49 protein-coding genes and 4 tRNA genes (1 of these 53 running past the window's edge) are annotated in these 57,671 nt (G+C 69.0%); 45 read left to right on the top strand and 8 right to left on the bottom strand.

Translation table 11 applies throughout. The annotated features are described in order from the left end of the window. A protein-coding gene (locus tag ACFUEJ_RS07460) for a CaiB/BaiF CoA transferase family protein (protein WP_388028404.1) crosses the window boundary here: on the top strand, positions 1-613 show its 3' portion. It extends 482 nt beyond the left edge of the window; 613 of the gene's 1,095 nt are visible here — the last part of the coding sequence; its start codon lies off the left edge, out of view; it ends in the stop codon at positions 611-613. A 51-nt stretch (positions 614-664) separates the two neighbouring features. Here ACFUEJ_RS07460 and ACFUEJ_RS07455 read toward each other — a convergent pair. The 3 genes from ACFUEJ_RS07455 to ACFUEJ_RS07445 all read right to left on the bottom strand — a co-directional run bounded on the left by ACFUEJ_RS07455 (position 665) and on the right by ACFUEJ_RS07445 (position 929). Further along, a tRNA-Val gene (locus ACFUEJ_RS07455) sits at positions 665-739 on the bottom strand. 21 nt (positions 740-760) lie between these two features. After that, positions 761-834 (bottom strand) — tRNA-Cys (locus tag ACFUEJ_RS07450). A gap of 22 nt (positions 835-856) precedes the next feature. Continuing rightward, positions 857-929, bottom strand: a tRNA-Gly gene (locus tag ACFUEJ_RS07445). 253 nt (positions 930-1,182) lie between these two features. Here ACFUEJ_RS07445 and ACFUEJ_RS07440 point away from each other — a divergent pair. The 3 genes from ACFUEJ_RS07440 (at position 1,183) to ACFUEJ_RS07430 (ending at position 3,425) form a co-directional block, all read left to right on the top strand. Beyond that, positions 1,183-1,257: transfer RNA gene (locus ACFUEJ_RS07440), tRNA-Val, on the top strand. Between the two features lie 131 nt (positions 1,258-1,388). Then, positions 1,389-2,324, top strand: coding sequence for a restriction endonuclease (locus tag ACFUEJ_RS07435; protein WP_065632217.1), 936 nt, complete (start codon positions 1,389-1,391; stop codon positions 2,322-2,324). An 18-nt stretch (positions 2,325-2,342) separates the two neighbouring features. Then, positions 2,343-3,425, top strand: coding sequence for a DUF4238 domain-containing protein (locus tag ACFUEJ_RS07430; protein ID WP_065632093.1), 1,083 nt, complete (start codon positions 2,343-2,345; stop codon positions 3,423-3,425). Positions 3,426-3,466: 41 nt separating this feature from the next. Here the strand turns inward: ACFUEJ_RS07430 and ACFUEJ_RS07425 are convergent, their stop codons facing one another. Both ACFUEJ_RS07425 and ACFUEJ_RS07420 read right to left on the bottom strand, forming a co-directional pair. Further along, the gene (locus ACFUEJ_RS07425; protein WP_065632094.1) at positions 3,467-4,012 is read right to left on the bottom strand and encodes a hypothetical protein; all 546 of its coding nucleotides are present in this window, start codon (positions 4,010-4,012) and stop codon (positions 3,467-3,469) included. 312 nt (positions 4,013-4,324) lie between these two features. Continuing rightward, positions 4,325-4,864, bottom strand: coding sequence for a hypothetical protein (locus ACFUEJ_RS07420; RefSeq protein ID WP_065632095.1), 540 nt, complete (start codon positions 4,862-4,864; stop codon positions 4,325-4,327). Positions 4,865-5,012: 148 nt separating this feature from the next. Here ACFUEJ_RS07420 and ACFUEJ_RS07415 point away from each other — a divergent pair, with 148 nt between their 5' ends. The 24 genes from ACFUEJ_RS07415 (at position 5,013) to ACFUEJ_RS07300 (ending at position 29,857) form a co-directional block, all read left to right on the top strand. Beyond that, a complete protein-coding gene (locus ACFUEJ_RS07415; RefSeq protein ID WP_388028398.1) occupies positions 5,013-6,410 on the top strand; it encodes a glycosyltransferase 87 family protein in 1,398 nt (465 codons plus the stop codon). A 77-nt stretch (positions 6,411-6,487) separates the two neighbouring features. Next, a complete protein-coding gene (locus ACFUEJ_RS07410; RefSeq protein ID WP_388028395.1) occupies positions 6,488-6,988 on the top strand; it encodes a TIGR02611 family protein in 501 nt (166 codons plus the stop codon). Between the two features lie 120 nt (positions 6,989-7,108). Further along, on the top strand, positions 7,109-9,205 hold the full coding sequence (thrS, locus tag ACFUEJ_RS07405) for a threonine--tRNA ligase (RefSeq protein WP_159370709.1): 2,097 nt from the start codon (positions 7,109-7,111) through the stop codon (positions 9,203-9,205). Then, positions 9,198-9,761: an HIT domain-containing protein gene (locus ACFUEJ_RS07400; protein ID WP_058250257.1), complete on the top strand. Its 564-nt coding sequence runs from the start codon at positions 9,198-9,200 to the stop codon at positions 9,759-9,761. Before thrS ends, ACFUEJ_RS07400 begins: the two co-directional genes overlap by 8 nt. 111 nt (positions 9,762-9,872) lie before the next feature. Further along, positions 9,873-10,592 carry a phosphatidylinositol phosphate synthase gene (gene pgsA, locus ACFUEJ_RS07395; RefSeq protein ID WP_068971774.1) on the top strand — a complete coding sequence of 240 codons (720 nt, stop codon included), beginning with the start codon at positions 9,873-9,875 and terminating at the stop codon, positions 10,590-10,592. Continuing rightward, complete coding sequence (locus ACFUEJ_RS07390; protein ID WP_338857503.1) at positions 10,589-11,512, top strand: phosphatidylinositol mannoside acyltransferase; 924 nt, start codon at positions 10,589-10,591, stop codon at positions 11,510-11,512. The genes pgsA and ACFUEJ_RS07390 overlap by 4 nt, the downstream gene beginning before the upstream one ends. 19 nt (positions 11,513-11,531) lie before the next feature. After that, on the top strand, positions 11,532-12,656 hold the full coding sequence (locus ACFUEJ_RS07385; RefSeq protein ID WP_338857504.1) for a glycosyltransferase family 4 protein: 1,125 nt from the start codon (positions 11,532-11,534) through the stop codon (positions 12,654-12,656). Beyond that, positions 12,656-13,201, top strand: a complete 546-nt coding sequence (locus tag ACFUEJ_RS07380; protein ID WP_338857505.1) for an NUDIX hydrolase — start codon at positions 12,656-12,658, stop codon at positions 13,199-13,201. Before ACFUEJ_RS07385 ends, ACFUEJ_RS07380 begins: the two co-directional genes overlap by 1 nt. Before the next feature lie 96 nt (positions 13,202-13,297). Continuing rightward, a complete protein-coding gene (pdxS, locus tag ACFUEJ_RS07375; RefSeq protein WP_065632101.1) occupies positions 13,298-14,209 on the top strand; it encodes a pyridoxal 5'-phosphate synthase lyase subunit PdxS in 912 nt (303 codons plus the stop codon). A 131-nt stretch (positions 14,210-14,340) separates the two neighbouring features. Continuing rightward, positions 14,341-15,207 (top strand): PP2C family serine/threonine-protein phosphatase, encoded by an 867-nt coding sequence (locus tag ACFUEJ_RS07370; protein ID WP_058250263.1) that lies wholly within the window; start codon positions 14,341-14,343, stop codon positions 15,205-15,207. A gap of 11 nt (positions 15,208-15,218) precedes the next feature. Next, positions 15,219-15,989, top strand: a complete 771-nt coding sequence (locus ACFUEJ_RS07365; RefSeq protein WP_058250264.1) for an FHA domain-containing protein — start codon at positions 15,219-15,221, stop codon at positions 15,987-15,989. A 170-nt stretch (positions 15,990-16,159) separates the two neighbouring features. Then, the gene (locus ACFUEJ_RS07360; RefSeq protein WP_065632102.1) at positions 16,160-16,651 is read left to right on the top strand and encodes a LuxR C-terminal-related transcriptional regulator; all 492 of its coding nucleotides are present in this window, start codon (positions 16,160-16,162) and stop codon (positions 16,649-16,651) included. 63 nt (positions 16,652-16,714) lie between these two features. Next, on the top strand, positions 16,715-17,569 hold the full coding sequence (locus tag ACFUEJ_RS07355) for an acyl-CoA thioesterase II (protein ID WP_226513201.1): 855 nt from the start codon (positions 16,715-16,717) through the stop codon (positions 17,567-17,569). Beyond that, positions 17,566-18,186 (top strand): pyridoxal 5'-phosphate synthase glutaminase subunit PdxT, encoded by a 621-nt coding sequence (gene pdxT / locus ACFUEJ_RS07350; RefSeq protein WP_137808769.1) that lies wholly within the window; start codon positions 17,566-17,568, stop codon positions 18,184-18,186. The genes ACFUEJ_RS07355 and pdxT overlap by 4 nt, the downstream gene beginning before the upstream one ends. A 142-nt stretch (positions 18,187-18,328) precedes the next feature. Beyond that, entirely contained in the window at positions 18,329-19,084 is a 756-nt protein-coding gene (locus ACFUEJ_RS07345; protein ID WP_058250268.1) for a YebC/PmpR family DNA-binding transcriptional regulator, read from the top strand. A 101-nt stretch (positions 19,085-19,185) separates the two neighbouring features. Continuing rightward, positions 19,186-19,755, top strand: coding sequence for a crossover junction endodeoxyribonuclease RuvC (gene ruvC, locus ACFUEJ_RS07340; RefSeq protein ID WP_058250269.1), 570 nt, complete (start codon positions 19,186-19,188; stop codon positions 19,753-19,755). Continuing rightward, entirely contained in the window at positions 19,752-20,345 is a 594-nt protein-coding gene (ruvA, locus tag ACFUEJ_RS07335; protein ID WP_338857507.1) for a Holliday junction branch migration protein RuvA, read from the top strand. The genes ruvC and ruvA overlap by 4 nt, the downstream gene beginning before the upstream one ends. Beyond that, positions 20,346-21,434: a Holliday junction branch migration DNA helicase RuvB gene (gene ruvB, locus ACFUEJ_RS07330; protein ID WP_338857508.1), complete on the top strand. Its 1,089-nt coding sequence runs from the start codon at positions 20,346-20,348 to the stop codon at positions 21,432-21,434. Positions 21,435-21,582: 148 nt separating this feature from the next. Continuing rightward, entirely contained in the window at positions 21,583-21,966 is a 384-nt protein-coding gene (gene yajC, locus ACFUEJ_RS07325) for a preprotein translocase subunit YajC (RefSeq protein ID WP_065632106.1), read from the top strand. Between the two features lie 248 nt (positions 21,967-22,214). Beyond that, positions 22,215-23,840 (top strand): protein translocase subunit SecD, encoded by a 1,626-nt coding sequence (gene secD, locus ACFUEJ_RS07320; RefSeq protein ID WP_338857510.1) that lies wholly within the window; start codon positions 22,215-22,217, stop codon positions 23,838-23,840. Beyond that, positions 23,837-25,030, top strand: coding sequence for a protein translocase subunit SecF (secF, locus tag ACFUEJ_RS07315; protein ID WP_058250274.1), 1,194 nt, complete (start codon positions 23,837-23,839; stop codon positions 25,028-25,030). Before secD ends, secF begins: the two co-directional genes overlap by 4 nt. Before the next feature lie 10 nt (positions 25,031-25,040). Continuing rightward, on the top strand, positions 25,041-26,774 hold the full coding sequence (locus ACFUEJ_RS07310) for an ABC transporter substrate-binding protein (RefSeq protein ID WP_338857512.1): 1,734 nt from the start codon (positions 25,041-25,043) through the stop codon (positions 26,772-26,774). Positions 26,775-26,790: 16 nt separating this feature from the next. Continuing rightward, positions 26,791-27,366, top strand: coding sequence for an adenine phosphoribosyltransferase (locus ACFUEJ_RS07305; RefSeq protein ID WP_159371898.1), 576 nt, complete (start codon positions 26,791-26,793; stop codon positions 27,364-27,366). 106 nt (positions 27,367-27,472) lie between these two features. Further along, entirely contained in the window at positions 27,473-29,857 is a 2,385-nt protein-coding gene (locus tag ACFUEJ_RS07300; RefSeq protein WP_205334110.1) for a bifunctional (p)ppGpp synthetase/guanosine-3',5'-bis(diphosphate) 3'-pyrophosphohydrolase, read from the top strand. A 185-nt stretch (positions 29,858-30,042) separates the two neighbouring features. Here the strand turns inward: ACFUEJ_RS07300 and ACFUEJ_RS07295 are convergent, their stop codons facing one another. Continuing rightward, complete coding sequence (locus ACFUEJ_RS07295; RefSeq protein WP_058250323.1) at positions 30,043-30,963, bottom strand: peptidylprolyl isomerase; 921 nt, start codon at positions 30,961-30,963, stop codon at positions 30,043-30,045. 186 nt (positions 30,964-31,149) lie between these two features. Here ACFUEJ_RS07295 and ACFUEJ_RS07290 point away from each other — a divergent pair, with 186 nt between their 5' ends. Then, complete coding sequence (locus tag ACFUEJ_RS07290; RefSeq protein ID WP_205334345.1) at positions 31,150-31,890, top strand: MBL fold metallo-hydrolase; 741 nt, start codon at positions 31,150-31,152, stop codon at positions 31,888-31,890. Next, a complete protein-coding gene (hisS, locus tag ACFUEJ_RS07285) occupies positions 31,887-33,152 on the top strand; it encodes a histidine--tRNA ligase (protein WP_205334344.1) in 1,266 nt (421 codons plus the stop codon). Before ACFUEJ_RS07290 ends, hisS begins: the two co-directional genes overlap by 4 nt. Before the next feature lie 88 nt (positions 33,153-33,240). On the opposite strand, the gene ACFUEJ_RS07280 is transcribed toward hisS, so the two are convergent. Then, positions 33,241-34,929 carry a DUF885 domain-containing protein gene (locus ACFUEJ_RS07280; protein ID WP_338857516.1) on the bottom strand — a complete coding sequence of 563 codons (1,689 nt, stop codon included), beginning with the start codon at positions 34,927-34,929 and terminating at the stop codon, positions 33,241-33,243. Beyond that, the gene (locus ACFUEJ_RS07275; RefSeq protein WP_065632116.1) at positions 34,926-35,783 is read right to left on the bottom strand and encodes a neutral zinc metallopeptidase; all 858 of its coding nucleotides are present in this window, start codon (positions 35,781-35,783) and stop codon (positions 34,926-34,928) included. Before ACFUEJ_RS07275 ends, ACFUEJ_RS07280 begins: the two co-directional genes overlap by 4 nt. Before the next feature lie 142 nt (positions 35,784-35,925). On the opposite strand from ACFUEJ_RS07275, the gene aspS reads away from it, so the two are divergent. From aspS to aroB, 15 genes are all read left to right on the top strand, one after another. Beyond that, complete coding sequence (aspS, locus tag ACFUEJ_RS07270) at positions 35,926-37,737, top strand: aspartate--tRNA ligase (RefSeq protein WP_068972468.1); 1,812 nt, start codon at positions 35,926-35,928, stop codon at positions 37,735-37,737. 32 nt (positions 37,738-37,769) lie between these two features. Further along, the gene (locus tag ACFUEJ_RS07265) at positions 37,770-37,931 is read left to right on the top strand and encodes a hypothetical protein (RefSeq protein ID WP_189340152.1); all 162 of its coding nucleotides are present in this window, start codon (positions 37,770-37,772) and stop codon (positions 37,929-37,931) included. After that, complete coding sequence (locus ACFUEJ_RS07260; RefSeq protein ID WP_068972469.1) at positions 37,928-41,428, top strand: DUF2126 domain-containing protein; 3,501 nt, start codon at positions 37,928-37,930, stop codon at positions 41,426-41,428. The genes ACFUEJ_RS07265 and ACFUEJ_RS07260 overlap by 4 nt, the downstream gene beginning before the upstream one ends. After that, complete coding sequence (locus tag ACFUEJ_RS07255; RefSeq protein WP_388028378.1) at positions 41,425-44,160, top strand: circularly permuted type 2 ATP-grasp protein; 2,736 nt, start codon at positions 41,425-41,427, stop codon at positions 44,158-44,160. Before ACFUEJ_RS07260 ends, ACFUEJ_RS07255 begins: the two co-directional genes overlap by 4 nt. After that, positions 44,157-45,062, top strand: coding sequence for a transglutaminase family protein (locus ACFUEJ_RS07250; RefSeq protein WP_338857522.1), 906 nt, complete (start codon positions 44,157-44,159; stop codon positions 45,060-45,062). Before ACFUEJ_RS07255 ends, ACFUEJ_RS07250 begins: the two co-directional genes overlap by 4 nt. 147 nt (positions 45,063-45,209) lie before the next feature. Then, the gene (locus tag ACFUEJ_RS07245; protein ID WP_068971407.1) at positions 45,210-46,403 is read left to right on the top strand and encodes a hypothetical protein; all 1,194 of its coding nucleotides are present in this window, start codon (positions 45,210-45,212) and stop codon (positions 46,401-46,403) included. Between the two features lie 7 nt (positions 46,404-46,410). Next, positions 46,411-47,796 (top strand): replication-associated recombination protein A, encoded by a 1,386-nt coding sequence (locus ACFUEJ_RS07240; protein WP_058250333.1) that lies wholly within the window; start codon positions 46,411-46,413, stop codon positions 47,794-47,796. A gap of 137 nt (positions 47,797-47,933) precedes the next feature. After that, positions 47,934-50,609: an alanine--tRNA ligase gene (gene alaS / locus ACFUEJ_RS07235; RefSeq protein ID WP_068971408.1), complete on the top strand. Its 2,676-nt coding sequence runs from the start codon at positions 47,934-47,936 to the stop codon at positions 50,607-50,609. Beyond that, entirely contained in the window at positions 50,609-51,070 is a 462-nt protein-coding gene (gene ruvX / locus ACFUEJ_RS07230; protein ID WP_068971409.1) for a Holliday junction resolvase RuvX, read from the top strand. The genes alaS and ruvX overlap by 1 nt, the downstream gene beginning before the upstream one ends. Continuing rightward, positions 51,057-52,994 (top strand): endolytic transglycosylase MltG, encoded by a 1,938-nt coding sequence (gene mltG, locus ACFUEJ_RS07225; protein WP_247452000.1) that lies wholly within the window; start codon positions 51,057-51,059, stop codon positions 52,992-52,994. Before ruvX ends, mltG begins: the two co-directional genes overlap by 14 nt. Before the next feature lie 14 nt (positions 52,995-53,008). After that, positions 53,009-53,878 (top strand): shikimate dehydrogenase, encoded by an 870-nt coding sequence (locus ACFUEJ_RS07220; RefSeq protein ID WP_068972551.1) that lies wholly within the window; start codon positions 53,009-53,011, stop codon positions 53,876-53,878. An 88-nt stretch (positions 53,879-53,966) separates the two neighbouring features. Then, positions 53,967-54,371, top strand: coding sequence for a prepilin peptidase (locus ACFUEJ_RS07215; RefSeq protein ID WP_388028370.1), 405 nt, complete (start codon positions 53,967-53,969; stop codon positions 54,369-54,371). Between the two features lie 51 nt (positions 54,372-54,422). Then, positions 54,423-55,631 carry a chorismate synthase gene (aroC, locus tag ACFUEJ_RS07210; RefSeq protein WP_247452002.1) on the top strand — a complete coding sequence of 403 codons (1,209 nt, stop codon included), beginning with the start codon at positions 54,423-54,425 and terminating at the stop codon, positions 55,629-55,631. Continuing rightward, positions 55,628-56,185, top strand: a complete 558-nt coding sequence (locus tag ACFUEJ_RS07205) for a shikimate kinase (RefSeq protein ID WP_247452003.1) — start codon at positions 55,628-55,630, stop codon at positions 56,183-56,185. Before aroC ends, ACFUEJ_RS07205 begins: the two co-directional genes overlap by 4 nt. 17 nt (positions 56,186-56,202) lie before the next feature. Continuing rightward, positions 56,203-57,327: a 3-dehydroquinate synthase gene (gene aroB, locus ACFUEJ_RS07200; protein WP_068972555.1), complete on the top strand. Its 1,125-nt coding sequence runs from the start codon at positions 56,203-56,205 to the stop codon at positions 57,325-57,327. Positions 57,328-57,671: the final 344 nt, after the last annotated feature.

Here is a 57,671-nt window from a genome sequence, read left to right as displayed (position 1 = left end):
CTTCGGCGGGGGATCGATGCTGCTCGTCGTCGGCGTGCTGGCCGCTCTGCACGACCGCACGCGCACCGGCCGAGGCCAGGTCATCGACGCCGCCATGGTCGACGGTGCCGGACTGCTCGGCGCGCTGCAGTGGTCGTGGAAGGCCGCCGGACGCTGGGGGTCTCGGGACCAGGGCAATCTCCTCGACGGCTCGGCGCCGTTCTACGCGACATATCGGTGCGCCGACGACAAGTTCGTCGCCGTCGGCGCGCTCGAGGAGAAGTTCTGGCGGAACCTGATCGACACCCTCGGCATCGGCGACCTGCCCGACCGGTGGGACCGGGCCTCGTGGCCGGTGATCAGCGCGGCATTGCAAGCCCGCTTCGGGTCGCGTACGCGCGACGAATGGGGGAGTGTGTTCGATGGTGTGGACGCCTGTGTGACACCGGTTCTCGACTTCGACGAAGCCGCGGCAGACCCGGTCGCGGTGCAACGCGGTTCGTTCGTGCGCGTCGACGACGCGATCGCCCCCGCGCCGGCACCGCGGTTCTCCCGGACCGTACTGCCCGCGCCCTCGGGTCCGTCGGCGGCGTCGTTGGGGGAAATCGTCGACGAGTGGTCGGCGGGCAACTGAGACGCCGATGAGCCAACGAAAAACCCCCGGATCGATCCGGGGGTTTTGTCGTGGTGCGCGATACAAGGATTGAACTTGTGACCTCTTCCGTGTCAGGGAAGCGCTCTCCCACTGAGCTAATCGCGCGGGTATGGAATTGTGCAGCGGTGGAGGTGGCGACGGGAATCGAACCCGTGTACACGGCTTTGCAGGCCGTTGCCTCACCACTCGGCCACACCACCAGATGCGAGTCGACTCGCGCCGAGCGGATGACGGGATTCGAACCCGCGACCCTCACCTTGGCAAGGTGATGCGCTACCAGCTGCGCTACATCCGCATGCCCACGAGCGATCTTGTGGATCGTGCTGCTCGCGGTGCGAAGAGAAACTTACGCGATGGTTTCCGAACTATCCAAATCGCCTGGTCAGGGGCGTGGCCGCGAGTGAATCACCAGCGTGTGATTCGCTCCCGTGCCGCATAGGCGGGTTTGTGACGTGGCCCACCGCGGTGATTTGGGACTTCTGCGCAACCCGTGTAATCTTCTGGCTCGTGCGCAGGCGCCCCCGGCACTGACCGAAGGCGCCCGACACGGTCCCGTGGCTCAGTGGAAGAGCGTCCCGTTCACACCGGGAAGGTCGCTGGTTCGATCCCAGCCGGGACCACCAGGTGATAGCGGCTGTCAGGTCATCGGGCCATCACTCGACCTCTCGCCAGCCACGACGCGCCTTCGTTCTTCAACAGCAACCGCACCGCCACCGTCTAAGGTTTGCTCCGTGCCCTGTCGGAGTTGTGCGCGGTGACCATTCCTGATTTCCAATCCCTAATGCGGCCAGTGCTCGCCTTTCTCGCCGACGGGCAGGTCCACAGATCTCGCGATGTTGTCGAGGCCATGGCTGATCAGTTCGGTTTGACCGAGGCTGAGCGCGCCGAGATGTTGCCCAGCGGTGCGGCGAAACGAATCAACAACCGAGTTGGGTGGGCGACGACCTACCTCAGCCAGGCCGGCCTGATCGAACGCCCTGGCCGAGGGCAGATTGTGATCTCACAGCAGGGGCGTGGCGCCTTATACAGCAATCCCGAGCGCATCGACATGAAGGTCTTGGAGGAATACGAGTCGTATCGCGCGTTCAAGATGCGGAAGCGGAAGCGCGAGGATGACTCTCACGAGGACCACGACATCGTCGAACCGACTGTGACTGACGACGATGGGGCGGCGACGCCGAACGACCTCCTGGAGCGTGCGGTCGCACTTAATCGGGCGGCCGTTGAGAGCGAGGTGCTGGCAACGGCACTTAAACTCTCGCCGACCGGGTTTGAGGAGCTGGTCGTGAGGCTCCTGGACCGCATGGGATATGGGCGTGCCGGATCGGTCGAGCGAACGAGCGCGTCGGGTGACGCAGGAGTGGACGGGATCATTAGCCAGGATCCGCTCGGCCTCGATCGCATCTATGTTCAGGCGAAGCGGTACGCCGAGGACCGTGCTGTCGATCGACCGAGGATCCACGAGTTCGCGGGAGCGCTCCTTGGAAAGCAGGGCGACCGTGGCGTGTACTTAACTACATCGAGATTCACCCACGGCGCTCGCGACGAGGCAGAGCGAATCAACGCCCGCATCGAACTCATCGACGGTTCCCGGCTCGCCGAGTTGCTGGTGCAGTACGAGGTCGGCGTTCAGCCCGAGCAGGCTGCGACTCTGTATCGCCTGGACGAGGACTTCTTTGAGTCGATCTGATGATGAACGGGGTGATGAATGCAAGGGCGGGTGTTTCCGCACAAGTGGACATCGGATGTCGAGATCGAGGAGTCGAAACGTCTTGCTGCCGCTGGCGGTGTCGGAAAGAAGCATCACCACGTGCCTCAGGTTTACCTCCGGCGGTGGGCTGACTCCGAAGGTGCGGTCCGAGTCACGAAAGTCTCGACGCGTGACACATATGTCCAGCCCACCAAGGACATCGCCAAGAAATCGAATCTGTACAGGATCTCCGCGTCCGATTTGGAATCTGACTACCCTGAGCTGTGGTTCGAGAAGCACATGTCGAGGATCGAGAGCGACGCCGCCGCATGGCTCGGCGCGTTAGACGAGCTTCCCGATGGGCAAATTCGTGATCGGCAATTGATCGCTAATCTTGGTGTGTTCGTGGCGCTGCAGGAGCAGCGGACACTCAAACATCACGCGCAGAATTTGCGGATTGAAGACGCGTTGAATCGGTTTGGTCGCGCTGAGACGGTCAGTCGAGTGCTGCCCTGGCTTGCTCCGTTGTATGGGATTCCTTACTCGGCGGAGCGCCACGACGAGCTGTTGGACGAGATTCTGAATGTTCAGTTGCTCAGTAGCGAGCGGAAGCCCCGGGCTTTGGAAAGTGCCATAGGCGTCTGGCGGTCGCAGGCTATTCCGCACCTCGTGGCGGCGCGAAGTTGGTGGCTTGTGTCGAGTGCGGGTCCATTGGTCACATGTGATGAGCCCACCATCTGGTTGGGAGGTCCGGCTCGTGGCCGGTGGGAGCCCCCTGCCTGGGCGCGTTCCTCGCACATGGTGTTTCCGCTCGGTCCGCATCGACTACTGGTACTGGCAGCGCGCAAGTTTCATCCATTGCCGCCGCCGTTTGAACTAAGTGCCAGTGAGGCTCGGCAGATCAACTTCGAGATCGTGGCTGCCTCTCACGAGTTCGGTTACGAGACCCCGGGCACTAGCGCTGCAGCGGCGTTTGAAGTGCCGCCGTGGCCGCCTCATAGCCCGGATAGTGCCCCGACATTTATGGAGGCAGTCCTAGAGCCGTCGCGATGGGCGCAGGGCGAAGGTCCTCCGTGGGCTGTCCGCCGCTGGTACGGGTAGCGGCTTGTCGGCACTGAGGACGTAAACGCGTTGCTTGCATGTCAATCGGAACTCAGCCGGTATTCGTCGTCGTACCAGCGAATGAACCGCTCAACGGAGCCCCAACCTTCCGCTACGCGGTCGTGAAGTGCACGCTGGTCGTGGCCGGGAACCCAGCGGCGGCCAGGTGGCAATTCACTGCCACACCCGCACATACAGCCAAGGTTGGAGTTGTCGTCCGGCAGATACCGGACAGGATTGCGGAATGGCTCGATCGCGGTGTCGATGAGACGGTCGTAATCAGGGTGCCCCCTGCGCAGAACGTGTCCGACAACGGCCTGCTTGACGCCTCCTGAGCGAAGCGGAACGTCTTCGATGTGATCGATCTCGGCAACGATACGAATGACGTGCCCGACGCTCATCGTGGCGATCCGCTCTCGATGACCGCGTGGCCCAATCTTGTACACGCCGCGGTTCTGATTGAAGTTCACGCTGTCGCTTGCGTGTGGGTCGAACCCGGCCCAGTTGCGATTCCAATCCGACGGATCCTCGCCGACTGATGTCCCGGGTCCGACCAAGAACTTCTCACGCAGATTGAGATTCAGCATGCGCCTGCCTTCCCAAGGAGTGATGCAGACAATACGTTACAGCAGGACGTAAGGGCAAGGCAATATCTTTAGATTAAAGTCGCTTCCTAGGATCAATCTTTAACCATCGAGCTACTGCGATCCTGATGACAGCCTCAGCCCGCGTACGAGCAGGACTCGTGCTTACGTGACCCAGGACCTCTGTCCTCGCACGCGTGTCGCTACTAGGACTTCTGAAGACGTTGATGGCGAAGAACGCCGTCGCCGGTTTGCGATGGCAGTGGTAATCGCCACGCCGACGTCCCGTGGGTGCGGCGCGACGATCGGACGCTTTCAGTGCGGACTGCACCCATGAACGAACACGGGCCGGTATGGCTGTCCCGCAACCGCATCGACGTCGGCGAGAGCCCGGGCCAGCACGACGACCGCGGCGTCCGCGGACCGCTGCAGCGGCGCGGCGAGGAGGCCGTAACCGTGCCGCATCGTCACCGTGGCGACGATGCGCGCCTGCCAGCCCGGCGCGTCGGCCGGCGGTGACTGGATGCCGTCGAGAACGCGGCAGGTCGAACGCTGCGCGAGCTCCTCACCGTCGTTCCCGGTCGAGAGATCGATGAGTACGTCGACCACTCGCCGCTGGTCGGGTCGTAGCGCAGAGTCGTCGGGGAGTGGCCAGGGGTTGAGCCGCGGGCGCACGACCTCGGACGGGGTCTCGAGTGCGATGTGGATCGGTGGAACCGGACCGTCGGCGGTGCTCGACGAGGTGTCGCGCGTCATCGCGACCGGCTCGATGCCTTCCCCGACGCATGCGACGGTCAGCGTTGATGATGCCGCGATGACCAGTACGACTCCGAGGGTTGCTCGTAGTGATGACATGGTGTCGTCCCCCAGGTGATCTCGTCACCCACCGAGGTCAACGGTAGTCCGGCACGGACCGTCGCGATCCAGCTGTCCACCGAACAACCGACCAGGCGCCACGGCGTTGCGCGTGATGCAGCTCACATACAGGGCGTACGCTCGCCGCGTGGCCGCGAAGACTGCCGTCGATCTGCCGGAGTCGTCTCGTCCTGTGCCCGCACGGATCCCGACGGCGGCGATCGTCGTGGCGGCCGTCGTCGCGGTCGGGGTGATCGCCTGGCACGTCGCGGCGTTCCCCATCGCCAACCCGTTCTACGGACTCTTCGAGAACGCCACCGATGCCCGCGTCTACCGCGCGGGCGCGGCCACCGTGCTCGACGCGGGTCCGCTGTACGACGCACCCGTCCTGTGGCGTCTGCACTTCACCTATCCGCCGTTCGCCGCGGTCGTGTTCGTCCCGCTGGCTCTGCTCACCGAGGCCGTCGCCAACATCGTCTGGTGGACAATCGGTTTCGCCGCGCTCATCGGCGTGATCGGGATGTGCCTTCGGAGCCTGCGCTACCGGCCGGACGGTCGCCTGATCACGTTCGCCGCCTTGCTCGCGATCTCGTCGACCGCCCTCGAACCCATCCGAACCACCATCTGGCTCGGACAGGTCAACCTCCTGGTGATGACCCTGATCCTCGTCGACCTGGTGTTCCTCTCGACGACATCGCGGTGGCGCGGAGTCGCCATCGGCATCGCCGCCGGGATCAAACTGACACCGCTGTTCGCCGTCGTCTACCTGTTGGTGACCCGCCAGTGGCGCGCGGCAGCCACGGCGCTGGCGACGTTCGCGGCGACCGTGATGATCGGATTCCTCGCCGTCCCCGCCGACTCGTGGGCCTACTGGACCCGCCACCTCACGGACACCGAACGCATCGGCCGGGCCGACTCGCCGGCCAACCAGTCGGTGCGCGGATTCGTGTCACAGATGCTGTCCCACTTCGACATCGGGCGGTTCGCCGAGCCCGCACCCGGCGGGCCCGTCTTCGTCGCGCCGACGTGGCTGTGGCTCCCGCTCGCGCTGGTCGTCGCCGCGCTCGGACTGCTCGCCGCGGTGGTCGCCGACCGCGATGCGCGCAACGTCCTCGCGGCGACGATTGTCGGCATGACCATGTGTGCGGTCTCGCCCTTCGCGTGGGGACACCACTGGGTCTGGTGCGTGCCGCTGTTCGTCGTCGCGCTGGATCTGGCGGTGCGGCGGGGGAGCGCGGCTCGCACGTGGTGGTACTGGCTCGCGCCGGCCGGCGTGGCTGCGCTGACGTTCACCTGGTGGCGGCACTGGTGGGACAGCGGGCCGTACCTCACCTCCGACCATGCGATCGCGTTGGGGCTTTTCATGATGCCGCGAAACGGTGACGACTCCGTCGTGGGCGATCTGCTCGTCGTGCTGTATTCGGGCTGCTATCCGCTGCTTCTCGCGGTCACCGTGTCCGCGACTCTGATCGACGGCGCGCGGCGGAGGCGACGGCGCCGCTCGACCACCCTGCCGAGGCCGGAGGCCCACACCTGCATCGCGTAGCCTGGACGTCACTTTCCAGGCCGAGACGAACACCGGGCCGAAGTGCGCAGCGGGCCGAATGAACGAGGTGGGACACGATGCCGACACCGGGGGCGAGCGAGTCGGGAGTGAACGAGACGTCCACACCGAGCGGCGCGCGGACGTCGGCCGACGCGGACCGCGGGTCTCTCCGGCATCGCCTGCGCGTCCGCGCACGCCATCGTCGCTACGTCGTGCGCAGCAACCCGAAGTGGCACGGCATGTACCGCATCGCGGTCGGGACCATCGGCACGATCGTCCTGCTGTGCGGCATCGTCGCGATCCCGTACCCGGGCCCGGGCTGGCTCATCGTGTTCCTCGGACTGGGCATCCTGGCGTCCGAGTTCGACTGGGCGCACCGGTTGCTGAAGTTCGCGCGGGCGAAGTACGACGCCTGGATGGACTGGATGAGTCATCAGCACTGGTCGGTGCAGGCGATCTTCTGGCTCGGCACCTGCGCGATCGTCATCGCGACCCTGTGGGTTCTGGGCGCCCTGAACACCGTCGCCGGTTGGGTGGGCCTCGACTACAGCTGGCTGGCGAGTCCGATCTTCGGCTGATCTCCGACGCCGCAAGGTAGGGGTGCACTCCACGACGACCCGTCGCGGATACCATCAGAGTCGCAAACGTCCGACCCGGACGCGTCTTCGCGTGTCCGCCCCAACCCGAGGAGCGCCCCCGTGCCCGACGACGTCCAGGTGACCAGCCCCGCCACGATCCGTGTGCCGGCTGGGACGACCGCGGGCACCGCACTGCGCGAGGCCGAGCTGCCCAACAAGGGCCCGGAGGCCATCGTCGTCGTCCGTGACGCGGGCGGGGACCTCCGCGACCTGTCGTGGGCACCCGACGCCGACACCGATGTCGAACCGGTCGCCGCGAACACCGAGGCCGGCCGCAGCGTGATCCGGCACTCCACCGCACACGTTCTCGCGCAGGCGGTCCAGGAGCTGTTCCCCGAGGCCAAGCTCGGGATCGGCCCGCCGATCAAGGACGGCTTCTACTACGACTTCGACGTCGCCGAACCCTTCACCCCCGAGGACATCACCGCCCTCGAGAAGAAGATGAAGCAGATCATCAAGTCGGGTCAGCGGTTCTCGCGGCGGGTGTACGAGTCGAAGGACGAGGCCCGCGCCGAACTGGCCGGCGAGCCGTTCAAACTCGAACTCATCGACGACAAGGGCGCGGCCGACGACGCCGAGGTGATGGAGGTCGGCGGCGGGGAACTGTCGGTCTACGACAACCTCAATCCGCGCACCGGAGAACGCATCTGGTGCGACCTGTGCCGCGGACCGCACGTCCCGACCACCAAGTACATCGCGGCCTTCAAGCTGACCCGCAGCTCGGCGGCGTACTGGCGCGGCGATCAGGCCAACGCCGGTCTGCAGCGCGTCTACGGCACCGCGTGGGAATCGTCGGAGGCGCTGGACGCACACCTGGAGATGCTCGCGGAGGCCGAGAAGCGCGATCACCGCAAGCTCGGCGCCGAACTCGACCTGTTCAGCTTCCCCGACGAGCTCGGCTCGGGACTCCCGGTCTTCCACCCGAAGGGCGGCATCATCAAGCGCGAGATGGAGGACTACGTCCGCGCGAAGCACATCGAGAACGGCTTCCAGTACGTCGGCACCCCGCACATCTCGAAGGAACATCTGTTCCACCTGTCGGGCCATCTGCCGTATTACGCCGACGGCATGTTCCCGCCGATCCACGTCGACGAGGAACGCAACGAGGCAGGGGAGATCACCCGCCAGGGGCAGGACTACTACCTCAAGGCAATGAACTGCCCGATGCACAATCTGATCTTCCGGTCGCGCGGACGGTCGTACCGTGAACTGCCGCTGCGGCTCTTCGAGTTCGGTCACGTCTACCGCTACGAGAAGTCGGGCGTCGTGCACGGTCTGACCCGCGTCCGCGGGTTCGCCCAGGACGATTCGCACAGCTATGTGACGCCGGAACAGGCCAAGGACGAGATCAAGCATCTGCTCGACTTCATCCTCGGGTTGCTGCGCGACTTCGGCCTCGACGAGTTCTACCTCGAGCTGTCCACCCGTGACGACTCGCCGAAGTTCATCGGTTCCGCGGAGCAGTGGGCCGCCGCGACCGCCATCCTCGAAGAGGTGTGCGTCGAATCAGGTCTCGACCTCGTGCCCGACCCGGGTGGTGCCGCCTACTACGGACCGAAGGTCTCGGTTCAGGCGAAGGACGCGATCGGGCGTACCTGGCAGATGTCGACCATCCAGTACGACTTCAACCAGCCGGCCGGATTCGACCTCGAGTACACCGCCGCCGACGGCACCAAGCAGCAGCCGGTGATGATCCACTCGGCGAAGTTCGGCTCCATCGAGCGGTTCTTCGGCGTGCTCACCGAGCACTACGCGGGCGCGTTCCCGGCGTGGCTCGCACCGGTCCAGGTGGTCGGCATCCCGGTCGCGGAGGCGTTCGAGGAGCATCTGTACGACGTGGCAGCCGACCTTCTCGCCGCCGGTGTCCGCGCCGAGGTCGACGCCTCCGACGACCGCATGCAGAAGAAGATCCGCAACCACACCACCGGCAAGGTGCCGTTCATGCTGCTCGCCGGCGAACGCGACGTCGAGGCCGGGGCGGTGAGCTTCCGGTTCCGCGACGGCACGCAGGTCAACGGCGTGCCGGTCGCCGATGCGGTGTCGGTGATCGTCGGGTGGGTCCGGAGCAGGCGCAACGAGTCGCCCACCAAGGAGTTGGTGGAGGCCGCGCTCGGCGAGGTGGAGACGGTCGTGGTGGCGGGAGCGCTCGATGAGTGACGCCGCGTTCGGTGAGGCGCCCGGCGAGATCCGGGACGAGGGTGTCGGTGTGGCGGATCGCCTGCAACGGCTGTGGAGTCCCCACCGGATGACCTACATCGCCGACCCGCAACCGGCCGAGAAGACGGGGCACCCGTTCCTCGACATCCCGACCATGAGCGATGAGGACGGTCTCATCGTGGCGCGTGGTGACACCGTCTACGCGGTGCTGAACCTGTACCCCTACAACCCGGGGCACACCATGGTGGTGCCGTACCGGCAGGTCGCCGACCTCGAGGATCTGACCGCCGCGGAGTCCGCGGAACTGATGGCGTTCACGCAGCGGATGATCCGCACGATCAAGGCGGTGTCGAACCCCAACGCGTTCAACGTGGGTCTGAATCTCGGCTACGCGGCGGGCGGTTCGTTGTCCGAGCACCTCCACCAGCACATCGTGCCGCGATGGATGGGCGACGCGAATTTCATCACCATCGTCGGCGAGACGAAGGTCATGCCGCAGTTGCTCCGGGACACTCGCGGACTGCTGGCCACCGCCTGGCAACGGCTGGACGACTGACCCCGCGGTGAGCGATCGGGTGCCGGTGCGATCAGGTGAGGCGATGTCAGACGAGAGCGATCGGGAAGCGCTGAGCCACGACGCGGCGCGAGATGGGGGAGGAACTCGGCGATGCTGAGCATTCTGGGTCGGGCATCGGTCTCGAAGGTGACCCTCCCGATGGGTCGGGCGCTCCTGCGGACCGGGCTGACGCCGGACTCGGTGACGGTGATCGGCACGCTGGCCGGCGTCGCAGCCGCCCTCACGCTGTTCCCGATGGGGGAGCTGTTCTGGGGCACGCTGGTCATCTGGCTGTTCGTGATGTTCGACATGCTCGACGGCGCGATGGCCCGTGCCCGGGGCGGCGGCACGCGATTCGGCGCGGTTCTCGACGCGACCTGTGACCGCGTCGCCGACGGCGCCATCTTCGCCGGCCTCGCCTGGTGGTGCGCGGTCACCGAACCCCACGATCTGCTCCTCGTCGCGACCCTCATCTGTCTGGTGACCTCCCAGGTCATCTCTTATGCCAAGGCCCGCGCGGAGGCGAGCGGCCTGTACGGCGACGGCGGTCTCATCGAGCGGCCCGACCGGCTGATCATCGTGCTCGTCGGCGCCGGTCTCACGGGTCTCGGCCTGTGGTGGGCCATCCACGTCGCGATGTGGTTCCTCGCGGTCGCCAGTGTCATCACCGTCGGGCAGCGGATGTGGTCGATCGCGCAGTCGCCGGGTGCGCGGGACCTCATCCCCATCGCCTCGGAACCCGCAGACACCGAGCCCGCAGAAGCCGAGAACGGCGATGCCGAACCCTCGTCCGGCTCGGACGGTCAGACCCCGCCCGCGGGACAGCGATGACCGATCTCGGCGCGATGGCCGCCGATCTCGGGTACCGGGCCGGCTGGGCCGCCGTCCGCTGGGCGCCGGAACGGGCGGCGCGGGGTCTGTTCGACCGTGCCGGCAGCTACGCGGGTCGTCGTGGCGGTGGCCCGGACCAGTTGCGCCGCAACCTGGCCCGTGTCCTGGGCGTGGAACCCGCGCAGGTGCCCGACGACCTCGTCGCCGACGCCATGAGGTCGTACGCCCGGTACTGGTGCGAGGCGTTCCGCCTGCCGACCCAGGATCGTGCGACCGTCACGTCCACCGTCGCGCTCCCCGACGAGGACCGGGCCCGACTGGACGCCGCGCTGGCCAGGGGTAAGGGAGTCATCCTGGCTCTGCCGCACACCGGCAACTGGGACATGGCCGGTGTCTGGCTGGTCCACCACTACGGCAGGTTCGCGACGGTCGCCGAACGCCTGAAGCCGGAGTCACTGTTCAACCGGTTCGTCGCCTACCGGGAATCACTGGGCTTCGAGATCTTCCCGTTGAGCGGCGGCGAGCAACCCCCGTTCGGGCAGCTGGCCGACCGGCTCCGCGCCGGCGGCATCGTGTGCCTGCTCGGCGAACGCGACATCGCCCGGCACGGGGTGCCGGTGACCTTCTTCGGCGAACGAACCCGCATGCCGGCGGGGTCCGCACGGCTGGCGATGGAGACCGGTGCCGCGCTGATGCCCGTCCATCATTGGTTCGAGGAGGCGCCGCGTTCGATGATGTGCTGCGGGGAGCAGATCGACGTCTCCGGTGGGATCGAAGCCGCCACTCAGGCCCTCGCCGACGCCTTCGCGGTCAACATCGCCGCGCATCCGGCGGACTGGCACATGCTGCAGCCGCTCTGGGAGAACGACTGGACGGACCGTCAGCGCGGTCGCGTCGAGCAGGACGGGACGCCGACATGACGACGACCAGGGGAGTGCCATGCGAATCGGAATGATCTGCCCTTACTCCTTCGACGTGCCCGGGGGTGTGCAGGCCCACGTCACCGAACTCGCCGACGTCTTCCTCGACCGGGGCCACGAGGTCAGCGTGCTCGCCCCGGCCGGCCGCGACACCGAACTGCCGGACTACGTCGTCCGGGCGGGGCCCGCGCTGGCGATCCCGTACAACGGCTCGGTCTCCCGGGTGAACTTCAGTCCCAAGGGCTACCTGCGACTGCGCCGGTGGGTCGCCGAGAACGGCTTCGACGTCCTGCACGTCCACGAACCGAATTCGCCGAGCATCTCGATGCTGTCGTTGATGGTGGCCTCCGGTCCCATCGTCACCACTTTCCACACCGCCACCTCGAAATCGTTGTGGCTGAGCGTGTTCCAGGGGATCCTGCGGCCGTACCACGAACGGATCGCGGGCAAGATCGCCGTCTCCGAGCTCGCGCGTCGCTGGCAGATGGAGTCACTCGGCTCCGATGCCGTCGAGATCCCGAACGGCATCAACGTCGCGTCCTTCGCCGACGCCGAGCCCCTCGACGGGTATCCGCACCCGGGTGGCACGATCCTGTTCCTCGGTCGTTTCGACGAACCGCGCAAGGGCATCGACGTGCTCATGCGTGCACTGCCCGCGGTCGTGGAGAGGTTCCCGTACGTGCGGGTCCTGGTCGTCGGCGGCGGCAACCAGGCGGCGCTGCGGCGGCGGGCGGGTCCACTCGCCGAACACCTGGTGTTTCTGGGGCAGGTCGACGACGCGACCAAGGCGCGGGCGCTGGCCTCCGCCGACGTCTACTGCGCGCCCAACCTCGGCGGCGAGAGCTTCGGCATCGTCCTGGTCGAGGCGATGGCGGCCGGGGCGGCGGTGATCGCCAGCTCCCTGAACGCCTTCCGGCGGGTGCTCGACGACGGCCGGGCCGGGCGACTCGTCGAGACGGGGTCCCCCGATCAACTCGCCGCCGGCCTCGTCGAACTCCTCGCCGACCCGGAGGCGCGCGCCGATCTCGTCGCCGCCGGACGGATTCGGGCCGACAAGTACGACTGGTCGCGGGTGGCCGATCAGATCCTCCGGGTCTACGACACCGTCACGGTGGGAGCCGGTCCGGTCGTGGTGTCGGACTGATGGCCACCTGGATCGTCCTCGGCGTGGTGGCCGTGCTGCTCGTGGCGGGATGGGCCTACCACACGGCCAACCGCCTCGACCGCCTCAACGTCCGTGTCGATCTCGCCCGCCAGGCGCTCGAATCGAACCTCGACCGGCGCGCGGTGGTCGTGCGTGCCGTGTCGGCGGAGATGATCGCCGGCGACGGCGCCACGAACTCCCGCACGTCCGTCGACGACGGCGTCGCCGCTCAGGCGCGCGAGCTCGCCACGCTGGCCGATCGCGCCGAGCGGGCCGCGCCGACGGCACGTGAGGACGCCGAGAACGCGCTGTCGGCCGCACTGGCGCGCACCGACCCGAATCGTCGGTCCGCGGCCCTCGTCGTCGAACTCGCCGACGCCGAGACGCGGGTAATGATGGCGCGTCGGTTCTACAACGACGCCGTGCGGGACACCAGGGCCCTCGCGCAACGCCGGCCCGTTCGATGGCTGCGGCTCGGCGGCCACGCGGCACCCCCGGAGTACTTCGAGATCATCGAGCGCGTCACCCCAGGCCAGGCGGACTGATCCCTCGTCAGGGGCCATCGGCCCCTCACCTAGACTGGTGGGCATACCGCCGCCGCGAACGCGGCAGGTCGGGACTGCGACACGAGGAGATCTTCAGTGAGTCACAACGGCACGACCGTTCCCGAGGTCGGCCAGGGCACGGCCCGGGTCAAGCGCGGCATGGCGGAGATGCTCAAGGGCGGCGTGATCATGGACGTCGTGACCCCCGAGCAGGCGAAGATCGCCGAGGATGCCGGCGCGGTGGCCGTCATGGCTCTGGAGCGGGTGCCCGCCGACATCCGTGCCCAGGGCGGGGTGTCGCGGATGAGCGATCCCGACATGATCGACGGCATCATCGCCGCCGTCTCGATCCCGGTGATGGCCAAGGCCCGCATCGGTCATTTCGTCGAGGCGCAGATCCTGCAGAGCCTCGGCGTGGACTACGTCGACGAATCCGAGGTCCTGACCCCGGCCGACTACAGCAACCACATCGACAAGTGGGCCTTCACGGTGCCGTTCGTGTGCGGTGCGACCAATCTCGGTGAGGCCCTGCGCCGGATCACCGAGGGGGCGGCCATGATCCGCTCGAAGGGCGAGGCCGGCACCGGCGACGTGTCGAACGCGACGACCCACATGCGCAAGATCCGCGACGAGATCCGGCGTCTGACCTCGTTGCCGAAGGACGAACTGTACGTCGCGGCAAAGGAGTTGCAGGCTCCCTACGAGCTCGTGGTCGAGGTGGCCGAGGCCGGCAAGCTGCCGGTCACCCTGTTCACCGCCGGCGGGATCGCCACCCCGGCCGACGCCGCGATGATGATGCAGCTCGGCGCCGAGGGCGTGTTCGTCGGATCGGGGATCTTCAAGTCGGGCAACCCGGCACAGCGGGCCGCGGCGATCGTGCAGGCGACCACGTTCCACGACGATCCCGACGTGCTGGCGAAGGTCTCGCGCGGCCTTGGTGAGGCGATGGTCGGCATCAACGTCGACGACATCCCGCAGCCGCACCGCCTCGCCGAGCGCGGCTGGTGACCGCTTCGTCCGGATCGTAGGTGGTCAGACCGACCGCCTCCCGCCGCGGGGCCCCTTCTCAACACGCCGGAGACCGAACAGTCGACATGCGTGGCGGGTCAGGGGCTTCGCGGCGGTAGTATCTGCTGATCATGGATGCGGCGACCATCGTTCGAGACGCTTCGGTCTCGGGCACACACATCGTGGGTGAATTGCGGCTCGAGTGGTCCGCGGCGTGCAATGTGGGACGAGTCCGGGAGACGAACGAGGACGCGGCACTCGCGCTGCCGGGGATGTACCTGCTCGCCGACGGCATGGGCGGGCACGACAGCGGCGAACTGGCCAGCGAGGCCGCACTGCTCACCTTGTCGGAGGCCACCAGCGCGGGTGAACTCAAGGCGACCCAACTGCAACTCGACGATCTGTTGCTCGCCGCCCAGCGGCGCATCGGCGAGATCGACACCGAGACCGAGCGACGCGCGGGTACCACCGCCACCGGCATCGTGCTCGTCACCCACGAGCAGAGCCCGCACTGGCTGGTGCTCAACATCGGCGACTCGCGGACCTATCGCTTCCAGAACGGGTCGCTCAACCAGCTCACCACCGACCACTCGCAGGTCCAGGAATTCATCGACGCCGGATTCCTCACGCCCGAGCAGGCCCGAACCGACCCGCGCCGCAACGTGATCACGCGTGCGCTCGGCGCGGGCATGGTCGACCCGGTCGCCGACTACTCGAGTACGCCGGCATTCCCGGGGGATGTGCTGCTGCTGTGTACCGACGGACTCACCGGGGAGCTGCCCGACGAGGAGATCGGTGACATCCTGCGCAATGCGGAGGACTCCCGGCAGGCGGCCGAGCGGCTCGTCGACGCCGCGCTGGCGCTCGGCGCGCACGACAACGTCACCGTCATCGTCGTGAGTGTCCACGAATCGGTGCCGACCCTCACGATGCCCGCGCTCGACGACTCGGCGCAGGGAGAGGCCGCCGGAGCTGCTCCGGCCCCCGACCCGAGCTGATCGGAGGACTGATGACCACGGGTCAGGACCGGGCCGAGACATCCCCCGCAGAGTCCGGCGACGCCGCGCTGGACGCCGGGGCGACCTACGTCGAATACTGCGGCGAGCGCATCGCGCTCGACGCAGACCGACGGTTCTTCATCGGCCGCGAAGCGGATCTGTCCATCGACGACAACCCCTATCTTCATCGCCGATTCCTGGTGATACACAACGAGAACGGGCTCTGGTGGCTCACCAATCTCGGCACGCACCTGTCGGCGAGCGTCTCGGCGGGCGACGTCGGGTTCTCGGCGACCCTGGGCCCCGGTGCGCGCATGCCGCTCGTCTTCGGTGAGACGACCATCGTGTTCACCGCCGGCCCGACGACCTACGAGCTGAGCCTGTTCGCCCGCGCACCGCAGGTGAAATCGGTGACGCGTCCGGAATACAGCGGCGGGCACACGACGCAAGGCGTGCCGACGCTCACGGAGAGTCAGAAGCTGCTGATCATCGTGCTGGCCGAGGAGATCTTGCGGCGTGAGGGGACCGGGTCGAGTGCCATCCCGTCGTCGGCGCAGGCGGCGCGCCGGCTGGGCTGGCCGCTGACCAAGTTCAATCGCAAGCTCGACAACGTCTGCGACAAACTCGATCAACTCGGGGTGAGCGGAATGCGCGGCGGGGGCGGGAAACTCGCGAGCAACCGCCGGACCAAACTGGTGGAGTACGCGGTGTCGTCACGCATCGTCACGCGAGAAGATCTCCCCCTCATCGACGCCGAGGCGGCCCGAAACGCGGCCGACTGAGTCAGCCGCCGCGTTTGCACGTCGCTGACCTGCTGTTTCACCGTGGGTAGTTCTCCCCACGGGTAGGGGAGTTCTCCCCATCGACCACCCGGGCCGCAGCCCATAATCTTCATCTCATCGCCGGGAGAACCCGGAAGACCACCGGTTGAATGAGTGAAGAGGAAGCACACATGACTGCGATCGCCCATCAGGCCCCCCAGCACCTGCGCTCGGTCAGCGCTCGTCGTGACGCGGAGGCCATCGCCCGCCGGAAGGAAGCCCTGGCGCGTCTGGCGGCTCGCCGGATGCCGTTGCCCGGCCACCAGATCCAGACACCGCGCGCGGGTCAGCCGCTCGGCCTGGGCCATCGTCCGGGACACCCCCACCTGCACCGTGCGGTCGCCGTTCCCGCGCTCGCCGAGTTCCCCGAGGTCGCGGAGGCCACGGCCGACCGCGCCAAGCCGAATCTCACCTCGCGCGAGGTCGAGGTCCTGCGCACCTGGATGCTCGTCGACTCCAAACCCGCTGTGGCCCAGCAGCTCTACATCTCGCTCGGTACGGTGAACACCCACCTCACCCGGATCCGGGCCAAGTACGCCGAGATCGGCCGTCCGGCCCCGACGAAGGCATCGCTGGTCGCCAGGGCCATCCAGGACGGGATCATGACCCTCGACGAACTCTGATCGCCGGCCGCGCTTCGGCGGGCAGGGGAGTGCCCACCGGCGCCGTGCGCGATACTGGTCTGCGTGGCAGCCATCGAGGACATACTCCAGGTCGAACAGATCGAGACCGACATCTACCGCGGCGGTGCGTTCCCGAGTCACCTTCAGCGCACCTTCGGCGGCCAGGTCGCCGGCCAGGCCCTGATGTCGGCGACCCGCACGGTGTCCGACGAGTTCGACGTTCATTCCCTCCACGGTTATTTCCTGCGTCCCGGTGACCCGGATCGTCCGGCGGTGTTCCTCGTCGACCGCATCCGCGACGGACGGTCGTTCGTCACCCGGCGGGTGACCGGCATCCAGAACGGCGAGGCGATCTTCACCATGTCTGCGTCGTTCCATGTACGGACCGACCAGGGCTACGAGCACCAGGACCGGATGCCGCCGGCGCCGCAACCGGACGAGCTCACCGACCGCCTCGACGAGCTGGCCGAGGAAGAGCGCGCGGTGTTCAAGGAGTGGCGCAACTTCGATCTGCGCATCGTGCCCCCGGAGATGATGGTCACCTCGTCGTATTTCGCTGCGCAACAACGAGTCTGGTTCCGCTACCGCCATCGGCTGCCCGACGACACCGTCTTCCATGTCGGCACCCTCGCCTACATGAGCGACATGACCTTGCTCGGCTCCTCGCGCGTGCCCCATCCGGAGTCCAACCCGCAGGTCGCCTCCCTCGACCACGCGATGTGGTTCATGCGCCCCTTCCGGGCCGACGACTGGCTCCTCTACGACCAGACGTCGCCGTCGGCGGGCGGTGGTCGCGCGCTGACCCAGGGACGGATCTTCGATCGACAGGGCCGCCTGGTGGCGGCGGTCACCCAGGAGGGGCTGGCGCGCACCGGTCGTGTGATGCCCGACGACCAGCACGCCCGGACCAATCGGTGAGCGAAGGCAACCGGCCGCGGATCGGGGTTCTGGCACTGCAGGGCGATGTGCGCGAGCACGTCTTCGCGCTCGAGGCGGCCGGCGCCGACGCCGTGGCGGTGCGACGCCCGGCCGAACTCGACGAGATCGACGGAATCGTCATCCCCGGCGGTGAATCGACGACGATGAGCAAACTGCTCGGCATCTTCGACCTGTTCGACCCGCTGGTCGACAAGCTGTCCGACGGCCTCCCGGCGTACGGGTCGTGCGCGGGCATGATCATGCTCGCCTCCACGATCCTCGACACCCGGCCAGACGCACGGCATCTGGACGCCCTCGATGTCACGGTGCGGCGCAATGCATTCGGGCGACAGGTGGAGAGTTTCGAAACCGACCTGGAGTTCACCGGGATCACCGACACCGAGGGTGCCGCGCCGATGCGTGCGGTGTTCATCCGGGCGCCGTGGGTCGAGTCCGTCGCCCCGGAGGTCGAGGTCCTGGCGCGTGTTCCCGACGGCCCGGCGGCCGGGCGGATCGTCGCGGTCCGCCAGGGGAACGTGCTCGCGACGTCGTTCCACCCGGAGGTGACCGGCGACCGGCGCGTACATGAATACTTCGTGGAGATGGTGCGTCGGTAAGATCGTGCCGAACCAGCGGTAGACCACGAGCCCGGCACCGCGCCGGAGACAACCAACAGGGCGACCGAGTAGACGTAGGAGTGCGCCGGATGCGGGCCACGGCCCGCCGCACGTGCCGGCGCCGGGAAAGGAATCGACGGACATGAGCGGCCACTCCAAATGGGCCACCACCAAGCACAAGAAGGCGGCCATCGACGCCAAGCGCGGCAAGATGTTCGCCAAGCTCATCAAGAACATCGAGGTGGCGGCGCGGACCGGCGGCGGTGACCCGGCGGGTAACCCCACGCTGTTCGACGCGATCCAGAAGGCGAAGAAGTCCTCGGTTCCCAACGACAACATCGAACGCGCACGCAAGCGCGGTGGTGGTGAAGAGGCCGGCGGCGCGGACTGGCAGACCATCATGTACGAGGGCTACGGGCCCAACGGCGTCGCCGTGCTCATCGAATGCCTCACCGACAACCGCAACCGTGCGGCCGGCGAGGTCCGGACCGCGATGACGCGCAACGGCGGCAACATGGCCGACCCGGGTTCGGTCTCCTACCTGTTCACCCGCAAGGGCGTGGTGACGCTGGAGAAGAACGGACAGACCGAGGACGACGTCCTGATGGCCGTGCTCGACGCGGGCGCCGAAGAGGTCACCGATCTCGGCGAGTCCTTCGAGATCGTCAGCGAGCCAAGCGATCTCATCGCCGTCCGCAGCGCGCTGCAGGAGGCCGGGATCGACTACGACTCCGCCGAGGCCAGCTTCCGGGCGTCGGTCGAGGTCGCGGTGGACGCCGACGGCGCACGCAAGGTGTTCAAGCTGATCGACGCCCTCGAGGACTCCGACGACGTCCAGAACGTCTACAGCAACGTCGACATCAGCGACGAGGTCCTCGCCGAACTCGAGAACGACTGACAGCCGCCGCCTCTCCGGTGTGTTGATCACCGGACTTGTCCGTCCTCCCCGATAAGATCTCGAACAACTGTTCGCAGATCACCATGCCTGGGAGGGTACGAGTGCGCGTCATGGGCGTCGATCCGGGTCTGACCCGGTGCGGTATCGCGCTGGTCGAGTCGGGTCGGGGACGGACGGTGACCGCCCTCGACGTGGACGTCGTGCGCACCCCCAGTGACATGGAACTCGCCGAGCGGTTGCTCGCGATCTACACCTCCGCGTGTCACTGGCTCGATGTGCACCAGCCCGACGTGGTGGCCATCGAGCGGGTCTTCGCGCAGAACCAGGTGTCCACGGCCATGGGGACCGCGCAGGCCGGCGGCGTCATCGCGCTCGCGGCGTCCCAGCGCGACGTACCGGTGCGCTTCCACACCCCGTCGGAGGTGAAGGCAGCGGTGACCGGCAGCGGACGAGCCGACAAGTCTCAGGTCACCGCGATGGTCACCCGGATTCTCGGCATGCAGACCAAACCACGTCCCGCCGACGCCGCGGATGCGCTCGCGCTCGCGATCTGTCATTGCTGGCGCGGACCCATGATGGAGCGGATGGCAGCCGCACAGAAGCAGGCCGACGCGGCCGCGGCCCGGCACCGCGCGCGGGTGGCCCAGGCACGAGAGGGGAGTCGCGCATGATCGCGTCAGTCCGCGGACCGGTGCTCGAGATCGCGCTCGACCATGCCGTGATCGATTGCGGGGGAGTGGGATACCGCGTGCTGGCGACGCCCGCGACGCTGTCCCGGCTGCGCCGCGGTGACGAGGCGACGCTGCTGACCTCGATGATCGTCCGCGAGGACTCGATGACGCTCTACGGCTTCACCGAACCCGACGCCCGTGCGCTGTTCGCGCTGCTGCAGACGGTCACCGGCGTCGGCCCGCGACTCGCGATGGCGACCCTCGCGGTCCTCGAGCCGGATGCGTTGCGACGCGCGCTCGCCGAATCGGACACCAAGTCACTGACCTCGGTACCCGGCATCGGCAAACGCGTGGCCGAACGGCTGTGCGTCGAACTGCGGGACAAGGTGGACCGGTCCACGGGCGAGGCGTCGACCGGTGTGACCGTCGTCGGCGGGATTCGCGAGCAGGTCGCCGAGGCGCTCGTCGGGCTCGGGTTCACCGCCGGTCCCGCGGAGAAGGCGGTCACGGCGGTATTGGCCGAGAATCCCGACGCCGATGCGTCCACCGCGCTGCGTCACTCGCTGTCACTGCTCGGCAAGGCGTCGTAGATGGGCGGCGATCCGGACGACGTCGACGACCGTGACGTGAGCGCGATGCCGGTGCGCTCCGACGGCGACCTCGACGCCGGTCTCCGTCCCCGGTCACTCGCCGATTTCATCGGACAGCCGCGGGTCTGCGAACAGCTCGAGCTGGTCCTGCACGGGGCCAAGGGCCGCGGTGGCACCCCCGACCACATCCTGCTGTCGGGACCTCCCGGGCTCGGCAAGACCTCGCTGGCCATGATCATCGCCTCGGAGATGGGCGCTGCCATCCGGGTGACCTCCGGTCCGGCACTCGAGCGCGCCGGCGACCTCGCGGCCATGCTGTCGAACCTCGTCGAGGGCGACGTGCTGTTCATCGACGAGATCCACCGCATCGCGCGCCCGGCCGAGGAGATGCTGTACCTCGCGATGGAGGACTTCCGTGTCGACGTCGTGGTCGGCAAGGGCCCGGGAGCGACCTCGATCCCGCTCGACGTCGCACCGTTCACGCTGGTCGGGGCGACAACACGGTCGGGGTCGCTGACCGGCCCGCTGCGCGACCGGTTCGGGTTCACCGCGCACATGGAGTTCTACGAGCCCGACGAACTCGTCCGGGTGCTGCACCGCTCGGCCGGGATCCTGGGCATGGAACTCCGCGGCGACGCCTCGGGCGAGATCGCGCGCCGGTCGCGGGGCACGCCCCGCATCGCGAACCGACTGCTCCGCCGGGTCCGCGACTACGCCGAGGTCCGGGGCGACGGGTCGATCACCGTGGACGTCGCCCGCGCGGCCCTCGCGGTCTACGACGTCGACGAACTCGGCTTCGATCGTCTGGACCGGGCGGTCCTCGACGCCTTGATCCGCGCCTTCGGCGGAGGGCCGGTCGGGGTGTCCACGCTGGCCGTGGCCGTCGGCGAGGAGCCGGCCACCGTGGAGGAGGTCTGCGAGCCGTTCCTGGTGCGCGCGGGCATGATCGCGCGGACGCCGCGCGGGCGGGTGGCCACCGCCGCCGCCTGGCATCACCTCGGACTCACCCCGCCCGCCGGTGCGATGAACGCCACCTTCGGGGTGCGTCCCCGCGACGTCGGCGCGGAGACGCTGTTCGATGACCTCTGACCGCACGGGCACCACCTGCGGGGATGAGCTCCGCGCAAGACGTGGCACACTGTGTGGAGCACAGCTGAGCTGATGCTGCCCGGATTCGTCCGGACAGGCCGCTCGCTCACGCCGCACCCACTGATACCCAAAGGACTGACTCGCACTCATGGACGCTCTGCTCTTCCCGCTTCTGCTCGCCCTGCTGGCCGGCTTCATGTTCCTGTCGATGCGGAAGCAGAAGAAGCGTGTGGCCGAGATGCAGGAGATGCAGAACTCGGTGTCCACCGGTACCCGCGTCCAGCTGACCTCGGGTCTCTTCGGAACCGTGATCGACGCGAGCTCGCCCGACGTCGTCGATGTCGAGATCGCCACCGGCGTGGTCACCCGCTGGAACCGGCTGGCCGTCATGCGCGTCGTCCCGACGGATGAGGCCGCGGCCACCTACGCCGGCCACGTCGCCCCGGAGATCGAGTCCGACGACTACGACGACGCCGACTCGGTCAGCCTGGACAAGCCCGCCACCGACGACGCGCGCGACAACGACAAGTAAGCCGCATCCGCGCCGCGTCGATCCACGACGCGGCGCGCCCATCCGTTTGCACCGCCTCCGACGCGCTTCCGGCGTGTCCCGGCCAGGAGTGGACGATGGGTCATGCCGGTCGGGCTGCTCGTCGGCCGGTTGACGCTCTCAAGGAGACCTGAACAGCTGTGACAACTCCCTCTCGGACTTCGGGGAAGGGCCGGACTGCAGGGAAGCGGTCGCGACCGGCTCGAGAGATCCCGCCGTGGCGTCCGCTCGTGGCCTTCATCGGCCTGCTCGCGGTCGTCTACGGACTGATCTTCTTCACCGGACCCCAGACCATCGAACCGAAGCTCGGTATCGACCTCCAGGGCGGTACGCGCGTCACGCTGACCGCGCGGACCGAGGACGGTCAGGCGGCGACCCGAGAGCAGCTCGATCAGGCCAAGCAGATCATCGAGCAGCGCGTGAACGGGCTCGGCGTCTCCGGTTCCGAGGTCGTCGTCAGCGGTGACAACCTGATCATCACGGTCCCCGGTCAGGACGGCGCGCAGGCCAAGTCACTCGGCCAGACGGCGCGCCTGTACGTCCGACCGGTCGTCGGGCAGCCGGCCATGGCGACTCCGCAACCGCCGAAGCCCGAGGATGCCGACGATCAGGCCGACGCCCTGCCGACCGAGGCCGCGGCAGCCGCCATCGACGAGCAGCGCAAGCTCCGTCAGGCGCCGGCGAACGCGACCCCGCAGCAGCTCGAGGCCCTGCAGCAGCAGATGGCGAAGATGGACTGCTCGCCGACGGCCAACGACCCGCTGCTGGGCAACGACCGCCCCGACCAGTACCTCGTGGCCTGCTCGACGGACGGCTCGGAGGTCTACCTCCTCGGCCCGGAGATCATCGACGGTCGCGACATCAAGAACGCGAACGCCGGTACCGATCCGCAGACCGGCGAATGGGTGGTGACCCTCGAATTCGAGGGTGAGGCCGCCAGCTTCTGGCCCAGGTACACCGCCGAGCAGGCCCCCAACCGGACCCAGACCGCCTTCACACTCGACTCGCGCGTCGTCTCGGCGCCGGCGATCAACGAGCCGATCCCGGGCGGTCAGACACGGATCAGCGGCGGTAGCGCCAGTCCGTTCACCGAGTCGTCGTCGAACGAGCTCGCCAACGTGCTGAAGTACGGCTCGCTGCCGTTGTCGTTCACCGCCTCCGACGCCGAGACGATCTCGGCGACACTGGGTCTCGCGTCGCTGCAGGCCGGTCTGATCGCCGGACTGGTGGGCCTGATCGCGGTGTTCATCTACGCCCTGGCCTACTACCGCATGCTCGGCATCCTGACGGTGCTGTCGCTGGTCCTCGCCGGGGCCATGGTGTACGGCATCATCGTGCTGCTCGGCCGCTGGATCGGGTTCACCCTCGACCTCGCCGGCATCGCGGGTCTGATCATCGGTATCGGTATGACCGCCGACTCGTTCGTCGTCTACTTCGAACGCATCAAGGACGAGATGCGCGAGGGGCGCAGCTTCCGGTCCGCGGTGCCCCGCGGTTGGGCGAGCGCGCGCCGCACGATCTGGTCCGGCAATGCGGTGAGCTTCATCGCCGCCGCCGTCATCTACATCCTGGCGATCGGCGAGGTCCGCGGCTTCGCGTTCACGTTGGGTCTCACGACGATCCTCGACGTCATGGTCGTGTTCCTGGTGACCCATCCGCTGGTCGTCTACGCGAGCCGTTCGACGTTCCTGTCGAAGCCGAGCGTCAACGGACTCGGGGCGATCAGCGAGGTCGCCCGCCAGCGTCGCGTCGCCGCCCACCGGCAAGCGGGTGCGGCCACCGCCGGCACGTCTGCGTCGCCGACGGACGCCGACGACACCACTGACGCCACTCGGGAGAAGGGGACCGTGCGATGACCGGGCCGGACAACAAGGCAACCGGCGACTCGGCCGTCCTCGACGCCGACAAGGCGCAGCCCGGCGCGGACGCCGACTTCGTCGCCGATCGCAACCGCTCGTTCCTGTCCCGGCTCTACACCGGTACCGGTGCCTTCGAGATCGTCGGACGCCGCCGCATGTGGTACGGCGTCACCGCGGCGATCCTGCTGATCTGCCTGGCCTCGATCGGAATCCGCGGATTCACCCTCGGTATCGACTTCGAGGGCGGTACCCAGATGTCGGTGCCGGTTGTCTCCTCGGAGATCACCGCGGAGTCCGTCGAAGAAGTTGTCACCGCGACCCTCGGCGAGGCGCCCGAATCGGTACAGACCGCGGGAGCCGGTGGCAGCCAGACGGTCCAGGTGCGCACCGAGACCCTCGATCTCGCCCAGGCGGAATCGGTGACGCGCGCGCTCGCCGACGAATTCGGTCCCGAACTCGCGCCCGCCGAGGTGAGCATCTCGGATGTGAGCTCGACGTGGGGCAGCGAGATCACCGAGCGCATGCTGATCGCGCTGGCCGTGTTCCTGGTCATCGTCTTCGTCTACATCGCGGTGCGATTCGACCGGGAGATGTCCATCGCGGCGATGGGGTCGCTGTTCTTCGACCTGATCGTGACCGCCGGTATCTACTCGCTCGTCGGGTGGGAGGTCACCCCGGCGACCGTCATCGGCCTGCTCACCATCCTCGGCTTCTCGATCTACGACACGGTGGTCGTGTTCGACAAGATCTCCGAGAACACCCGCTCGGTGCTCCAGACCACCCGGCGCACCTACGCCGAACAGGCCAACCTGGGTGTGAACCAGACCCTCATGCGATCGATCAACACCACCGTCATCTCGGTGCTGCCGATCATCGCGCTGATGGTCATCGCGGTCTGGCTGCTCGGCGTCGGAACGCTCAAGGATCTCGGGCTGATCCAGCTCGTCGGTGTCCTCGTCGGTACGTTCTCGTCGGTCTTCCTCGCCGCGCCGCTCCTGGCGACACTGAAGGAACGTCGCCCCGACATCGGCCGGCACACCGAGAAAGTCCTCCGACGTCGCGCGGGGCTCCCGTCCGACGAGCCGCGGCCGGTCCGGACGCGCCGTGGGGCGTCCGCCGGGGCAGCAGTCGACACCGACGACGCGGACCGCGCGGTCCCGACCGGCAAACGCCGCCGCAACCGCTAGTCTCTGCGACGTGAGCGTTGGACGCCGGGAGTTCGTCAGGGTCCTGAGTCTCCTCGTCGGGCTCGTCACGGTCGCCGGGCTGGTGACTGCCTGCGGCGACGACGGGCCGCCGACGATCGACTACGTGGTCGACGCGCGGATCACGACCTACAACGCGAACACGGTGAGCGGCAACGCCGATGGTGTCCTCATGGCGACCACCCGGTTGCTGCCCGGCTTCAGTCTGCTGGGCCCGGCCGGCCAGGTCATCCCGGATCGCGACGTCGGCACGGTCACCCAGGTGCCCGGCCGCGTGCCGACCCTGCGGTATGACTTCAACCCCGAGGCGGTCTTCTCCGACGGGGTGGCCCTCGACTGCGACGACCTCGTGCTCGCCTGGGCGGCGATGAGCGGACGGCTGCCCGGCTTCACCCCGGCGACCACGGCCGGCTATCGCGACATCGATTCGGTGGACTGCGCGGCCGGCGACAAGAGCGCGACCGTCACCTTCTCGCCCGGACGGGAGTACCGGAACTGGCTGTCGCTCTTCGGCGCCGGGGCGATGATGCCGGCGCATGTGGTGGCCCGCGTGGCCGGCCTCTCCGACGTCATCGACCCGATCCGGGCGATGGACCGGGCCGCCGTCGGACGCATCGCGGACGCATGGAACACCGGCTTCGACCTGACGTTCGGACCGGTCGATCACGCGCACTATCCCGCGTCGGGTCCGTATCGCATCGACCGGTACTCGCGCTCGGGCGGACTCGTCCTGGTGCCCAACGACGAGTGGTGGGGCGACAAGCCGGAGACCTCGCGCATCGTCGTCTGGGGGCGCGGGACCGACGCGACCCGCCGGCTCCCCGACGGGCGGTTCGACGTCGTCGACGTGACGGCCGGCCTTGTCGACGGTGACATCGCCGGTTCGGCGGGGGCCGCCGGGTCGTCCTCGCCGGCGCGCGCGCTGGGCGTCGAGGAACTCGTCCTGGCGGGCCGCGGCTTGTTCGGCGATGTCCGGATGCGCCGGGCGTTCGCCTCCTGCGTCCCGCGAGCCGACCTCGCGCGCGATTTCGGCGCCGGCGCGCAGGTCTGGAATCTCCGGGTGCTCTCCCCGGCAGACAATCTGGCCGCACAGATGAACACCGAATTCGGCCAGGCCTATCAGCGGCCGGACATCGAACGAGCGCGCGGACTCGTCCGGGCGGCCACCGGGCAGGGCGCGGTACAGGACCCGGCCGGCGGCGAGGCGGCCGGTTCGGAGGTCGCGCTGCGACCGCGGACGGTACGCATCGGCTACGTCGCACCGACTCCACGGTGGCAGCAGATGACCGCGGCGATCGCGGCGTCGTGCCGCGCCGCCGGGATCGTCGTCGAGGACGCGTCCTCACCCGAGCTGCGACCCGACGCGCTCGGCCGCGACGTCGACGCACTCATCGTCGCCGGGGGCGCGTCATTCGCCGCGGCCGGTGCTGCCGACCCGAGCCGGGACGCCTACGCGTTGCGCGGCGGAGACCCGTTGAACCTGTCCGGCATCCGGGAGCCGATGGTGAGTCGGGGAGTGGATCAGCTCGCGACGACCGTCTCGGCGCCCGACCGACTCCGTCTGGCCCGGTCCATCGAGAACGCGACCTGGGCGACGATGCCGTCGGTGCCCCTCTTCGCGGCGCCGCGGATACGGCAGTGGAAGGATCGGGTGGGCAACGTGGTGGCCGGTCTCGGCCGCGACGGCACCGGATGGAACATGGATCGGTGGACGATCCGTGGCTGAGCAGGGGAGTGAAGCGATGGGTGGTGTCGTGCCCGACCGTACGGCGGAGGCGGTCTCGCGAGCGCAGGCGGCGATCGCCGAACACGCTCGCCTCGTCGACGACTTCCCGGCTCCCGGAATCGCTTTCAAGGACCTGACACCGGTCCTCGCGGACCCGGAAGGGCTGTCGACGATCGTCACCGCGCTGACCCATGGCTGTTCGTCGATTGACCTCGTGGCCGGCATCGACGCCCGCGGGTTCCTGCTGGGCGGCGCGGTCGCGCGTGAGCTCCAGGTCGGGGTGCTGGCGGTCCGCAAGGGCGGCAAGCTGCCGCCGCCGGTCCTCGCCATCGACTACAGCCTCGAATACGGACAGGCCACGCTCGAGATCCCGGCCGACGGCCTCGACCTCACCGGCCGGCGTGTCCTGCTCGTCGACGATGTGCTCGCCACCGGCGGGACGGCGGTCGCCGCAGCCGAACTGCTCCACCGTGCGGGTGCGCACGTCGTCGGGGTCGCGGTGATCATGGAACTCGCGGGTCTCGGCGGCCGGGACACGATCGCCCGCGGCCTCGGACCGGACGTTCCCGTTCATGCGGTCGCGCTGGACTGACGGCGTCGACCCGGTCATGGGCGGGCGCGACTAGAATCGGCTGAGCCCGCCCGGCAGGCCGGACGGGTCACCGTATGCCGACAGACAACCGTGAGGAGGAGCGCTGATGCCCGATGAATCCGACACGGCGCAGCGTGGCGTGAATCCCGCGGGCACCCCGGACGCCGGCGCGACGTCGGCCGAGACCGTCGACCGGCCGAACGCACCGGCCGCGGTCGGCTCCATCCAGCCGGGTGCGTCGGCCTCACGCCGGGTGCGCGCCCGCCTCGCGCGCCGCATGACCGCGACCCGCAGCCAGGTCCGGCCGGTCCTCGAACCGCTGGTCACCCTGCACCGCGAGATCTACCCGAAGGCCGACGTGGCGTTGCTGCAGCGCGCCTACGACGTCGCCGACGAACGGCACAGCGGCCAGAAGCGCAAGTCCGGCGATCCCTACATCACCCATCCGCTGGCGGTCGCCACGATCCTCGCCGATCTGGGCATGGACACCACCACACTCATCGCGGCGCTGCTGCACGACACGGTCGAGGACACCGGCTACTCCCTGCAGGCGCTGGAGAAGGACTTCGGACCCGAGGTCGCACACCTCGTCGACGGCGTGACCAAGCTCGACAAGGTCGCCCTCGGCAGCGCCGCGGAGGCCGAGACCATCCGCAAGATGATCATCGCGATGGCGCGCGATCCGCGCGTTCTCGTCATCAAGGTCGCCGACCGGTTGCACAACATGCGCACGATGCGCTTCCTGCCGCCGGAGAAGCAGGCGCGCAAGGCTCGCGAGACCCTGGAAGTCATTGCGCCACTTGCTCATCGACTCGGCATGGCGACGGTCAAATGGGAACTCGAGGACTTGTCGTTCGCGATCCTGCATCCCAAGCGCTACGAGGAGATCGTGCGGCTGGTCGCCGACCGCGCTCCGTCCCGCGACACATATCTCGCGCGGGTGCGCGCCGACATCAACAACGCGCTGGCCGGGGCGCGTATCAACGCCACCGTGGAGGGGCGGCCCAAGCACTACTGGTCGATCTATCAGAAGATGATCGTCAAGGGCCGCGACTTCGACGACATCCACGACCTCGTCGGGATGCGCATCCTCTGCGAGGAGGACCGCGACTGCTACGCCGCCGTCGGTGTCGTGCACTCGCTGTGGCAACCCATGGCCGGGCGCTTCAAGGACTACATAGCCCAGCCGCGGTTCGGCGTCTACATGTCGCTGCACACCACCGTGATCGGACCCGAGGGCAAACCGCTCGAGGTGCAGATCCGCACGCACGAGATGCACCGCACGGCCGAGTTCGGGATCGCCGCGCACTGGCGCTACAAGGAGAACGGCTACCGCAAGTCGGGCAAGAAGTCCGACACCGCCGAGATCGACGACATGGCCTGGATGCGCCAGCTGCTCGACTGGCAGCGGGAGGCCGCGGACCCGGGCGAGTTCCTGGAGTCGCTGCGCTACGACCTCGCCGTGCGCGAGATCTTCGTGTTCACCCCGAAGGGCGACGTCATCACCCTGCCCGCCGGATCGACCCCGGTCGACTTCGCCTACGCGGTCCACACCGAGGTCGGGCACCGCTGTATCGGCGCGCGCGTCAACGGCCGGCTGGTCGCGCTCGAGCGCACGCTCGAGAACGGCGAGGTGGTGGAGGTGTTCACCTCCAAGGCGCCGACCGCGGGTCCGTCGAAGGACTGGCAGACGTTCGTGGTCTCGCCGCGCGCCAAGGCCAAGATCCGGCAGTGGTTCGCCAAGGAGCGACGCGAGGAGGCCCTCGAGGCCGGCAAGGACGCGATCGCCAAGGAGGTCCGCCGCGGCGGGCTCCCGCTCCAGCGGCTCCTCAGCGCGGAATCGATGTCGGCGATCGCCCGCGAGTTGCGCTACACCGACGTCACCGCGCTCTACACCGCGGTCGGTGAGAACCACGTCTCCGCACGGCATGTCGTCAACCGGCTGGTCGCCTCACTGGGTGGCATCGAGGACGCCGAAGAGGCGATCGCCGAGCGGTCGACGCCGTCGACGATGCCCACCCGGGCACGCCAGGGCGGCGACGCGGGCGTCATGGTCGACGGCATCGACAACGTCGTGATCAAACTCGCCAAGTGCTGCACCCCGGTGCCCGGCGACGACATCCTCGGTTTCGTCACCCGCGGCGGCGGGATCAGCGTGCACCGCACCGACTGCACCAACGCCGAATCGCTTCGGCAGCAGGAGGAACGAATTCTCGACGTGTCCTGGGCCCCGTCGCCGGAATCGGTGTTCCTGGTGGCGATCCAGGTGGAGGCGCTCGACCGGCACCGGCTGCTGTCGGACGTGACCAAGGTGCTCGCCGACGAACGCGTCAACATCCTGTCCGCGTCGGTGACGACGAGCCGGGACCGGGTGGCCATCAGCAAGTTCACCTTCGAGATGGGCGACCCGAAGCATCTCGGGCACGTGCTCAACGTGGTGCGCAACGTCGAAGGAGTCTACGACGTCTACCGGGTGACCTCGGCGGCGTGATCGGGAGGCTCTGTTCTGATTCGCCAGCCCACTCCCTCTGCTCCCTGAGGTGCGAGCGAAGCGAGCCACGAAGGGCCGGGTGAGCTGCCTCGCCAGGCCCTTCGTGGCTTGTCGCTCGCGCTCCTCGCACCTCAGGGATCACGGGTTTCGAGGTTCTTTTGGATTAGGGATCAGAGTCCCGGCGCCTAGTTGATCGTGGCCGTCTCGATGGTCACCGGGAGCTTCGGCTCGCCGTCCCCGGGCTGACTGCCGATCGGGCCGGGGTTGATGCCGCCGGCGTAGACCTTGTCGAGCACCGCGAGTCCGGGTTCGTCGACCTTGCCGACGATCGAGTAGTCCGGGCCCAACTGGCTGTCGTTGATCACGATGAAGAGCTGGCTGGACCCGGTGTTCGGGTTCTGCCCGCCCTGGCTGCTGTTGGCGATCGCGATGGTGCCGCGCGGGTAGATGACGGGCTGCGAACCGGTCGTCGGATCCGGCTGCCCGACCGTCTGCAGATCGGTCGGCGGCTCGTCGGGGCTGGTCCAACCGGGCCCGCTCATGCCGGTGCCGGTGGGGTCGCCGCACTGCAGGATCTTCAGCGTCTCGCTGGTGGTCATGCGGTGGCAGGTGGAGTCGTCGTAGAACTTGTTCTCGATCAACGAGGTGACCGCAGCCGTGTTGCACGGCGCGCCATCGCGTTCGAGCGTGATCGGTAGGGTGCCCTGGGAGGTGACGAACGTGGCCTTCTCGGTGCCCGACTTGAGGACGCGCTCGTCGGGCTTGGGCGAGGTGCGCTCGTTCTCCGCGGCCGCCTTCAGCTCGTCGAGTTCGGCTTGGTACTGCGCTCGCTGATCGGCCGGGACGTTGTCGGGCACCTGATCGGGCAGCTGGTCGAAGCGGCTCGGGGAGTCCTCGTAGGCGCAGGTCGTCCAGCGTGCGGCCTCGCGGTCGTCCATGATCTTCTTCACCACGACGGCGGTCACGCCCGCGACCACGGCGACCACGACGGCGGTCGAGACGGAGGCGATGACGATCTTCCGCTTGCGCCGGGCGAGGCGCTCGGTCTCGAGGCGTTCTTCGAGCTTCCGCTTCGCCGCCTCGCGGCGCTCCTCATTGGTGGACACGCGGGTGGATCCTCCTGAAACCTCGGCATGGCTGTGCCGACATCGTCGTGGATGTCACTTACTCGGGGGCAAGTGTGCCAGTTGTACCTGAGAACGGGGTGCGGCGGGTCGCGAGCCATGCCGCCTACGCAACAATGGACACCGACGTGTGTGCGTCGTCCTGTCCGCGCCGACCCGAGGAGCAGCATGCTCATCACCGGATTCCCCGCCGGGATGTTCCAGACAAACTGCTACATCGTCGCCGCCGAGGCGGGATCGGAGGCGGTGATCATCGATCCGGGCCAGGATGCGGCGCCGCGGGTCCGGGAACTGCTCGCCGAACACGACCTCACCCCGGTGGCGGTGCTGCTCACGCACGGTCACCTCGACCACACCTGGAACGCGACGGAACTCTGCGACGAGTACTCGATCCCGGCCTACATCCATCCCGCGGATCGTCCGATGCTCGCCGATCCCGGTCTCGGCATCGGACGGGCGTTGGGCGCGATGATCGGCGACCAGGTGTTCACCGAGCCGGAGAAGGTGGTCGAGTTCGCCGACGGCGAGTCGGTGGAACTCGCCGGGGTCTCCTTCTCGGTCGATCTCGCGCCCGGGCACACACAGGGCTCGGTGCTGCTCGGCGTCGACGTCGACGTGCCGGACGAGGCCCGGGATCAGGCCGGGCCCGACACGCCGTCGGTGGTCGGGGTCTGCTTCTCCGGTGACGTATTGTTTGCCGGTTCGATCGGCCGGACGGATCTCCCCGGGGGCAACCATCAGCAGTTGCTCGACTCGATAGCGGCGAAACTCCTGCCGCTGCCCGCGGAGACGCTGGTCCTGCCCGGCCACGGACCCCAGACCACCATCGGCCAGGAGAGTGCGAGCAATCCCTTCCTGGCCGGCCTCGAGCACCAGAGCACGCGACCGAAGGGAAGACACGGACTGTGAGCGGAGCATTTCAGGCCCCCCGGGGCATCCCGGACTACTTCCCGCCGAACTCGGCGGACTTCCGGAGGGTCCGGGACACGCTCACCGACGCGGCGCGTCGTGCCGGCTACGGCCACATCGAACTGCCGGTGTTCGAGGACACCGCGCTGTTCGCACGCGGGGTCGGGGAGTCGACCGATGTCGTGAGCAAGGAGATGTACACCTTCGCCGACCGCGGCGACCGCTCGGTGACGCTGCGTCCCGAGGGCACCGCGGGCGTGGTGCGCGCGGTGATCCAGCACGGTCTCGACCGCGGCCAGCTACCGGTGAAGGTCTGCTACGCCGGGCCGTTCTTCCGCTATGAGAAGCCGCAGACCGGCCGGTATCGCCAGCTGCAGCAGGTCGGCGTCGAGGCGATCGGTGTCGACGACCCTGCGCTCGACGCCGAGGTCATCGCGATCGCCGACGAGGGCTATCGCCGACTCGGTCTGACAGGGTTCCGCCTCGAGATCACCTCGCTGGGTGACGACGAGAGCCGGCCGCGCTATCGAGAGGCGTTGCAGGAGTTCCTGTTCGGGCTCGATCTCGACGAGGCCACCCGGATGCGCGCCGAGATCAACCCGCTGCGTGTCCTCGACGACAAGCGGCCCGAGATCAAGGCGGCGACCGCAGGCGCACCGCTGCTCATCGACTATCTGTCCGACGACGCGAAGGCGCACTTCGACCTCGTCCTGGCGCACCTGGACCGGCTGGGTGTCGTCTACGAGATCAACCCGCGTCTGGTGCGCGGCCTGGACTACTACACGAAGACTACGTTCGAATTCGTCCACGACGGTCTCGGTGCGCAGTCGGGCATCGGCGGCGGCGGGCGCTACGACGGTCTGATGCGACAGCTGGGCGCCAAGCAGGATCTGTCGGGCATCGGGTTCGGGATCGGCGTCGACCGGACGATGCTGGCGCTGGAGGCCGAGGGTGTCGCGGGCACCGAGGCGGCCCGCTGCCAGGTCTTCGGAGTGCCGCTGGGCTCGGCGGCCAAAGCCGAACTCGTCGGTGTCGCAGGCGCTCTGCGCGCCGCCGGGATCAGTGTCGACCTGGCTTACGGCGATCGTGGCCTCAAGGGCGCGATGAAGGCGGCCGACCGTTCGGGGGCGCGGCTGGCGCTGGTGCTCGGGGAGAACGAACTCGCCGAGCGCCGGCTGGAGATCAAGGACCTGAGCAACGGCGAACAGCACCGGGTCGCCCTGGACGACTTGGTCGCCGAGGTCCGTCGTCTCCTGGGCTGAGGTCAGCGCATACATTCGCAGCTGAAAACCGCCCAGTGCAGGACCGGCGACTGCTCAAAGGCGTCGGCGAAGCTGCGGAGGGTGGTTTTCAGCGGCGCGTCTCCTGGTCCTCGCCGGCGACCTCGGCCGCGAGGACGTCCAGCGAGACACCGCCGAGAGCCAGTGCGCGCGAATGGAAGTCCTTGAGCGTCCAGTCCGGGTGCCGGCGGAGGGCGGCGGTACGCGTCTGCTCCCACACGCGCTGGCCGAGCGCATACGAGGGCGCCTGGCCGGGCCAGCCCAGATAGCGGTCGAGTTCGAAGCGCAGCACGGCGTGGTCCATCGCGACCGACGAGGTCAGGAACGTCCAGGCCTTGTCGGCGTCCCAGATCCCGCCGCCGAGGGACTCCGGCGCGGGCAGGCGGCAGTGGACGCCGATGTCGACCACGACCCGCGCGGCCCGCAGCCGCTGCGAGTCGAGCATCCCCATACGGTCGCCCGGGTCCTCGAGCCAGCCGAGCTCGTCCATCAGGCGTTCGGCGTAGAGCGCCCAGCCCTCGCCGTGTCCGGAGGTGAACGACGCGAGCTTGCGCCAGGCGTTGAGGTCGGGGTCGACGATCGCTGATCCGAGCTGGAGATGATGCCCGGGCACGCCCTCGTGGTAGACCGTCGTCTTCTCCTGCCAGGTGTGGAAGACGGTCTGGTCGTCGGGCACCGCCCACCACATCCGTCCCGGACGGGAGAGATCCTCGCTGGGCTGGGTGTAGTAGATGATCCCGGTCGACGACGGGGCGAGCCGACACTCCAGCCGGGACAGCCGGGCCGGGAGGTCGAAGTGCGTGCCCGCCAGACCGGCGACCGCCGCGTCGGACGTCGCCTGCATCCAGTCGACGAATTCCGCGCGATCGTGGATCTGGTACTGCGGCTGACGATCCAGCCAGGCGAGCGTCGCCGCGACCCCCTGTCCGGGGAGCAGACCCTCCGCGATCTCCTGCTGCTCGGCGACGATCTGCTGCAACCGGGTCATCGCCCAGGCATAGGCGTCGTCGGGGTCGGCGTCGGCGCCCAGGTAGGCCGGCAGGTGCAGCAGGTAGCGGTCGCGGCCGACCGCGTCGTCGTCGACGGCCTGGGCGAGAACGCCGGTGCGCAGGTAGTGGGCGAAGGTCCCGAACGAGGTCCGGGCCGCGTCGAGCGCGGTGGCGAGGGTGCCGGCCAGCGCCGGGTCGGCCGCGATCGGTGCGGTGTTGCCGGCGATGGCGTCGGCCGCGGTGTCGGCCTGCCGGGCGACCGCCGCCACCTGTCGACGGGCCGGCGGCGGACCGTGACGAAGTCGGTGGGCGAGGCCGTCGACGACGTCGGTGAGCGACGCCGGGATCGCGGTGAGGCGGGACAAGAAGGTCTCCCGCTGCTCGCGGGTGTCGGTGGGCATGAGGTCGAAGACGTCGCGCAGCGCCTGCAACGGTGACGCGATGACATTGCAGTTGCCGATGTGCTCGCCCGCGTCGGCGAGTGCGAGCTCGCGACGCAGCGAGGCGCTCATGGTCGCGACGGTGACGCGGTCGATGGCATCGACGACGTCGGCGCCGCCCAGGGCGGAGAGGGTGCCGGCGGCGACCTCGGCGCGTTCGGCGCACCCCTGCGCGGAGAAGTCGGTCAGCCGGTCGTCATGCCCGCCGCGCCCGATCTCGGTGGCGAACAGCGGATCGAGCGCGCACAACCGGTCCAGGTGCGCCTCGGCGATCGCGTCGACGGCGGTGGGCCTGCGCGGGCCGGTCCCGCCGGGGTCGGTGGCGTTCACAGGTCGTCGGTGGCGAAGGTGTCGCAGCGATCCGGATCGCCCGACTGGTAGCCGACGGTGAACCACCGCGTGCGTTGGGCGGCCGAACCATGAGTCCAGCCCTCGGGATTGGAGCCCGCGCCCTGGATGGTGTCGTCGCCGATGGCCTTCGCGGTCTGGATGACCGTCGCGATCTGCTCCTCGGTGATGGGCGCGAGGAGGGCGTCGGGGCCGTCGTCGGCGTGATGGGCCCACACCCCGGCGAGGCAGTCGGCCTGCAATTCGACCCGTACCGAACCCGATCGCGGTCCCTGCGAACCCATCCGCTGACCCTTGGCGAGGGCGCCGGTGAGGTTCTGCACGTGGTGTCCGTACTCGTGGGCCACGACGTACTCCTGCGCGAGGGGCCCGTCGCTGCCGCCCATGCGACGCAGCTGGGCGAAGAACGTCGGATCGAAGTACGCCGTCGAATCGGCGGGGCAGTAGAACGGGCCGGTCGCCGAACTCGCCGCGCCGCACCCGGTGTTCACCGCGTCGGAGAAGATGACCGTCTGCGGTGGCTCGTACTCGGGCCACAGATCCGACCACACCGTGTCGACGCTGACGGTGGTCGCCTTGATCCGGCAGATCGTGTTCTCGTTGGCCATCTCATAGGTGCACTCGTCCAGTTGCTGCTGGATCTGCGCGGCGTCCGACGAGGTGCCGGGTGTCGGGCCACCGGCGCCGAGCAGATCGCCGGGGTTCACCCCGAAGAACAGCGCGACGATCGTGATGAGGAGTCCCGCGCCGCCGCCCAGCGCGATCCGGCCCCCACCGCCTCCACCGCCGCCGGAGACGCTGCCGGTGTCGATCGATCCGCTGCCTTGGAAGGTCACGCGGCCATTCTGGCACGATCGTCACCCGCCCTTCGCTGCCTCGGCGAAGGTATGCGATTGACGGCCGGGGGCGCGGATACGGCACCATGGACACCTGGTCTGCGTTTCCGCCGACCGATTTCGACTCCTGGAAGGATTCTCAGTGCTCCGCACGCATTCCGCAGGTTCGCTGCGCCGCGCCGACGCGTCGCAGACCGTCACCGTCGCCGGGTGGGTCGCACGCCGACGCGACCACGGTGGCGTGGTCTTCATCGACCTGCGCGACGCCACCGGACTGGTCCAGGTGGTCTTCCGCGACGAGTCGGTCGCGCCGGCCGCCCACCGTCTGCGCGCCGAGTACTGCGTCACCGTGACCGGCGTCGTCGAGGTGCGTCCCGAGGGCAGCGAGAACCCCAACCTGAGCTCCGGCGAGATCGAGATCAACGCCGTCGAGCTCGAGGTCCTCAACGAGTCGGCGCCGCTGCCGTTCCAGCTCGACGAGTCGCCGGGCGAGGAGGCGCGCCTGCGTCACCGCTACCTCGACCTGCGGCGTGTGGGGCCCAGCGCGGCGCTCCGCCTGCGGTCCAAGGCGAACGCGGCGGCGCGCGGCGTGCTCGCCGCCCACGACTTCACCGAGATCGAGACGCCCACGCTGACCCGGTCGACGCCGGAAGGTGCACGTGACTTCCTGGTTCCGGCGCGCCTGCAGCCCGGCACCTTCTACGCCTTGCCGCAGAGCCCGCAGCTGTTCAAGCAGCTGCTGATGGTCGCGGGCATGGAGCGGTACTACCAGATCGCGCGCTGCTACCGCGACGAGGACTTCCGCGCCGACCGGCAGCCGGAGTTCACCCAGCTCGACATCGAGATGAGCTTCGTCGACCAGGACGACGTCATCGCTGTCGCCGAGGAGATCCTCGTCGCGCTGTGGAAGCTCATCGGCGTCGACATCACCACCCCGATCCCGCGGATGACCTACGCCGATGCGATGCGCCGATTCGGTTCGGACAAGCCGGATCTGCGCTTCGGTATCGAACTCGTCGAGTGTGCGGAGTACTTCAAGGACACCCCGTTCCGCGTGTTCCAGGCACCGTACGTCGGAGCGGTCGTCATGCCCGGCGGTGCGTCGCAGCCGCGCCGCCAGCTCGATGCATGGCAGGAATGGGCGAAGCAGCGCGGGGCACGCGGTCTTGCGTACGTCCTCATCGCCGAAGACGGGACCCTCAGCGGGCCGGTCGCCAAGAACCTCTCCGAGGAGGAGCGCTCCGGTCTGGCCGCCCATGTCGGCGCCGAGCCGGGTGACTGCGTGTTCTTCGGTGCGGGAGAGGTGAAGTCGACCCGCGCCCTGCTCGGTGCCGCGCGCGGTGAGATCGCCTCGAAGCTCGGGCTCATCAAGGACGGGGACTGGGCGTTCACCTGGGTGGTGGACGCGCCGATGTTCGAGCCGGTTGCCGACGCGACCGCGTCCGGCGATGTCGCACTGGGACATTCGGCCTGGACCGCGGTGCACCATGCGTTCACCTCGCCCAAGCCGGAGTCGATCGACGCCTTGGAGTCCGATCCGGGTTCGGCCCTGGCCTACGCCTACGACATCGTGTGCAACGGCAACGAGATCGGCGGCGGATCGATCCGTATCCATCGGCGGGACGTGCAGGAGCGCGTCTTCGAGATCATGGGCATCGGCCACGACGAGGCGCAGGAGAAGTTCGGCTTCCTGCTCGACGCCTTCGCGTACGGCGCTCCGCCCCACGGCGGCATCGCCTTCGGATGGGACCGCATCACCGCACTGCTCGCCGGCGAGTCGTCCATCCGCGAGGTCATCGCGTTCCCCAAGTCGGGTGGCGGTGTCGACCCGCTCACCGACGCCCCCGCGGCGATCACCCCGCAGCAGCGCAAGGAATCGGGGATCGACGCCAAGCCAGCACCGCGGGGCGGCGCCGACCAGAAGGATGCCGACCAGAAGGATGCCGACCAGTAAGACGCCGGGAGCACTGCCTGAGCCGAAAAGCGGTGGGTCGACGTGACTTCGGCCACCGCGTTCCCGGCGCGGTGCTCGTCACCCGGCGCCTGGAGGTCATCTGTGATGAGATCTCCACCATGGCGCACAGCGGTGGGATCGAGTCGGCTGCCGGAACCGTGGTGACGGGCCCGGGCGGGGAGTTCCGCCGGTGACGATCAAGGTTGCCCTCGAGCATCGGACGGTGTACTCGTTCGACCGGCCGACCAAGATCTACCCCCATGTCGTCCGCCTGCGTCCGGCGCCGCACTCGCGCACACCGATCGAGGCGTACTCGCTCACCGTCGACCCCGGTGAGCACTTCCTGAACTGGCAGCAGGACGCGTTCAGCAACTATCTGGCGCGCCTGGTGTTCCCGGAACCCTCGACCACCCTCGGGATCACCGTGAGTCTGGTCGCGGACCTCACCGCGATCAATCCGTTCGACTTCTTCATCGAGGAGTGGGCCGAGTTCTACGGGTTCGACTATCCGGCCGAGCTGCGGCGCGACCTCGAGATCTTCCTCCGGCCGGCCGGGGTCACCGACGGTGAGTTCGCCGGTGCGCCGGTACATCCGGAGATCGCGAGGTTCGCGGCGAAGCACCGGCCGGCCGGCCGCACGCGGGTCATCGACTTCCTGGTGCGCCTCAACGCCGCGGTGCGCGACGCCGTCGGCTACACCGTCCGCCTCGAGGCCGGCGTGCAGTCGCCGGAGTACACACTCTCCAGTGCCATCGGTTCCTGCCGGGACTCGGCCTGGTTGCTGGTCGCCCTCCTCCGCGAACTCGGGTTCGCGGCACGCTTCGTGTCCGGATACCTCGTCCAGCTCACCTCGGACGTGAAGTCGCTCGACGGTCCGTCGGGTCCCGACGCCGACTTCACCGACCTGCACGCGTGGACCGAGGTGTACCTCCCCGGGGCCGGCTGGGTCGGACTGGATCCGACGTCGGGTCTGTTCGCCGGCGAGGGGCACATCCCCTTGGCGGCCACCCCGCATCCGGTCGGCGCCGCACCGATCACCGGTTCGACCGGCCCGTGCCACGCCACTCTGGATTTCACCAACACGGTCACGCGGTTCCACGAGGACCCACGCGTCACGCTGCCCTACACCGCGGAGCAGTGGGGCCGGGTCACCGATCTCGGCGCGCTGGTCGACGAACGGATGGAACGCAACGACGTACGCCTGACGATGGGCGGCGAACCGACGTTCGTGTCCATCGACAACCAGACGGACCCGGAGTGGCGCACCGCCGCGGACGGTCCGCACAAACGGTTGCTGGCCGGGCGGCTGGCCGACCGCCTCATGACGGCGTACGCGCCGGGCGGTCTGATGCGGCGCAGCCAGGGCAAGTGGTATCCCGGTGAACCGCTGCCGCGTTGGCAGCTCGAACTGATGTGGCGCGCCGACGGTCTGCCGATCTGGCGGAATCCGGAGTTGCTCGCCGACCCGTGGGCGACGCCGGACGACTGTGCCGCGGCGATCGACCGCGAGACTTACGGCCCGGACCCTGACGGCCTCGGCGACGCCGGCCCGGCACGGGAACTGCTCACCGCCTTCGCGACACGGCTGGGACTCCCGGCCGGTCAGGTCGTGCCGGCCTATGAGGACCCGCTGGTCCGAATGCGGGAACTCGCCGCGATGCCGCCGGGCGATCCCGGAACCGACCCCACCCTGCCCGCCGCACGGTCGTTCGCGCAGGCCGAGGTCGCCGTCGACGCCGATTCGGCGGACGGTGACGACGACGAGAGCCTCGCGCCGACAACGGATTCCGTCCGACGCAGACGAGCCCTGATCGAGCGGCTCGACGCCGCCGTCACCCAGCCGAGTGCGCACGTGTTGCCGCTGAGCCGCTCGGAGGACCGGACCGCGTGGCAGAGCGCGGTGTGGACGACCCGGCGGGGGCGGATCGTCCTGACCCCCGGCACCTCACCGGCCGGCTTGCGGCTGCCGCTCAACTCGCTGTCGTGGGGTCCGGCCCCGACGCTGTTCGAAGCCGATCCGTCCGCGCGCCACGACGACCTGCCGACCGACCCGTCGGCGGCGCTGGGGCACACCGTCCGCGAGGTGGACCCCGCGCAGTTCCTGCCCCGTACCGCCCTCGTCGCGGAGATCCGCGGCGATGTGGTCCACGTGTTCATGCCGCCGACCTCGACCCTGGAGGAGTATCTCGCGATCGTCGAACTCGTCGAGGACGCCGCCGCCGCGGTGTCGACGCCGGTGGTCGTCGAGGGGTACGGACCGCCCGCCGATCCGCGTCTCGTGTCGTTGTCGGTGACCCCGGACCCGGGGGTCGTCGAGGTCAACATCCAGCCGACCGGCAGTTTCGCCGAGCAGTCCGAGCTGCTCGAATCGCTCTACGACCATGCCCGACACGTGCGACTGGGCACCGAGAGTTTCGATCTGGACGGCAGCCACGGTGGTACGGGCGGCGGCAACCACATCACCCTCGGCGGCGTCACGCCCGCCGATTCGCCGATGCTGCGCCGTCCCGACCTGCTGGTGTCGATGCTGACCTACTGGCAACGTCATCCCGCGCTGTCGTACCTGTTCTCCGGCCGGTTCATCGGCACCACCTCGCAGGCGCCGCGCGTCGACGAGGGTCGAGAGTCCTCGCTCTACGAGCTGGAGATCGCCTTCGCCGAGATCGACCGGCTCGCGGTCAAGAATTCTGGCGATGGTGCCCGGGCCGGCGGACGGTTCGACGGCGCGCCCCCGAACCCCTGGGTCACCGACCGGGCGCTGCGGCATCTGCTCACCGACATCACCGGCAACACGCACCGGGCCGAGTTCTGCATCGACAAGCTCTACAGTCCGGACTCGGTGCGCGGCCGGCTGGGCCTGCTGGAGCTGCGGGCGTTCGAGATGCCGCCCCACCACCGGATGGCGATGGTGCAGTCGCTGCTGGTGCGCAGCCTGGTGTCCTGGTTCTGGGAGAAGCCCTACCGGGCCCGGCTGATCCGCCACGGCGGCGACCTGCACGGCAAACACCTGTTGCCGCACTACGTCATCGCCGACATCGCGCTGGTCGCCGAGGAGCTCCGCGAGGCCGGCTATCCGTTCGAGACCGCCTGGCTGGACCCGTTCACCGAGTTCCGCTTCCCGCGTCTGGGGACCGTGCAGATCCGGGACCAGGAGATCGAGCTGCGCGGTGCCATCGAGCCGTGGAACACGTTGGGGGAGGAGGCAACCGGAACGGGCACGGCCCGGTACGTCGACTCCTCTGTCGAGCGCGTGCAGGTGCGCGTCCTGGGTGGTGAGGACGACCGTTACCTGTTGACCTGCAACGGTTTCCCGATCCCACTGCGTGCCACCGGCCGCACCGGTGAACGCGTCGCCGGCATCCGGTTCCGGGCCTGGCAGCCGCCGAGCTCGCTGCACCCGACGATCACCATCGACACCCCGCTCACCTTCGACCTGATCGACACGGTCAACGGCCGGTCGGTGGGCGGTGCCACCTACCACGTCGTGCATCCCGGAGGACGTGCCTACGATCGGCCGCCGGTGAACGCGGTCGAGGCCGAGTCCCGGCGCAACGGGCGGTTCGAGGCGGCCGGTCACACGACCGGCACCGTCGACGTAGGGCTGTTGCGGGAACGACAGTCGCGGCAGGCCACCGACTTCGGGGTGCCCGGGATCCTCGACCTCCGGCGGGCACGTACAGTTCTTCGGTGACCTCTTCGCCGGGCAACGCTTCCGCGGTGTTCGACCGCTACCGCGCCGAGGGCCACACTCTCTTCGATCCCGACCGTCTGACCCGTCTGGCCGCATCCGCGGACCGGCCGGCCGACTCCTACGACGAGCTCCTGGAAGCCGACGGCGCGATCCGTCCGGCGTGGGCCGACCTGGCCCGCATCTACCAGCTGCGCGGTCCGGACCGCCTCCGCGACTCCGCGGCCCGGCTGGCCGCAGCGGTCAGCGACGACGGCGTGGTCTACAACGAGTTCGACGGTCAGCACACCGTGACCCGCGACTGGGATGTCGACGCGGTGCCGCTGGTGATCGACGGCGTCGAATGGGCCGAACTCGAGAAGGCCATCACGCAGCGGTCGATGCTGCTCGACCTGCTCCTGCGTGACCTCTACCGCGATCAGAAGACGATCGCGGCCGGTCTGGTCGCGCCCGAGATGGTCTTCGGCCATCCCGGTTACATCCGCAAGGCCGCCCGACTCGAGGTCGCCGGGCCGCACGCGCTGTTCCTGCACGCGGTCGACATCTCGCGTACCGCCGACGGCCGGTTCGTCGCCTACCGGGACCGCACCCAGGCGCCGTCGGGGATCGGATACGCGATCGTCGGGCGGCGGCTGATGTCGAAGACCTTCCCGCAGCTGTTCCAGGCATGCGCACCGCGGCCGATGACCACCTTTGCCGGCACTATGCGGCTGGCGCTCACCGAGTACGCGCCGCCCGGGGTCGACGACCCGACGGTGGCGGTCCTCAGTCCCGGCAGCATGTCCGAGACCGCCTTCGACCAGGCCTACCTCGCGTCGGTGCTCGGCTTCCCCCTCGTCGAGGGCGCCGACCTCACCGTCCGGGACGGCGCGGTCTACATGCGCTCGCTGGGTCGCTACAAGCGGGTGGACGTCCTGCTGCGACGGGTCGACGCCGCCTACTCCGATCCACTGGACCTGCGGACGGACTCCCAGCTCGGCGTCGCCGGGCTGGTCGAGGCGATCTCGCGCGGCACGGTGACGGTCCTCAACACCCTCGGCTCGGGGGTGCTGGAGAACCCGGCGCTGCACACCGTGCTGGAACGTCTCGCACCCGTCCTGCTCGACGAGGACCTGCGGCTGGGCTCGGTCACCACGTACTGGGCCGGAGATCCGTTGCAGCGCAGTCTGATCCGTGATCGACTGGACACCCTGGTCCTGACGAACACGAGTACGGGGGAGGAGTTCATCGGCCCGTTGCTCGCCGCGACCGATCGCGCCGACCTCGCCGCCCGGATCGAGGCCCAGACCTGGCAGTGGGTGGCCCGCGAGCTCGAGGCGTTCTCGGTGGCCCCGACGATCACCCCCGGCAGCGGTCCCGTTGAATCGATCGCGACGCTGCGGGCGGCGCCGGTGTCGGTGCGCGCGTTCAGCGTGGCGCAGGGTCCCGGGTACGCGGTCATGCCGGGCGGCCTGGGGGCCGTTCTCGCCGACGGGGTCGCCGGCGCCGCCCACCACGTGGTGGCCGCCAAGGACGTGTGGGTCACCAGCACCGAGGTGGGCGGGCACGTGTCGCGGCGTTCGGAGACACGCGGTGAGCCGGCCGGGGAGGTCGTCGCGGGCACGTCGGCGGGTCGCCCGGTGACCCGGGAGTACTCCGACGTCGCGGCCGCGGCCAGTCCGCGCGTCCTGGCGGACCTGTTCTGGCTGGGCCGCTACGGGGAGCGCACCGAGCTCGTGACCCGCCTGGCCAAGGTGTCCCGCGAGCGTTATCAGGACTTCCAGTACAGGCCATGGATGTCGGGCACGCCGGCGGTGCCGCTGCTGTTGCACGCGGTCGCCACGGTGACGGGCACCGCGCGCTACCTGGACACCGCCGACCTGCTGTTGCCGGGTTCGGACCGGCCGCCGTCACCCGATCAGGTCAACGAGGCGATCGAGAAGATCGCCGACCTGACCGTGTCGCGATCGGTGCCCGGGACCATCGCCTACTCGGTCGACCGGCTGATCAGTACGGTCCGGGCGGTCCGTGACCAGATGTCCACGAGCACCTGGATGGTGCTCGCGCCGGTCGAACGGATCATGGCGAGCACGACCCGGCTGGTCCTCCGGTCGCGCGCGGACGCCGGGGCGGGCGACGCCGCGCTGGACCTAGGACCCGATCTGGCCCGCGCGCACGACGAGATCCTGCACGGCGTCCTGGCGCTGACCGGGCTGCAGGCCGAGTCGATGGTGCACGATCCGGCCTGGATGTTCATGGACGTCGGCCGACGCATCGAACGGGCCGTCACCCTCGCCGACCTCACGCTCGCGATGTTCGCCGACGCGCAGGACACCGACGTCGAGCAGGCGCTGCTGGAGTCGTACCTGGTGGCCAACGAATCGTCGGTGATCTACCGTCGCCGCAACCGCGGGCTGTATCAGGCGGCCAGTGTCGCCGAGCTGCTGCTGTTCGACCCGACCAATCCCCGGTCGATGATCTTCTGCCTCGACAAGATGAACGCCGACCTGTCGTCCGTACCGGAGACCCTGCGGTCGGCCGGCGCCGAACGGGCCGTGCAGGACATGATCGCCGAACTGCGCCGCGGCGACCCCGCCGACCTCGTGCGGGTCGACGCCGACCGGAGGCGCCCGGAACTCGTCGAACTGATGACGACCCTGCGCACCGGGGCGCGCGAACTCTCCGATCTGCTCACCCGGACCCGCTTCGCCACCCCGCGCCAGGCGCGACCGATCTGGGCCGGTGGGGAATCGTGAGCGCGCGCGTCTACCGTGTGCTGCACCGGACCAGCTACACCTACGACGACGACGTGTCGTCCTCGTACGGGCGCTGCCATCTGACCCCGCGCGACCTGCCCGGCCAGCGCGTGCACTCGACGTCGGTCGAGATCGAACCCGAACCCGACGACCGGTCGACGGGGCTCGACGTCTACGGCAACCACGACAGCTATTTCCACGTCCGGACCGCGCACCGCGAGCTGACCGTGACCGCGCGGTCGGTCGTCGAGGTGGATCCCGTTGACCCGGGCGTCCTCCTGAGTCCGGCGGCCCGGGGTCCGTGGGAACAGGCGCGACCGTGTGTGGTCGACGGGCGGGACAGCGCCCTGGCCGCCGAGTTCGTCCTCGATCTCGACCCGCCGGAGATCACCCCCGCGGTACGCGACTACGCCGCCGGCATCTTCACCCCCGGTCGGCCGCTGGCGGAGGCGGTCATCGATCTGACGTCGCGGATCTTCACCGACTTCACCTACCGGTCCGGGTCGACAGCCATCTCCACCCGGGTCGACACCGTCCTGCAGCGTCGCGAGGGCGTCTGCCAGGACTTCGCCCGGATCGCGATCGCCTGTCTGCGGTCACAGGGTCTCGCCGCGCGGTACGAGTCGGGATATCTCGCGACCGAGCCGCCGCCCGGCAAGGAAAAGGTCTTCGGTGCCGACGCCAGTCACGCCTGGGCGGCCGTCTGGATGCCCGACGGCCGCTGGCTGTCGTTCGATCCGACCAACGACAAGCTGGTCGACGAACGCCACGTCACACTGGCGTGGGGGCGGGATTACGACGACGTGCCGCCTCTCCGAGGGGTCATCTACACCGATTCCACGAAGAGCCGGATCGACGTGTCGGTCGACGTCCGGCCGACAGATGACCTCACCGCGGGCTGAACCGGGCACATCGGACTCGCTTGCTCGGTAAGTCGCTGTGCCACAGTGTTTTCGGCGCACGTTTTCGGGCTATACCGGTAACGACGTGGTACAGATGGACGAACGCGCTGTTGCGACAACGTTGCAACGGGTAGGTTGGTTGGCGACATGACGGTCATTACGGAAAGCCGCATCACCAGCGTGGTGCGGGCGGCAGAGGCGCTGCTGTCACACCGCGCCGGATCAGCAGTGGTTCTCGACGATCCCGAGGACCTCGGCGGCAGCGGACGCACCACGGTCGTTCGGGTCCGCGTCGCCCAGAACCCCCTCAGCCTGGACCGCTCACTGGTGATCAAGGCCCTTCCCGAACACGAGGACCCACAGGCCTTCCACCGGGAGATCGCGTCGTACAAGTACGCGACCGCCCTGCCGAACGAATCGCGCCCGGGGCCGCAACTGATCGCCTCCGACACCGATCTCCGCATCATGGTGCTCTCCGACCTCGGCCACGGCCGGACGATGCTCGAGTACCTGGCCGGCGTCGACCCGGTCGAGACCTCACGTGCTGTCAGTGCCTGGGGCCAGGCACTCGGCCGGATGCACGCGGCGACGGTCGGCGGCGAGGGCGACTTCCTCGCGCTGCTGCGGCGCGGACCGTCGGGTATGCAGGGACGCGACATCCTGCGCGACGAGGCGTTGCGGTCGATCGACTCGGTGGTGGGGCACGCGGCCGCGCTCGACGTCGAGGTCCCCGAGCAGGTGGTGGAGTCGTTGCGTACCGCGGCGACGCTGTTCGACGAGGGCGATCACCGCGCATTCAGTCCGTCGGATGTCGGGCCCGAGAACATCCTGCTCAACGACGACGGCGTGCAGTTCATGGACTACGAGTGGGGCGGCTTCCGCGACGCCACCCTCGACATCGCCTACGCGCTCGTGACCATCACCGCGCAGCTTCCGCCCCGGACCACTGCCCGGGCCACCGACCTCGAGGTCTCGATGGTCGACGCCTGGCGCTCGGAGGTGCACTCGATCTGGCCGGCGCTCGCCCATGAGCGGGAGATGCAGCGCAAGGTGCTGCTCGCCCGTCAGCTGTGGGTGTGGCTGTCGACGGTGTGGATGCTGCCGAGCGACCCGCTGGCTCCCACCGGCCCGGACGCGGACGTCGAAGCGCCCGACTTCGAGCCGGCCGACGTCACTGCCGCCGGCTTCACGCATGACTGGGCGCTGCACACGAACGACCCCCGCGTGATCGTCAGCCGCTGGACCGACCTCGCCGCCGCCGCGGGACGCGCGGGCGACGAGGAGATCGCGGTGTTCGCGACCGCGATGGGCGTCGCGCTGCAGCGCATCTGGCTGGCCTGACACGCTCGTGGACGGACTGTTCGACCCACCCGACGATCCTCGGGCCGGCTCCGACGGGCATGGCAACGCCGGTGGTCTCACCGCACCACCGGCCCCGACCGCACCCCTGGCGGTCCGCATGCGGCCGCAGACCCTCGACGAGATCGTCGGACAGCAGCACCTGCTTGGTACCGGTTCGCCGCTGCGCAGGCTGATCAGTGGCTCGGGCGCGGCGTCGGTGCTGCTCTACGGGCCGCCCGGAACCGGCAAGACCACCATGGCCTCGCTCATCGCGCGCGCCACCGGCGGCCGCTTCGAGGCCCTGTCCGCGCTGTCGGCGGGGGTCAAGGAGGTGCGCGCAGTCATCGACGTGGCCCGGCGCCGGCTCATCGGTGACGGCAAGAACGGCGGTCAGCAGACGGTCCTGTTCATCGACGAGGTCCATCGGTTCTCGAAGACCCAGCAGGACGCGTTGCTCGACGCCGTGGAGAACCGGATCGTGCTGCTCGTCGCGGCCACGACCGAGAACCCGTCGTTCTCGGTGGTCGCGCCGCTGCTGTCGCGGTCGCTGGTCCTGCAGCTGCGGTCGCTGACCGATGCCGACATCCGGGAGGTGCTGACTCGTGCGGTCGCCGACCCGCGTGGGCTCGACGGCAAGGTCGAGGTGACCGACGCCGCCTACGACCACCTCGTCGCGGTGTCCGGTGGGGACGCGCGCCGGGCGCTGACCGCGCTGGAGGCCAGCGCCGACGCCACCGACCGGATCGACCTCGCCGATGTGGAGACCGCGATCGACCGCGCCGCCGTCCGGTACGACCGGGACGGCGACCAGCACTACGACGTGACGAGTGCTTTCATCAAGTCCATCCGGGGTTCCGACGTCGACGCCGCCGTCCACTATCTCGCCCGCATGATCGCGGCCGGGGAGGACCCGCGGTTCATCGCGCGGCGCCTCATGATCCACGCCAGCGAGGACATCGGCATGGCCGACCCGACGGCCCTGCAGACCGCGGTCGCGGCCGCTCAGGTCGTGAACCTCGTCGGGATGCCGGAGGCCAAACTCGCGCTCACACAGGCCACCATCCACCTCGCGACGGCACCGAAGTCGGCGGGCGTGGTGTCGGCGATCGGCGCGGCCCTCGCCGATGTCGGGTCGGGCAAGGCCGGCGCGGTTCCGGCCCATCTGCGTGACAGTCACTATCCGGGGGCCAAGAAGCTCGGTAGCGGTGTCGCATACCGATATCCGCACGATGATCCCGACGGGGTTGTGCCGCAACAGTATCCGCCCGACGACCTGGTCGGCCGGGACTACTACGAGCCCACCGACCATGGGCTGGAACGCGAAATCGGGCCGCGGGTCGCGAAGTTGCGATCGATCGTGCGTGGCGCGGTGTCGCGGCGCCGGTCGCGCTGACCGTCCGTGGGGCGTTTCCCCAGTGCAGAGTCCCTGCGCCCCCGGCGACTCGCCGACGGTAGGCTGGGATGTCGCGACAAACAACGGCCGCTACCACCGAACGGCTGGGACCACCAACGGCTAGGACGAAACCCACAGTGCAGACGCATGACATCCGGAAGCGCTTTCTGGACCACTTCATCAAAGCCGGGCACACCGAGGTGCCGAGCGCTTCGCTGCTCCTCGACGACCCCAATCTGTTGTTCGTCAATGCCGGCATGGTCCCGTTCAAGCCGTTCTTCCTGGGTGAGCAGACGCCCCCGTACTCGCGGGCGACCAGCGTGCAGAAGTGCGTCCGCACCCTCGACATCGACGAGGTCGGCATCACCACCCGCCACAACACCTTCTTCCAGATGGCGGGCAACTTCTCCTTCGGCGACTACTTCAAGCGCGAGGCCATCACCTTCGCCTGGACGCTGCTGACCAACAGCGTCGACGACGGCGGTTTCGGTATCGACCCGCAGAAGCTGTGGCCGACGGTCTATCTCGACGACGACGAGGCCGAGGCCATCTGGCGCGACGAGATCGGCGTGCCGGCCGAGCGCATCCAGCGACGGGGCATGAAGGACAACTACTGGTCGATGGGCGTCCCGGGTCCCTGCGGGCCGTGCTCGGAGATCTTCTACGACCGCGGACCCGAGTACGGCGTCGAGGGTGGGCCGGAGGCCGACGAGGACCGCTACATCGAGATCTGGAATCTCGTCTTCATGCAGAACGTCCGCGGTCCCGGGGGCGGCAAGGACAACTACGAGATCCTGGGCCCGCTGCCCAAGCAGAACATCGACACCGGCATGGGCGTCGAGCGCGTGGCCTGCATCCTGCAGGGCGTCGACAACGTGTACGAGACCGACCTGTGCAAGCCGATCATCGACCTCGCCGCGGAACTGTCCGGACGTGCATACGCCGCCGGTTCGCATGCCGACGACGTCCGGTTCCGCGTCGTCGCCGACCACGCGCGGACCTCGGCGATGCTGATCGGCGACGGCGTGCTGCCCGGCAATGACGGCCGCGGTTACGTCCTGCGCCGCCTGCTGCGTCGTGTCGTCCGGTCGATGCGGCTGCTCGGCGCCGGTGACAATCAGCCGACCATGGGCACGATCATCGGCAAGGTCATCGACCTGATGTCACCGTCATACCCCGAGCTGGAGACGCAGCGCCGGCACATCGTCGACGTGGCCGTGGGCGAGGAGACCTCCTTCTCCAAGACCCTGGCCGCGGGGTCGAAGCTGTTCGCCGACGCGGCGACCGCCACCAAGAGTGCGTCGCGTACGACCATCACCGGTTCCGACGCCTTCACGCTGCACGACACCTACGGCTTCCCGATCGACCTCACCCTGGAGATGGCCGCCGAGGCCGGTCTCTCGGTGGATCAGGACGGCTTCACCGCCCTGATGGCCGAGCAGAAGCAACGCGCCAAGGCCGACGCGACCGCCCGCAAGACCGGGCACGCCGACCTGAGCGTCTACCGGGACTTCCTCGATCGCGGGCCGACCGAGTTCACCGGCTTCGACGAGCTGGTGTCGGAGGCGCGGGTGCTCGGCCTCGTCGCCGACGGCGCACGGCTGCCGGCGGCGTCGGCCGGCCAGGAACTGACGGTCGTCCTCGACCGCACCCCGCTCTACGCCGAATCCGGTGGCCAGATGGCCGACGTCGGCACCATCACGACCGGGTCGGGAGTGCGCATGTCGGTCACCGACGTGCAGAAGGTCGGCAAGTCGGTGTGGCTGCACAAGGTCCGCATCGACGAGGGGGAGATCGAGGAGGGCGACGAGGTCCTCGCGGCGGTCGACACCGCGTGGCGTCACGGCGCCACGCAGGGCCATTCCGGCACCCACATGGTCCACGCCGCGCTGCGCGAGGTCCTCGGCCCCGGCGCGACGCAGGCCGGTTCGCTGAACCGGCCCGGTTACCTGCGCTTCGACTTCAACGCCAGCGGCCCGGTGACCGAGGCCCAGCGACGCGAGATCGAGGAGATCAGCAACGCCGCGGTCGAGGCGAACTATCAGGTCAACACGTTCGAGACGGGTCTGTCCGAGGCCAAGGCGATGGGCGCGATGGCGCTCTTCGGCGAGAACTACGGTGACGTCGTCCGCGTGGTGGAGATCGGCGGGCCGTTCTCCATGGAGCTGTGCGGCGGTACGCACGTGGCGTCGTCATCGCAGATCGGACCGATCACGCTGATCGGGGAGTCCTCGGTCGGTTCGGGTGTCCGGCGCGTCGAGGCCTACGTCGGCATGGACTCGTTCCGGTTCCTGTCGAAGGAGCGTGCGTTGCTGGCCGGCCTGGCGTCGTCGCTCAAGGTCCCGTCGGAAGAGGTGCCCGGCCGGGTCGAGCAGCTCGTCACCAAGCTGCGTGACGCGGAGAAGGAACTCGAGCGGGTACGTGCCGAGGCGGCCCGGGCCGCGGTGTCCGGTCTCCTCGACACGGCGACGACCGTCGGTGCCACCCTCGTCGTCGAGGGACGGGTGCCGGGCCTCGACGCCAACGGGTTGCGCTCGGTGGTGACCGACCTCCGCGGCCGGGTCGCCGACCGCCAGGCGGTGATCGCGCTGTTCTCGCCGAGCGGTGACGGACCGGATGCCAAGGTGCCGTTCGTGATCGCCACCACGGCGGCCGCCCGCGACGCCGGGATCAAGGCCGGTGACCTCGTCAAGGAGGTCGCGCCGTTGGTGGGCGGTCGTGGCGGTGGCAAGCCGGATCTGGCCCAGGGCGCGGGCACCGATCCCGCGGGGATCGACGCGGCACTGACGCGAATCCGCGAGTTCGTCGCCTGATGCCGGATCCGCACACCCGGGCCGACGGTCACCAGCGGACCCGCGGGCGACTCCTCGGGATTGACGTCGGAAGCGTCCGGATCGGCGTCGCCGTGTGCGATCCCGACGGCATCCTCGCCACACCGGTCGAAACGGTGCGTCGAACCCCTTCGCGCACAGACGATCTCGACCGCATCGCGGCGCTGGTCACGGAGTACGAGGCCGTCGGCGTGGTCGTGGGGCTACCGAAGACGCTCAAGAACACCGCGGGGGCGGCGGCCGAGACCGCACAGCAATTCGGGGACCGTCTCGCGACCCGGATCGACCCGGTGGCCGTGCATTGGCACGACGAACGTTTCACGACGGTGACCGCACAGCAGGCACTGCACGCCAGCGGCCGGACGGTGAAGTCCTCGCGCGCGGTGATCGACCAGGCCGCGGCGGTCGCTATTCTGCAGGGGTGGTTGGATGCGCGACGGTGAGTCAGGGGAGCCTCCGGTGACCGATGATCGGCGTCGCACCCGGCACCGAGACGGCCAGGGACGCCGTGCCGAGGGCATGGATCCCGAGCGTCTGCGGTACTTCACGCAGTCGGCCGACGGGTCGCCCCACACGCGGCACCGCCGCCGGCGCGCCGGTGGCGAGAATGCCGAACCGGCTCCCCGGCGCCCGGCCCCGCCGAATGTCCCGCCCGCCGAACAGGCGCGGCCGGTATCCGGCACGCCCGGCCCCCGCGCGACGCCGGTCCGCATCCCGCCGGGGCAGCCGCCCACCCCGCCGCCGGTGGCACCACCGCGGCCCGGTCCGCCGCAGCCCGGTCCGCCGCAGCCCGGTCCATCAACGGCTGCCGGGGGTCCGGTCGAAGACGACGTCGACACCGACTTCACCATGGCCCGTCCGGCCGCTCCGGCGCCTCCGGCCCGGGGTCCTCGCCCCGACGAATCTCGTTCTTTCCCGGACGATCACGCCGCGGAGGAGTTCACCGCTGCCGACTACGAGCCGGCGGGTCACGGGGCAGAACGCCATGACGCCGAGCTGTACGACACCGGGCGCTACGACACCGGTGGCCACGACGCCGGGCGTTTCGAGACCGGGCGTTTCGAGACGCCGGGCACCGCACGCCCGATCCGCGACGACGATCGCGTCGCCCGACGAGACCGGCGCTTCGACGAGCACGACGAGCACGACGACTGGTGGCCCGGCGCCGACGACACCGAACCCGACCAGCAACAGCGCCGTACGCCGCGCCGCAAGCGCAGCCGGGGCAAGCGTCGTGCGGTCCTCGCCGTCGCGATCGTCTTCATGCTCGCGCTGATCACCGGGGTCGGCTACTACGGTGTGCGCGCCACCGGCCTGCTCGAGTCGCGCAAGGACTACACCAACGCCGCCGGTTCCGGCGATGTCGTCGTCGACATCCCGGACAACTCCACGCTCGCCGACTTCGGCCGCATCCTCGTCGACGCCGACGTGGTGGGCAGCGTGCGGGCGTTCGTCGACGCCGCCGGTGGACAGCCGATGTCCGGCGGCCTCTACAAGATGCGCACCCAGATCCCGGCCACCACGGCCGTGGAGATGCTGACCGCCGACGGCGCCGTGCACCGCGTCGGGCGGGTGGTGATCCCGCCAGGGCTGCAGCTCGATTCGAAGACCGGTATCGACGGCAAGGTCACCCCGGGCATCTTCCAGCTCATCGAGAACGCCACGTCGTTCTCGTTCAACGGGCAGCAGGAGGGGGTGACGGTTGCCGACCTCGAGAAGGCCGCCGCCGAAACCACCCCGGCCGAGCTCGGTGTGCCCGCGTGGGCCGAACAGAACGTCGCCGAGATGACGGGCGATCACCGCCGGATCGAGGGGCTCATCGCGCCGACCACCTGGGAGCGCATCGAACCCGATCACACCGCCACGCAGATCCTGCGGGAGATGATCTCCAGCAGCGCGACGATGTTCGAACAATGGGGACTGCTCGACCGCAACAACTCCGGACTCGAGCCGTACGACACCCTGATCGCGGCGTCGATCGTCGAGCGCGAGGTCCGGCATGTCGAGGATGCGCCGAAGGTGGCGCGGGTCATCCGTAACCGCCTCGACCGCGACCAGCTGCTGCAGATGGATTCGACGCAGAACTACACGGCCGACATCACGAACATCGATGTCCACGGCGAGGCGTACAAGAACGACAACGAGTGGAACACCTACCGGTACAAGGGGTTGCCGCCCACGCCCATCGCGGCGGTCGGCGTGCCCGCCCTGGAGGCGATGCTCGACCCGGCGCCCGGCGGATGGCTGTACTTCGTCACCGTCGACACCGCCGGGACCACGTTGTTCGCGAACACCTTCGAAGATCACATCCGCAACCGCCAGGTCGCCTGCCGCAACAAGCTGGTGGCCACCGGCTGCAGCCAGTGAGCAGCGGACCCGCCATGAACACCGTGCCCGCCGACGTCCGCTCACCGCACGGTGACCACCGTCGGGCCGCGGTTCTGGGGTCGCCGATCACGCACTCGCGCTCGCCGCGTGTCCATCTGGCCGCCTACCGGGCACTCGGGCTGGTCGACTGGCGGTACGACCGGATCGAGTGCACCGCCGACCGTCTGCCCGAGATCGTCTCGGGAGCCGACGCCGACTTCATCGGGTTCTCGGTCACCATGCCCAACAAACGCGCTGCCCTCGAGTTCGCCACCGAACGCACCGAACGCGCCGAACTGGTGGGGTCGGCCAACACCCTGGTGCGCGTGGCGACCGGCTGGCGCGCGGACTGCACCGACATCGACGGCGTATCTGGAGCGCTCACCGACCTCGGGGTCGACGCGGACCCGGCCGCCGGGACCTCGCCGGTCGCCGTGGTCGTCGGAGCGGGTGGCACGGCACTTCCGACCATCATGGCGCTCGCCGAGACGGGCATCACCGACGTCACGGTGGTCGCCCGCGACGCCGGCCGGGCCGCGCCCGTCCTCGAACTGTGTGAGCGGTTGCGGATGAACGGAGACATCGTCCCCTTCGAACCCACCGAGGCGCTGGCCCGAAGGTGTCGCGAGTCCGCGGTCGTCGTGTCGACGGTGCCGGCCGACGCGGCCGTGGTCCTGGCGCCCGCCGTGGCGCGGGCACGCAAGGTCGTGGACGTGATCTACGACCCCTGGCCGACTCCGCTCGCGTCCGCGGTCGTCGCGGCCGGTGGAACCGTGGTCGGTGGTCTGGTCATGCTCGTCAATCAGGCATTCCGACAGGTCGAGCAGTTCACCGGGCTGCCCGCACCCCGCGACGTGATGGTCGCGGCACTCACCGCCGACTGATTCCGGGCGAGCTCCGACTCCGTCCACAGGACGTGCCGGTTGTGGACGGGCGAACAGTACCGATCAACCACCCCGACATGCTCGACGGATGACCGAGTGCGTGATCCTGATCTGGCTGTCGGTCGTCGCGGTGACCGACGCCGACACCCGCCGGATCCCGAACGTGCTCGTCTGGCCCGGGATCTGCGGTGCGGTGGGCGCGTGCGCAGTCGACCCCGGCGCGGCGGTGGCCGCGCTCGTCGCCGCAGCCCCGTACGCGCTCGCCTTCGGGATGCGATGGTGCGGCGGTGGGGACGTCAAGCTCGCCATCGCGTGCGGCGCGCTCGCCGTACGGTGGGACGCCGCCCTGCTCGTGGTGACGCTCGCCTCGGTCATCGCGGTGGGCACGGTGGTCGGCGATCGCTTCGGTCGCCGCGGCGCCGCGGGCAACGGGTCTCATCCGCACGGACCCGCGCTCGCCGCTGCCACGATCGTCGTCGCCGGTCTGTTGTGACGCGTGCTACGCGTGGTTCGGCGGCGCCGCCGTCGGACCGGGCTCGGCAGCATGGAACAATCGATCACTGTGTTGCGCTGGATAACTGCCGGAGAATCCCACGGTCCCGCCCTGGTCGCCATCGTCGAGGGCATGGTGGCCGGTGTCGAGGTCACCTCGTCCGACATCGCCGGGCAACTGGCACGCCGCCGGCTCGGCTACGGCCGCGGTGCGCGGATGAAGTTCGAGGCCGACCAGGTCACCGTGCTCGGCGGGGTTCGTCACGGCCAGACCATGGGCGGCCCGGTCGCGATCGAGATCGGCAACACCGAGTGGCCCAAGTGGGAGACGGTGATGGCCGCCGACCCAGTGGACGCGGCCGAACTCGAGGGAAGCGCCCGTAACGCACCGCTGACGCGTCCCCGCCCCGGGCACGCGGACTACTCCGGCATGCTCAAGTACGGCTTCGACGACGCCCGTCCGGTGCTCGAGCGCGCGAGCGCCCGCGAGACCGCCGCGCGTGTCGCCGCGGGCACGGTCGCCCGCAACTTCCTCCGCCAGGTACTGGGCGTCGACGTCATCTCCCATGTCATCTCCATCGGCGCGAGCGATCCCTATGTCGGCCCGCCGCCGCGCATCGCCGACCTCGAGGCCATCGACGCCAGTCCGGTCCGGGCGTTCGACGCCGACGCCGAGAAGTCCATGATCGCCGAGATCGAGGCGGCGAAGAAGGACGGCGACACCCTCGGCGGCGTGGTCGAGATCGTCGCCACGGGGGTGCCCGTCGGCCTCGGCTCGCACGTCAGCGGCGACACCCGGCTGGACGCCAAGCTGGCGGCCGCGCTGATGGGCATCCAGGCGATCAAGGGTGTGGAGGTCGGCGACGGCTTCACCACCGCCCGCCGGCGTGGCAGTGCGGCCCACGACGAGATGGTGCCCGGTGCCGACGGTGTCCTGCGATCGACCAACCGCGCGGGCGGACTCGAGGGCGGCATGACCAATGGCGAGGACCTGCGCGTGCGCATCGCGATGAAGCCGATCTCGACGGTGCCGCGTGCGTTGTCCACGATCGACATGTCGACCGGGGAGACGGCCAGCGCCATCCATCAGCGTTCCGACGTCTGTGCCGTGCCCGCGGCGGGCGTCGTCGCCGAGGCGATGGTCGCGCTCGTCGTGGCCCAGGCCGCTCTCGAGAAGTTCGGCGGCGACTCGGTGACCGAGACCGGCGCGAACCTCGCCGCCTACCGGGCTGCCGTCGACGCGCGTCCGCCCCGGGCATGACCCAGCCCCCGGCACCCCCGACCCCGACGCGTCCGACGACCGGTCGCCGCCCGGCGGCCGTACTGATCGGTTTCATGGGAGCCGGGAAGTCCACCGTCGGTCGTATGCTCGCCGACCGGCTCGGCGTCGACTTCATCGACACCGACATCGAACTCGTCCGGCGCACCGGCCGCAGCATCCCGGAGATCTTCGAATCCGGCGGTCTCGAGGGGTTCCGGAAGATCGAGGCCAACGTCGTCACCGATGTCCTGGACAACCATGGCGGGGTGGTGTCGCTCGGCGGCGGCGCGGTGACGACCGCCGGGATCCGCGAGGCACTGGCCGACCAGCGCGTCGTGTACCTGCGGGTGTCGGCCGAGCGCGGGTACGAGCGCGTGTCGGGTACCGACCGTCCGCTCCTGGCGACGGCCGACCCTGCCGCTCGGTACGCCGAACTGCTCGCCGAGCGGACACCCGTCTACGAGGCGGTGTGCACCTTCGACGTCGACGCCGACCCCGACCCCGACGCGGTGGCCGACGCCGTGGTCGTCCAACTGGCCCGTGAACTGATGTGAGGAAGCCGAGTATCACCGTGAACGAACAGGCAGCGAACGAACCCATCGCCATCCGGGTCAACGCCGGCGCACCGTACGACGTGACCATCGGCCGGGGACTCCTGGGTGAGGTGGCCGCGGCCGCGCAGGGCGCCGACCGCATCGCGATCCTGTATCAGCCGCCGCTGGCCAAGACCGCCGAACAGATCCGAGAGTATCTGGCGGACAAGGGGTTCGACGCCCATCGCGTCGAGATCCCCGACGCCGAGGCCGGCAAGGACCTGTCGGTCGCGTCGTTCTGCTGGGAGGTGTTCGGCCGGATCGGTCTCAAACGCAACGACAAGGTCATCAGCCTCGGCGGGGGAGCCGCCACCGACCTCGCCGGGTTCGTCGCGGCGACCTGGATGCGCGGCATCGGGGTCATCCACATCCCGACGACCCTGCTGGCGATGGTCGACGCCGCCGTGGGCGGCAAGACCGGCATCAACACCGAGGCGGGCAAGAACCTCGTTGGTTCGTTCCACGAACCCGACGCCGTCCTGATCGACACCGGCACGCTGGAGACCGTCCCGCGCAACGAGATCGTCGCCGGACTCGCCGAGGTCATCAAGACCGGGTTCATCGCCGATCCGACGATCCTCGACATCATCGAGGCCGACCCCGAGGCCGCCCTCGACCCGACGTCGCCGGTACTGCCCGATCTCATCCGGCGCTCGGTGCAGGTCAAGGCCGACGTGGTGTCGGCCGACCTCAAGGAGTCGTCGCTGCGCGAGATCCTCAACTACGGGCACACTCTCGGCCACGCGATCGAGCGCCGCGAGCGTTACCGCTGGCGTCACGGCGCGGCGGTGTCGGTGGGTCTCGTGTTCGCTGCCGAACTCTCGCGCCTGGCCGGCCGCCTCGACGACGCCACGGCGGATCGGCACAAGGCGATCCTGGATCTCGTGGGGTTGCCGACGACCTATGACCCGGATGCGTTCGCCGATCTCCTGCAGGGGATGGCAGGGGACAAGAAGAACCGTTCCGGCGTACTGCGTTTCGTCGTGCTCGACGGACTCGCCAAGCCGGGCCGGCTCGAAGGTCCCGACCCCGGATTGATCGCCGCTGCCTACTCGGCAGTGGCCGGTGGCTCAGCGGAGAAGAGCACCTCGATTTTGCTCTGAGGCGAGGTCCTGGATTAAATCCCTGCTTCCTGATCCGAAAAAGCCCATAACCCCTGCTCCCTAATCCGAAAGAACGACATAACCATTGCCCCCTGAGGTGCGAGGAGCGCAAGCGACGAGCCACGAAGGGCCTGGTGAGACACGTTGCGAAGCCCTTCGTGGCTCGCTTCGCTCGCACCTCAGGGAGCAGAGATGTGGATGCTGAAGAGTGTTCTTTCGTAGTCCACGACGGCCGCGAGGACGCAGATACTGAGGTGCGAGGAGCGATAGACGGTATGAGGGCCTTGGGGCCGAAGGCCTCAAGCTGCAAACACATCGTGGGTTGCTGCTGCTGAGTTCACACT

Origin of the sequence: Gordonia sp. NPDC057258 (assembly GCF_042668985.1) — a bacterium.
In the GTDB taxonomy this organism is placed as follows: Bacteria; Actinomycetota; Actinomycetes; order Mycobacteriales; family Mycobacteriaceae; genus Gordonia; species Gordonia hongkongensis.
The sequence above is the reverse complement of the archived record's forward strand: the minus strand, read 5'-3'. Positions and strand labels throughout refer to the sequence as shown.

Excerpts from the sequence above, each read along its gene's own strand:
- ACFUEJ_RS07420 (WP_065632095.1), bottom strand. The coding sequence starts at position 4,864 with ATGTCATCACTACGAGCAACCCTCGGAGTCGTACTGGTCATCGCGGCA.
- ACFUEJ_RS07245 (WP_068971407.1), top strand. The coding sequence starts at position 45,210 with ATGACGGTCATTACGGAAAGCCGCATCACCAGCGTGGTGCGGGCGGCA.
- ruvX (WP_068971409.1), top strand. The coding sequence starts at position 50,609 with ATGCCGGATCCGCACACCCGGGCCGACGGTCACCAGCGGACCCGCGGG.
- yajC (WP_065632106.1), top strand. The coding sequence starts at position 21,583 with ATGGACGCTCTGCTCTTCCCGCTTCTGCTCGCCCTGCTGGCCGGCTTC.
- ACFUEJ_RS07365 (WP_058250264.1), top strand. The coding sequence starts at position 15,219 with ATGACCACGGGTCAGGACCGGGCCGAGACATCCCCCGCAGAGTCCGGC.
- ACFUEJ_RS07220 (WP_068972551.1), top strand. The coding sequence starts at position 53,009 with ATGAACACCGTGCCCGCCGACGTCCGCTCACCGCACGGTGACCACCGT.
- pgsA (WP_068971774.1), top strand. The coding sequence starts at position 9,873 with ATGCTGAGCATTCTGGGTCGGGCATCGGTCTCGAAGGTGACCCTCCCG.
- ACFUEJ_RS07430 (WP_065632093.1), top strand. The coding sequence starts at position 2,343 with ATGCAAGGGCGGGTGTTTCCGCACAAGTGGACATCGGATGTCGAGATC.
- ACFUEJ_RS07360 (WP_065632102.1), top strand. The coding sequence starts at position 16,160 with ATGACTGCGATCGCCCATCAGGCCCCCCAGCACCTGCGCTCGGTCAGC.
- ACFUEJ_RS07300 (WP_205334110.1), top strand. The coding sequence starts at position 27,473 with ATGCCCGATGAATCCGACACGGCGCAGCGTGGCGTGAATCCCGCGGGC.
- ACFUEJ_RS07385 (WP_338857504.1), top strand. The coding sequence starts at position 11,532 with ATGCGAATCGGAATGATCTGCCCTTACTCCTTCGACGTGCCCGGGGGT.
- aroC (WP_247452002.1), top strand. The coding sequence starts at position 54,423 with ATGGAACAATCGATCACTGTGTTGCGCTGGATAACTGCCGGAGAATCC.
- ACFUEJ_RS07410 (WP_388028395.1), top strand. The coding sequence starts at position 6,488 with ATGCCGACACCGGGGGCGAGCGAGTCGGGAGTGAACGAGACGTCCACA.
- ACFUEJ_RS07345 (WP_058250268.1), top strand. The coding sequence starts at position 18,329 with ATGAGCGGCCACTCCAAATGGGCCACCACCAAGCACAAGAAGGCGGCC.
- ruvB (WP_338857508.1), top strand. The coding sequence starts at position 20,346 with ATGGGCGGCGATCCGGACGACGTCGACGACCGTGACGTGAGCGCGATG.
- ruvA (WP_338857507.1), top strand. The coding sequence starts at position 19,752 with ATGATCGCGTCAGTCCGCGGACCGGTGCTCGAGATCGCGCTCGACCAT.
- ACFUEJ_RS07305 (WP_159371898.1), top strand. The coding sequence starts at position 26,791 with ATGGGTGGTGTCGTGCCCGACCGTACGGCGGAGGCGGTCTCGCGAGCG.
- ACFUEJ_RS07370 (WP_058250263.1), top strand. The coding sequence starts at position 14,341 with ATGGATGCGGCGACCATCGTTCGAGACGCTTCGGTCTCGGGCACACAC.
- ACFUEJ_RS07215 (WP_388028370.1), top strand. The coding sequence starts at position 53,967 with ATGACCGAGTGCGTGATCCTGATCTGGCTGTCGGTCGTCGCGGTGACC.
- mltG (WP_247452000.1), top strand. The coding sequence starts at position 51,057 with ATGCGCGACGGTGAGTCAGGGGAGCCTCCGGTGACCGATGATCGGCGT.
- ACFUEJ_RS07425 (WP_065632094.1), bottom strand. The coding sequence starts at position 4,012 with ATGCTGAATCTCAATCTGCGTGAGAAGTTCTTGGTCGGACCCGGGACA.
- ACFUEJ_RS07390 (WP_338857503.1), top strand. The coding sequence starts at position 10,589 with ATGACCGATCTCGGCGCGATGGCCGCCGATCTCGGGTACCGGGCCGGC.
- ACFUEJ_RS07290 (WP_205334345.1), top strand. The coding sequence starts at position 31,150 with ATGCTCATCACCGGATTCCCCGCCGGGATGTTCCAGACAAACTGCTAC.
- ACFUEJ_RS07380 (WP_338857505.1), top strand. The coding sequence starts at position 12,656 with ATGGCCACCTGGATCGTCCTCGGCGTGGTGGCCGTGCTGCTCGTGGCG.
- secF (WP_058250274.1), top strand. The coding sequence starts at position 23,837 with ATGACCGGGCCGGACAACAAGGCAACCGGCGACTCGGCCGTCCTCGAC.
- ACFUEJ_RS07400 (WP_058250257.1), top strand. The coding sequence starts at position 9,198 with ATGAGTGACGCCGCGTTCGGTGAGGCGCCCGGCGAGATCCGGGACGAG.
- ACFUEJ_RS07205 (WP_247452003.1), top strand. The coding sequence starts at position 55,628 with ATGACCCAGCCCCCGGCACCCCCGACCCCGACGCGTCCGACGACCGGT.